We start from the raw sequence: 57,671 nt of genomic DNA, 5'->3' as shown, positions 1-57,671 counted from the left end.
CGGTCACCGACAGGCCGCGCAGCACACCCTGGCGGGTGCCGAACGACAGCGCCTCCTCACGGACCCGTGTCATCAGGAAGATGTTGTAGTCGATCCCGAGGGCCACCAAGAACACGAACGCGAAGAGCGGGAACGACTGATCGGCGCCCTCGAAGCCGAAGACGTGCGTGAACATGAACCCGCACACGCCCAGCGTCGCCGCGAACGAGAGCACGACGGTGGCGATCAGCAGCACCGGCGCCAGCAGCGCCCGGAACAGCACGGCCAGGATCACGAAGATCACCGCGAGGACGATCGGGATGATCAGGTTCCGGTCGTGGACCGAGGCGGTGGAGACGTCGAGGTTGGCCGCCGAGGCCCCGCCGACCTTCGCGTCCGCGCCGGACACCCCGTGCACGGCGGTGCGCAGGCGCTCGATCGTGTCGTAGGCGGCCGGTGAGTCGTACGAGTCGGCGAGCGTCGCGTTGACGACGATGCGCCCGTCGATCGGCGCCACCTGGAACGACGGATCGAGGCAGCCGTCCGCACCCACCGGCGGCGGGCCGCCCCCACTGGTCGCCGCGGACAGCTTCGCGTAGTCGGGCTGCACGCACACCGAGCCCGGCGTCTGCGCCACACCCTCGGTGTCGCGCGCAGCGGCGATGACCGCATCGGTCTCGGACGCGTCGGTGACGATCACGGCCGGAGCGCCGGCGCCCTTGGCGAAGTTCGCGTCGTAGAGTTCCTGGCCGACGACCGCGTCCGGCTTCGTGGTGAAGCTCTCCGCGGTGGTCAGCCCGTCGGTCTTCAGCGACGTCAGCCCGGCGAGGCAGAGGAGCAGGAGGACAGTCGCGCCGATCCACACGATCCGGTGCCACCGCCCGACCAGCCCGGCCAGCCGGCTCCAGAACCCGTGCGAGGCGATGTCGCTCTGGTGGTCACGGTGCGGAATGCGCGGCCAGAACACCCACGAGCCGTTGAGCGTCCAGAAGATGCCGCGGGCACCCTCGGGCCGTGCGCGCCGCAGCCGCGGCACGACGTAGGCGAGCAGCTGCGGGATCGGCCAGAACCAGAGCTTGGGGACGAGGACCAGCGACAGCGGCAGGAACGTCGTCATCACGACCAGCGTGCAGACGATCCCGATCGCCGAGACCGGACCGAGGCTCTTGTTCGAGTTCAGCTCGGAGAAGCTCAGGCACAGCAGCGCGATCGTCACGGTCGCCGCGGACGCGACGATCGCCTGGATCGAGGCCTTCCACGCCGCGATCATCGCGTCGAACGGTGCGTATTCGTGCAGCTCCTCGCGGTAGCGGGCGATGAGCAGCAGCGCGTAGTCGGTTCCCGCCCCGAGTACCAGCACCGACAAAATGCTCTGGCTCTGCCCGGTCAGCGTCAGGACTTCGTTCTTCGCCAGGAAGTAGACGACCAGCGAGGACACGCCCAGCGCGAGCCCCGCCGAGATCAGCGGCAGGAACGGTAGGACAATCGACCGGTAGACCAGCAGCAGGATCACGAAGATGACGCCGACCGCGGTGAGCAGCAGCGTGCTGTCGAGCCCGGAGAACGCGTCGATGAACGCGACGAGCAGGCCACCCGGACCGGCGGAATGGACGTCGAGGCCGTCTGGCGCCGCGTCACGCGCGACCCTGAGCACCTCTTGCTCGTGCTCGAGCAGCTGTTCGCCGTTGAGCTCCTCGCCGTTGTTCGAGGCGATCAGCGGCACGAAGAGCGACGCGGTCTGCCCGTCCTCGGAGTACTCCGGCGGCGTCACGGCCTGGGCGTCGACGCCGGGCAGGTCACGGACGGTGGTGGCCAGGCCGTCGATCGCGGACTTGTCGGCCGGGGTCAGGCCGGCGTCCCGGTGGAAGACGACGAACCCCGGGATGTTCTGCACCGGGGTGAACTTCTCGGCCTCGTTCCCGGCGATCGTCGACTCGGCCGACGCGGGGAGGTAGGAGGCGTTGTCGTTCTTCTGGACCTCGCCGAGTTTGCTCTGGTACGACCCGCCGGCACCGCCGACGAGGAACACGATCACCCCGACCGCGATCACCGCGAAGACCGGCCAACTTCGGCGCCGGGGCGGCGGAGCGGGCTCCGCGGGACGCGTGTCGGACTCGGTGAGCTGGGTTGTTCCGCTGGACGGTTCGTCCGCCATAGTCGATTCCTCCGGAATCGGGGTGGCGCCGCTCATGGACCGGTTGACCTCCACAGTGAACCACCGGGGTGCGACATATTTTTCGCCGCGCTCGCGGCGCCGGAAGGGGACCGAAAGGAAACCGTAAGTCGCCGCAGGCACAGTACCGACAGCACAGAGAACAACACCGATAACTCGCTGGAGAGACGATCATGCGCAAGCTCATCAACTCGACGTACCTGACCCTCGACGGCGTCATCGAGAACCCGATGTGGACCGCGCCGTACTTCGACGACGAGGCCTCGGCGTTCGCCGGGGAGCAGACCGCGAACGCGGACGCGCTGCTCATGGGCCGGGCGACCTACGAGGGTTTCGCCTCCGCGTGGCCGAACATGGACGAGAGTGACCCGTCCACCGGCGCCGCCTACTTCAACTCGGTGAAGAAGTGGGTCGCCTCGCGGACGCTGACGAACCCCAGCTGGCGCAACAGCGAGGTGCTGCAGGGTGACCTGGTCGAAGCGGTCGCTGCGCTCAAGAAGCAGGACGGCAAGGACATCCTGCAGTACGGGTTCGGCTCGGTCACCACGCAGCTGATCGCCGCCGGGCTCGTCGACGAGGTGCGGTTCTGGATCCACCCGGTGCTGGTGGGCGGACCAAGCGTCACCACGCCGCTGGGCGAGTACGCGGCGACGTTCGAGCTGCTCGACACCCGCATCCACAAGAGCGGCGTCATCATCGCCAGCTACCGCCCCAAGGCTGCTTGATCCGGGCGGGGTGGGCGCGACCGTTCAGAGGAGGGCGACGGCCTCCTCCGCGGCGAGCGCCCGCCCCTCGGCGTGGAGCGCATCGAAGCGGTCGGGGCCGAGCGTCGTGACGAGGCGTTCGGCCACCCGGTCGGTGTCGTCGCGCTCGGCCGGCGCCGCCGGAGCCTCGACCGCCACCCGGGCCGCCGCCGCGGCGCCGAGCAGGCGCGCCGCGGTCTCCGGCGACGGCGAGGCCACCGCGGACGCCATCCCCTCCACCGCGGTGATCGCGTCCCGGGGCAGCTCCATCTCCTGCGCCACCGCGAACCGCTGGGCGACCGCGAACGCCTCGCGGTGCAGCGCCAGCCCGGCGTCCGGGTCGCCGCGCTGCTCGGCCGCGTATCCCAGCTCCACCAGGATCATCGGCAGGTAGAGCGCGGGCTGCGCCTCGGCGCGTCCGCGGTCGACGAGCCCGGTGAGGTGCTCGACCGCAACATCGAGCGCCCCCGACCGGCGGGCGGCGATGCCGAGGCTGAGCTCGGCGAACACGATCGCGGACGCGGTGCCCTGCTCGACCGCCAGCCGGAGCGCCCGCTCGGCCAGCTCCCGGCCCCGGGCGTAGTCGCGGTTCTGCACCGCGAGCCACGCCAGCCAGGACAGCTTGCCGCCGACCTCGGGCCAGAGCGAGAGCGACTCCGCCCAGCGCAGACCCTCCCGGTGCAGCGCGGCCGCGGCGTCGTGGTCACCGCGCATCTCGGCCAGGCCACCGAGCCAGTCGGAGGCGCGAAGCCGCCCCCACAGGTCCCCCAGCTCGGCGAAGATCTCCGCGCTGCGGGTCGCGTACCGCTCCAGCGCGTCCAGGTCGCCGGTGGCGTGCGCGAGCATCGCCCGGGTGCTGGCGACCACGGCCTCGGTCCAGCGGTCGGCCGGCTCGGCGGGCAGCAGCTCGTCGGCCAGCGCCACCTCGCTGCGTTCGAGCACGGCGCTCCCCACGAACCAGGCCGATCGGTCGTCCGCGCATCCCGCGACGACCTTGCGCACGTGATCGGCCGCGACCGGGGCGCCGTGCAGGATCGCGAACCCGAGCCGCCACGGCACCGCCCTGGCTTCCTCGGCCGGATCGCCGTCCAGCGCGAGCGCCCGCCGCGCCTCGGTGAGCCGCCCGCGCAGGAACCAGTACCAGGTCAGCGCGTTCGCCAGGCGCAGGCCACCGCCGTGGTCGAGCGCGGCACGGAAGTTCGGGCTCTCCACGTCCAGCCGGGCCAGCCACTCCGCCTGCTGCGGGCCGCGCAGCGCCGGGTCGGCGCGCTCGGCCAGCTCGGTGTAGTACGCGGCGTGCCGGGCACGCGCGTCCGCATGGTCGCCCAACCGCTCCAGGCCGAACGCGGCGACGGACTCCAGCAGCCGGTAGCGCGGGGTGGCCCCGTCGTCGAGCACCACCAGCGACCGGTCCACCAGGCCCGCGAGCGTGTCGACGTCGGTCGCGCAGACCCGGACCGCCGCGTCCGCGGTGCAGCCGCCGCTGAACACCGCCAGCCGGGCCAGCACCTGGCGGTCGGCGTCCGACAGCAGGTCCCAGCTCCAGCCGATCACCGCGGTGAGCGTCCGCTGCCGGGACGGCCGGTCCCGCGTCGCGGCGGTGAGCAGCGTGAACCGGTCGTCCAGCCGCTCGACGACCCCGGCCAGCCCGAGCGACCGGACCCGGGTGGCGGCCAGCTCCAGCGCGAGCGGCAGGCCGTCCAGCCGGCGGCAGAGCTGGGCGACCGCGGGTGCGGTGTGCTCGTCCAGGCGAAATGTCCGCTGCTGCTGCGCCGCCCGTGCGGTGAACAGCCGCGCGGCGGCGGAGCGCCGGACGGCGTCCACATCGTTCTCGTCGTCCGGCAGGGGCAGAGGCGGCACCTCCCAGACCACCTCGCCGGTCAACCCGAGCGGTTCGCGGCTGGTGGCCAGCACCGTGACGTCCGGCGCGTCCCGGAGCAGGTGGCCGACCAGGTCGGCGGCGGGGTCGAGGACGTGTTCGCAGTTGTCGAGGACGACGATCAGGTTCCGGCCCCGGAGTGCGGTGGTGAGGCGGTCCACGGGGGTCACCCGGGAGCCGGGGGCCTCGTGCACGTCCAGGGCGGCCAGCACCCGCTCGGCGACTGCGGGGTCACCCGGCGCCAGCGCGGCCAGCTCGACCAGGTGGACGCCGTCCGGGGCGCGGAGACCCCCGGCGACCTCGGTGGCCAGCCGGGTCTTGCCCACGCCACCGGGGCCGACGAGCGTGACCAGCCGCCGGGACGGAACCAGCCGACGCAGCTCGGCCAGTGCCTCACCGCGGCCGACCAGCTCGTCGAGCCGCGCGGGAAAGCTATTCCGGATCCGGGCGGCGGCCGGCGGCCCCGCGAGCGAGGCGTCCTGCGCGAGCAGCTTGCCGTGCAGCGCGACCAGCTCCGGGCTCGGGTCCAGCCCCAGCTCGTCGGCGAGGCGCGTGCGCAGGTCCGCGTAGCTGTCCAGCGCCTCGGCCTGGCGACCGGCCGCGTAGAGCGCCCGGATGTGCAGCGCCCGCAGCGCCTCCCGGAGCGGGTTGCCCGCCACCAGCTCGGCGAGGTCCGCGGCGACCAGGTCGTGTTCGCCGCGCGCGAGCCGGGCGGCGGCCAGCCGCTCGCACGCGACCAGACGCTGCTCGGCCAGCCGGGTGACCTCCGCCCGGACGAACTCCTCGTCGGCGAGGTCGGCGTAGGCGTCACCGCGCCAGAGCGCCAGCGCGGCGGTCAGCGACTCGGCGTCCGACCCGGTGGCGAGCGCGGCGAACCGGTCCGCGTCGACCGCGGTGGTGCGCAGCAGGTAGCCGGGAGCGCGGGACTCCACCAGGTCACGCCCGCCCCGCTCGGCGTCCGCCAGGGCTTTTCGCAGTTGAGAGACGCGGACCTGAAGTGCCCCGGCCGGGTTCGCGGGCGCGTCCGCGCCCCACAGGTCGTCGATCAGCCGGTCGGCGGACACCACCTGGTTGCGATGGGTCAGCAGGTCCGCCAACAGCAACCGCACCTTCGCGCCGGGGACGACGACCGGCGTGCCGTCGTCGGTGGTGACCTGCAGCGGCCCGAGCACACCGAACTGCAAAGCATCACCTTCCGCGGGGCCGAGCCGGTCAGAAGCGAATCGTAAGGGGGCCCAGCCATCGTTGGACACATGGAGATCTACTACGAGGACCACGGCCGCCCGGACGGCCGCCCGCTGGTGCTGATCCACGGCGCGCTGTCCGGCATCGGCACCTCGTTCGGGATGATCCTGCCGCTGCTGGCGAAGGACCGCCGGGTGCTCGCCGTCGAACTGCAGGCACACGGGCACACGCCGGACGCCGAGCGGCCGCTCACCGTCGAGCACTGCGCTGCGGACGTCGTCGAGCTGCTCGACCGGCTCGGGGTCCCGGTGGCGGACGTGTTCGGCTGGAGCCTGGGCGCGGCGATCGCGCTGCGGCTCGGCACCGACCACGGCGACCGGGTCGGCGGGCTCGTGCTCGCCTCGGTGAGCGTCACCGCCGACGGGCTCCACCCCGGGCTGCTGGACGGCGTCGCCGACCTCGCGCCCGAGCACCTGCACGGCTCCGAGCTGCACGAGGAGTACCTGCGCACCGCACCCGACCCGGCGGGCTTCGCCGGTCTGGTGACCAAGGTGACCGCGCTGGACGCGAGCCCTCCCGAGTGGACGCCCGCGGAGCTGGCGGCGCTGACCGCCCCGGTGCTGCTGGTGTTCGGGGACGCCGACATCGTCCGGCCCGAACACGTGGTGGAGCTGTTCCGGCTGCTCGGCGGCGGGGTGCCCGGCGACGTCACCGCGCTGCCCGCCTGCCGGCTGGCGATCCTGCCCGGCACCACCCACACGATGGTTCCGCAGCGCGCCGAGTGGCTGGCCGCGATGATCGACGAGTTCCTCGAGTCGGCCCCGACCACGGGTCAGCCCTGATCGCGGGCCAGCCCTGATCGCGGGTCAGCCCGGCAGGGACGCACCGGCTCCGGGCACCTCGATCGGGGCGGCGGCGCCGGACGTGACCCGCGTGACCACCACGTCCACCAGCGCACGCGGCACCACCGACAGCGCCGACCGGAACGCGTCCAGGTCGTCCGCGCAGCGCACCAGCAGCTCGGCGCAGTACCCGGCGGCGTCGTACCGGTCGTCGTCCCGCGGATCGTCGTCGTCGGCGAACCAGACCGACCCGACGTCCGGACCGGTCAGCCGGAGCGCGAGCACACCGCCCTGGACGTAGCCGATCGGCAGGTAGTCGGCGGTGAACCGGTCGGTGAACCAGTGGCGCGCGTAGAGCAGGTCCTGGTGGCGGTCGGCGTGGCCGACCGCGAAGAACGGCTGGTCGACGACGAACCCGTGCTCCGGGTGGACGCCGGGCGCGGTCGGGCCGACCCCGGTCGCCGCGCCGAGCAGCCGCCGGTAGGCGTCCGGCAGCGGCTGCCCGATCCGCCGCTCGACGGCGCCCAGCACGTTCTCCCCCAGCGGTGCCGGCTCGGCGAACGGCACCGCCACCGGCTCGTCGACCCGGACGCCGCGGACCGACCGGTCGACCGGCAGCGTCGCCACACCCCCGACGTGCCGGAACGCCCCGTACGCCACGGCCGGCACCAGCGCGACCCGCCGGGAGCCGAACAGGTGCGCCCACACCCAGCCCGGGGGCGTCAGCGCCGTGTGGTCGTTCGCGTTGACCCACCAGAGCGGGTCACCGGTGGCGAGCATCACCTCGTTCGCGGTCAGCACGTCGGCGACCCGGATCTCGTCCACGGTGAGACCGGGTTCCGGGTCCGGGAGCTGCACGACCGCGCGGGCCAGCAGGTCCCAGACCGGCAGGCCGGCCAGGTCGTACGCGATGCCGCCGCGGTACCGGACCCGCAGCACCGGCGAGTCGAACGGGCGGATCCGCGCGGCCCAGCCGCTGCCCGGGAGCCGACGCGTGGCCTGCGCGGACGGCAATGGGTCGGACGGCATACCGGGAGGGTAGGTCATGGCCAGTAAGTTGTTTCCCAGCGTCGGCCGTTCGGATCTGCCGGTGCACGAAGACGCGGAGGACGACGGTGCAGCGGTTTCCGGGCGAGGTCCAAGCCGTGCTGGAGCGCGCCGGCTGGACCGAGGGCCGGTCGGTCGCCGACGCGGCCGCCGAGGCGATCCGGACGGTGTGCGCACAGACCGCCGCCGACGGATCGCGGTACGTGCCGTTCCCGGCGGCCGAGCAGGCCCTGACCGAGTTCGCCGGGCTCTACGTCGATCAGGACGGTCCCGGGGTCGCGCTGCGCCGCCGCCCGTTCGCGGTCGACCCGACGATGGTTCCGCCGAGCGCGGCGACGCTGGCCGCGTTCGGGCGGGCGCTGGGCGTCGCGGTGTTCCCGCTCGGCATCGAGGGTGTCGACGACGCGGTGCTGGCGATCGACGAGCACGGGCGGGTGTTCGCGCTGGACGCCGGCGGCGAGTGGTTCCTGGGCGACGACGTCGACCGCGCGCTGACGACGCTGGTGACCGGAGCGGCGCCGCCACGCGTGCACGACGACGGCACCTGGTAGTCACCTGGCGGCGCTATCGTGCAGTAGATCCGATTCCGAAGGGGACCCCAATCCTTTCGACTCCGAAGGGAAGCGCAGTGGCCACGATCGACTCGCCGCGCGTACGGGCGGTCGCTCGCGTGGGTGCGCAGTTACCCACCGATCAGGAACCGGCCACCCTCCGTCGCCGGCGTCGCCCCGGTCACCTCGGTCCGGTCAACGTTCTGCAGATCGTCTGCCTGGAGCTGGCGCTCGTGCTCGCGGTGGTCGGCTGGAACGCCACCGGATGGGTGCGTCCGGCGCTGTGGGGGGTCGCGGTCGTGCTCCCGGTCGTGGTGTTCGCCCGCTTCCGCGGGCGGTGGGCGGCCGAGCGACTGGTGCTCCGCTCCCGGTATCGCCGTCGTCGGGCGTCCGCCCGGTTGCTTGCGGACGATCGTCGGCTGACCACGCTGCGCGATCTGGCGCCGGAACTGACGGTCGAGACGGTGGAGGGCGTCGGCGGTACGCGCCTGGGGGTGGGCCGGGACGGTGCGGGCTGGTTCGCGGTCGTCGCGGTGCAGCCGACTCCTGGGTTGCGCGGTGAGGCGCAGGCGTTGCCGCCGCTGGATCAGCTGGCCCGGTCGCTGGCCGACGCCGAGCAACCCGGCAGCGTCGTGCAGCTGGTCGTGCACACGGTCCCTGGCGACGACACGGCCCGCACCGATCCGGCGGCGGAGTCCTATCGGGAGTTGCTGCGCCCGCTCGGCGGCGGGACCGACGTCACGGTCGCCCCGGTCAGCGTCGGCGACCAGCTCTGCTGGGTGACCGTGCGGATCGAGGCGAAGGCGGTGGCCGAGGTCGCGGTCGCGGAGCCGGAGGCGATCAGCGAGGTCCCGACGGTGCTGGGCGCGCTGGTCCGGCGGATCGGGAACGTGTTGAAGCGCAGCGGGTTCGCCCACCAGGTGCTGGACGGGGACGGGCTGCTGGACGCGCTGGTCCACTCGCTCGCGGTGGAGGTGAGCCCGGCGGGCACCGAGCGGCGGAGTGCCGTGGAGTCCTGGGGCGGGTGGCGCGCGGCGGGCTTCGACCACCAGTGCTTCTGGATCCGGTCGTGGCCGTCGCTCGACCGGTGCGGGCCGCTGCTGGCCGCGCTGTACCGGTCGCCCGCGGCGCTGACCAGCATCAGCCTCGCGATGACGCCGGGGAGCGGTGGGGCCGAGCTGCGGTGCCTGGTCCGGGTCGTCGATGCGCCGGAGACGATCGGCCGGACGGTCGCCCTCCTGCGCACCACCGCACGGAACCACGGCGCGCACCTGTTCCCGCTCGACGGGGAGCAGGCTCCGGCCGTGTACGCGACCGCGCCGACCGGGGTGGGAGTCCTGTGACGACGCCCGAGTCGGGCGAGCCCCGGCACACTGCTGCGCCGCAGTCCGGGCCCCCGTACTCGGCACCACCGCCCGCAAGCGCACCACCGCACTCCGGGGTAACACCCCACTCCGCGCCGCCACACTCCGCACCACCGCACTCCGCGCCGCGCTCCGGCCCGCCCTATCCCGCGCCGCACGCCGGGCAGCCACACGCCGGGCAGCCACACGCCGGGGCTCCGCACGCCGGGGCCGCGCCGTACTCCGCGCTGCCCTCGCCTGGGGCGCTGCCCCAGCCGGGGGCCGCGTCGGGCCACCCGCACCAGCCGTACGGCGGCGGACAGCAGATGCCCGCGCCCGGCCGCCCGGCAGCGCCGGGGCAGCCGTGGCTCACCGGCGCCGCGACCGCACCGACCGGCCCGGCGCCCGGCGCCGCGATGCCGAGCGGCCCGGCGGCGTATCCACCGGCCGCGCCCGCGCGACCCGCCGCGCCGCCCACACCTGGGGCGCTGCCCCAGCCGGGCACGGTCCGACCTGGCACTCCTGCCCAGCCCGGCGCCCTCGCCCAGCCCGGTGGCCTTGCGCAGCCCGGTGGCCTTGCGCAGCCGGGCGTCGCCCAACCGGGGGTGCTGTCCGCGCCGGGGGGCGCGGCTGCCGCCGGGCAGGCCGCGCACGCGGCGGCCGTCGCTCCTCCGGCCACCGTCGCCGCCGCGGTCCCTTCCCCACCGCCCGATCCGCCGCACACGCCGACCGGCACCGTCTACAGCGCAACCGTCCAGCCGAACGGGCGCCGCCGCGCTCGCTGGCTGGGGCTGCTCCCCCGGCTCGCGGTCGGCGCTCACGTCGCCACCGGACCGGCGCTGCGCCGGCTGAGCCCGCCGCGCACCGCGTCCGGCCTGGTCCTCGGTTTCGACGCGGACGACACGGTGGCGACCGCGCGCCTGTTCCAGCCGGAGCCGACCCGGATCGCGCTGGTGGGCGGTTTGTGGGCGGCTCGCGTCCTGGTGTTCCGCGCGCTGGCGCTCGGGGCATCCGTGACCGTCCTCACCGGACGCCCGGAGGCCTGGAACGGCTTCGGACGCTGGGCCACCGGCTCGGACGAGCGCGTGCTGGTCCGCCCGCTCGACACCCCGTTCCGGGCTCCCTCATCGCCGCACGCCCCGGTGCTCGTCGTCCGGGACGGGAGCGCGCTGACCGGAACGGTCAACGGCACGCTCGGGCCGTGGCAGGCCCAGCTGTCGGTGGTGTCGCAGCTCACCGCGTACGCGTTCCCGGCGATCCGGGAGGCGAGCCTGGTCGCGGTGCAGCGGCTGGAGCCCGAGGAGGCGACCGCGGGAACGTCGCTGCTCCGCCTCACCCGGGAGTCGCACGCGCTGGTCCGCAACCTCCAGGACGACATGCTCGCGCTGTTCGACGACGGCGCTCCCCGCTACGTCTGGACGCAACCGACCCGCATCGAGCGCGCCCAGTTCGGCCCCGCCCACCGGTACGAGGCTCCAGCCCCCGCCGCCCGCTGATCGACGCGTTACCGGGGTCCAAGCGCGAGTTATACCCCGGTATCGCGTCAGCGAGTGCGCATACGCCGGTGACCCCCCGGGCATGGTGATGCCATGACCGGAACGAACCCAGGCCAGACGCTGCTGATCCTCGGCGCCAGCGGTGACCTCACCGCGCGGCTGCTCCTGCCCGGCCTCGGGCGCCTCCTCGATTCCGGCGGCGCGGACGGCCTCGCGCTGCTGGGCGCGGGCACCGACGACTGGGACGACGAACGCTGGCGGGCCCGCGTCCGCGAGTCGTTCGGCACCCCGGGCGAACGGGCCGCGCAGGTCGCTGACGCCGCCCGCTACCTCCGCGCCGACGTGACGCACGGCGCGGACCTGAAGCGGCTACTCGACGCCTGCCAGGGTGAGGTGATCGTGTTCTTCGCGCTGCCGCCGTCGGTCACCGCGAAGGCGTGCGCTGCGCTGCGCGAGATCGGCGTTCCGGCGCGCACCCGGCTCGCCTGCGAGAAGCCGTTCGGCGTCGACGCGGCCTCCGCGACCGCGCTGAACGACCTGCTGACCCAGATCGTCCCCGAGGCGCAGATCCACCGCGTCGACCACTTCCTCGGCAAGTCGACCGTGCTGAACATCCTCGGCCTGCGGTTCGCCAACCGCATCTTCGAGCCGCTGCTGAACAACGTCCACGTGGCGTCGGTCGACATCGTGTTCGACGAGGACCTCGGGCTGGAGTCACGCGCGGGCTACTACGACAGTGCCGGTGCGCTGATGGACATGGTCCAGAGCCACCTGCTGCAGATCCTGGCGCTGCTCACGATGGACGCCCCACCGAGCCTGCACGCGCACGAGTTCCGCGACCGGAAGGCGCAGGTGCTTCGCGCGACCAGCGTGTGGAACGACGACCCGGTGGGTTTCAGCCGCCGCGCCCGCTACACCGCGGGCCGGATCGGCGACCGGCAGCTTCCGGCCTACGCCGACGAGCCCGGTGTGGACGCCGCCCGGCACACCGAGACGCTCGCCGAGATGGTGGTCGCCGTCGACACGTGGCGGTGGGCGGGGGTCCCGTTCCGGCTGCGGTCGGGCAAGGCCGTCGGCAACCTCCGCAAGGAAGCCGTGATCACGTTCAGGGAGCCGCCCCGCACGCCGCTCGGCCTCACCGGCCCGGAGCGGCCCGACCGGCTGCGGATCGGGTTCACGCCGGACCGGCTCGACCTCGACGTCAACATCAACGGGCCGGGTGACCCTTTCGTGCTCGACCCGGTGACGCTGGGTTCGGAGTTCGGCCCCGGCGACCTTCCGCCGTACGGCGAGGTCCTGCGCGGCGTGATCGACGACGACCCCACGCTGTCGGTGCGCGGGGACACCGCCGAGACGTGCTGGCGCATCGTCGAGCCGGTGCTCGCGGCCTGGCGGGCGGATGACGTGCCGCTGCAGGACTACCCGGCGGGCAGCAGCGGCCCGAAGGACACGCTGCTGCCCTGACCCCTGCTGCCCTGACCCCCTACTGGCCCGACCCGGGGAGCGCGACGCGTTCCTCCGTGCGGTACTCCGGCGGCGTGCTGCCCTGCGCCAGCACCGGACCGCCGGGCGTGACCGGCGCGAACACGTCCTCGTCCCGGACCACCGGCGCGTCGGCCGCCAGCGACTGGTCCACCGGCACCGGGGCCACCGCGTCCGCGTGGTGGCGCGCCGCCAGGTCGGCCGGGGTCACCGGCCGGGTCGCGTCCGTCGGCCGGTCGGTGGCGCCCGGTGCGGTGCCCCGCAGCGCGTCCGGAACGCCCATCGGCGCGGTGGCCCCCGGCCGGTGCCCGACCGCCTGGTTCAGCACCGGAGCCGCCGGCCGGGTCAGCGGCGACGGGCCCCAGGGGCTGGGCAGGCTTCCGGGCTGCGGGCGGAACAGGTTCGGCCGCTGCGCCGCCTGCCGTCCGGGCGGTGGCGGTGGCGGGGCCTCGGCGCGCCGATCCAGCACCGGCCGGGTGGCCCCGGGCGGTGGCAACGCGCCGGGCGGTTGCTGCGTACGGCCCACACCAGGGATGCCTGGGTCGCCCGGCCGCCCGGTGCGTCCGCCCAGGACCGACGGGCCCGGCGGCCGCGGCCCCGCGAACGGGGACGGCGGCAACCCCGCGGAGCCGCCGGGGCCACCCGGGCCGCCGGGACGAATCGCCCGCATGCCGCCGGGGCCGCCCGGTGCGTCCGGACGCCGCCCGCCGCCGGGCATCGGCGGCGGAGTGTTGGGACCGCCGCCGGGGCCGGAACCACCCAACACCGGCCTGGCCAGCCGGGACTGCCGGTCGCTGCCCGGACGCATGCCCGGCGGTACCGGTGGTGTCGCGTTCGGCCGCGCCCGGCCCGGCATCGGCGGCAAGTTCGGGTTTCCCGGGGTTCCCCCCGGCTTCAGTACGCCCTTGACCAGTGACTTCGCCACCGGACTCGTCGGCGCAGTCGGTGCGGGCGGTGCCACCGGCGGCCGGACGTTCGGCGGGGGCGCCGGCGCCGGTGGGGCGCCGGGAGGCAGCGCGGGGCCGCCCTTCGCGATCGAGGGCGGCAGGATCGTCGGCGGCGGCACCCCCAGCGTCGGTGCGACCGGCGGGACGACCGGCGGGACGATCTTGCCGGGCGCCACCGGAGGCGGTGGCCCGGCGTTGACCGGGTTCAGCGGGCCGATCGGCGCCAGCCCACCCTTGCCGGGAGCGACCGGCGGCGTGGGCGGAGCGGGCTTCGCGGTCATCGGGTTGACCGGCGTCGGCGGCGCCAGGCCCGGTGGGATGGCCGTCGGCGCGCCCGGACCGGCGCCGGGCAGGCCGGGCATGTTCGGCATACCGAGCGGCGGCGGCGCGACGACCGCGTTCGTCGGTCCCTCGTAGACGCCGGGCGTGCTGGAGACGACACCGTTGTAGCCGTCCCAGTAGGCGTCAGCGAGCTTGCTCTCGATCACCTGCGCCGGATACGTGTACTTCTGGTGGATGTCGGCGATGTGCTTGGCGTAGAGGTCTTCGGCGTTCTTGACCTCCTCCGGGCCCTTGAGCTCGATCTCCTTGTGCCACGTCGCGACCTCGTCGGTGTACTGCTTGTACAGCGTCTGGATCTCGGTCTGCTTGGCCTGCAGGTCGTGCAGCACGAGCTGGAGCATCATCGACGTCTGGGCGGCGGCCATCTGCCAGTCGTTGAGCGACTTCAGCGCGGCGCCCGGCCCGAGCGTGAGGAACTGCGTGGCGCCGGGAGAGGTCCAGTGCTTGTGGACGTCGTCGCTCTTGGTCTTGACCTCGGCCATCACCGAGCGCAGTGCCTCGGCGATGCCGTACCAGTGGTCGATCAGCGCCTGCACCTTGCCCGGGTTCTGGGCCATGATGCGCTTGTAGATCGCCTCGATACCGGACCCGGACGCCCCGGTGCGCCCGTACCCGTCGGTCTTGTTGAAGTAGTCGTAGCCCTCCTGGGACATCGTCTCGGTGGGCTTGCCGGTCGGCTTGTACGTCTGCTCGTAGTCGGTGAAGTAGTCCGAGCCGACCGAGCTGTCGCCGTACTCGGTCAGGTTGTCGCCGGTGCGGCGTCCGAGATGGCGCAGCTCGATGAGCTTGTCGTTGTCGGCCGCGTCGTAGCCGTAGTACTCGTCCCCCATGCGAGGTTCCCCGATCCGCTACGACGACGGCGCTTCGACGCCCTGGTAACCCTTGCGCCAGTCGATCTTCCCGGCCTCGGGTCCGAGCACGTCCTGCGTCTTTTCCAGTGGGCCGGCGCCCGGCGTGGTCACCGGCGCCGTCGGAGTCGGGTCGACCGTGGTCTTCTCGACCTTCGGCGCCGCCTCCCCGACCGTCGTCGTTTTTGTGATGACCTTGTCGCCGTTCGGGGCGTCGCTGGTCTCGGTCACCACGGTGATGTCGGGGCTCTTGGTCTTCTTGCCCTCACCGTTGTCGACCTCCGTGCCCGCCGTGACGGTCTTGCGGAAGTACTCGTTCGAGGTGCCGTTGGCGTTGTACCGGGTGTGGGTGGTCGTAGTGCTGATCACCTGGCCGTTGGCGCCGGTGATCGTGGTGACCATCATGGACGCTCCCGGCGCTCCGGTGATCGGCTCGCTGTGCACCATCTTCGACGAGCCGTCGGAGTACGTCGTCAGGTAGCCGGAGCCGTAGACCTGGGCCGTCGTCCCACCGTTCGGATCGGTGAGCGCCTCGGGCAGACCGGAGTCCTGCTGCTTGAGCGACTGGTCGAGCATCGTCTCGCCGATGCCCTTCGGTACTCCGGGCGGTGCCTTCGCGTCCGGGTCGGTGGCGAACGCGAACCCGAGCAGGTTCATCTTCTCGGCCGCCTCGATGTCGCCGGTGCTGTACGCGTGCGCGCACACGTTGGCGGCGTTGCCGATCGCCATCAGCCCGCGGGTCATGTCGGCGAGGAACGCGTTGAACGCGTACGACTGCTTGGCCATCGCGGCCTGCATCACCGAGCCCTCGGCGAACGTGCCGGCGTCGCTGAACCCGTTGAACGCACCGGCGCTGTCGACCTCGACACCCGAGAGCTTCGTCGCGATCGGCACCCCGGCCTGACCCGCGAAGAACTGCATCTTCATGCCGTACTGGCCGATCGCCGCCAGGTCGGCGATGAGTTCGTTCCCGGCCACACGAGCTCCTTCCGTGTCCCCCGTTGCCGTTCCGTCGAGCCTAGTTGGTCCCGAACACTTCTCCAGCCACTCGGCTCACTTCGTCAACTAACGTTAAACTTCGGTCACTCGGCCGGAAGGTGGGCCAACTGGACCAGCTGGTTTCCGCCCCGGCGAGTGACCAGCCAGCCGCGGCCGGGCGGCAGCGGCCTCGGCTTGAGGTTGCCGAAGAGCGGTCCCTCCTCGCGCGGCCCGGACATCAGGATGCCCGGCGACGCCAGCTCGCGGATCCGGCCGAGGAACGGGTCGTAGAGCGCCCTGGCCGCGCCGCCGACCCGCCGGGTCACGACGACGTGCAGTCCGATGTCGCGGCCCTGAGCGAGGTACTCCAGCAGCGGCAGCAGCGGGTTGTTGGGGCCGTTGACGACCAGGTCGTAGTCGTCGACCAGCAGGAACAGGTCGGGCCCGCTCCACCAGCTGCGGGTGCGGAGCTGCTCGGGTGTGACGTCGGGCCCCGGCAGGCGGCTCTTCATCACGGTGACGACCTGGTCGACCAGGTCCGTGGTGACCGCCGCCGACGTGCCGTATCCGATCAGGTGGTCCGAGCTGATCGCCCCGAGCAGGCTGCGCCGGTAGTCCAGCAGGATGATCCGCGCCTGCCGCGGTTCGTACCGCTCGGTGATCGTCCGGCCCAGGCAGCGCAGGAACGTGCTCTTGCCGCACTCGACGTCGCCGAGTAGCAGCGCGTGCGGCTCCGCGTCGAAGTCCAGCCGCACCGGGGACAGGTCGGCCTCGGCGATGCCGATCGGCAAGCCCCGCCCGGTGTCGGACCCGGCCGGGGGCAGCGCGTGGAACGGCAGCAGCGGCGGGAGCAGGCGGACGGCCGGCGCCGGAGCGCCCTGCCAATCGTTGCGGATCCGCTGCACCAGCTTGGCGACGCCGTCGCTGAGGTTGGCGGGATCGGGGTGGCCGTCGATCCGCGGCAACCCGGTGAGGAAGTGCATCGCGTCCGGGGTCAGGCCGCGGCCGGTGGCGTCCTTCGGGACGTTGAGCGCCGCGCGCCGGTTGATCGCGGAGTCCGACGGGTCACCCAGCCGCAGCTCGAGCCGGGTGCCGAACATGTCACGGACCGCCGGTCGCAGCTCCATCCACCGGCTCACCGAGGCCAGCAGGTGGATGCCGTAGCCGAGCCCGCGCTGCGCGAGATCGGTCAGCACCGGCTCCAGGTCCTCGAACTCCGTGCGCAGCGTGCCCCAGCCGTCGACGACGAGGAATACGTCGCCGAACGCGTCCTCGGCGAACCGGCCGCCACGCTTGAGCCGGCGGTAGGTGGCCATGCCGTCGACGCCGTGCGCGGTGAACAGCTGCTCCCGCGCGGTGAGCAACGTGTGCATCTCGGCGATCGTGCGGCGCACCTCGTCGACGTCCCGGCGGCCGGCGACACCGCCCAGGTGCGGCAGCTCACGCAGGCCCGCCAGCGCGCCACCGCCGAAGTCCAGACCGTAGAACTGCACCTCGGCGGGGGTGTGGGTCAGCGCGAGCCCGGCCACCAGCGTGCGCAGCAGCGTGCTCTTCCCGGCCTGCGGCGCGCCCGCCACGATCAGGTTTCCGGCTGCGCCGGACAGGTCGACGTCCAGCACGTCCCGCCGTTGGTCGAACGGCCGGTCGATGAGGCCGACGACGCCGTGCAGCGCGCCGCGGCGCTCCACGTCGGCGACGGTCAGCCCGCGGACGGGGTCGGTGACCAGCGGCGGCAGCAGCTGGTCGAGGGTCGGCGGTGCGGCCAGCGGCGGCAGCCAGACCTGGTGGGCCGGGACACCCACCCCGGTCAGACGCTCGACCAGGACGCGCAGCAGCGTCTCGCCGCGCGGGGTGTGCTCGTCGGCGTCGGGGGCCGGGACCGCTACCGGCTCCGGTTCGGCGTTGGCCGCTGCCTGGTAGCGGCTGGTGTAGAGCTGCACCGGGTCGACCGAGCGCGGCAGCGAACGCGGCCGGTCCTTCCCGCGCTGGTACCGGCCGGAGACGTAGGCCGCCTTGAACCGGACCAGTCCCTCGGTGCCCGCCTTGATGTAGCCGTTGCCCGGCGACCGCGGCAGCTCGTAGGCGTCCGGGACGCCGAGTACCGTGCGGCTCTCCATCGAGGAGAACGTCCGCAGGCCGATCCGGTAGGAGAGGTGCGAGTCCAGGCCGCGCAGCCGGCCCTCCTCCAGGCGCTGCGACGCCAACAGTAGGTGAACACCGAGCGAACGACCGACGCGGCCGATCTGGACGAACATGTCGATGAAGTCGGGTTTGGCGGTGAGCAGCTCGCTGAACTCGTCGCAGATGATCAGCAGGCTCGGTAGCGGGGCGAGCGGAACACCGCTGGCCCTGGCCCGCTCGTAGTCGCGTTGCGAGTCGTACTTACCGGCCGAGCGCAGCAGTTCCTGCCTGCGGATCAGCTCGCCGGAGATCGCGTCCTGCATGCGGTCGACCAGCGCCAGCTCGTCGGAGAGGTTCGTGATCACCGCGCTGGTGTGCGGTAACCGGTCCAGCGAGGTGAACGTCGCGCCGCCCTTGAAGTCGACGAGGACGAAGTTGAGCGTCTCGGACGAGTGGGTGGCGGCGAGCGCGAGCACCAGCGTCCGCAGCAGTTCGCTCTTACCGGAGCCGGTCGCACCGACCAGCAGGCCGTGCGGGCCCATGCCGTCCTGCGCGGATTCCTTGAGGTCCAGTTCCACCGGTCGGCCGTCCGGGTTCACGCCGATCGGCACCCGCAGCCGGTCGCGGTTGGGCCGCGTCGCCCAGGCGTGCTGCACGTCGAACTCGTACGGATCGCCCAGGTCGAGCAGCTCGGCGAGGCCGAGTTCGCCGACGAGCGGGGTCTCCCCCACCGACGCCGCGGACAGCCGCAAGGGAGCGAGCCGGCGCACGAGCGCACCCAGTTCGATCGGGCCGAGGCTGTCGGCGGGCCCGATCTCCGACCGGCCGTCCATCGTCGTGCTGGACAGCACGCCGTCGGCGTCCACGTCCAGGACGATCGCCGACGGGTCGAGCACCCGCGGCGGCGGGTTGCCCAGGTCGAGGATCGTGACGCCCTCGACGCCGCCCTCGGCCATCAGGTGGTCCGATCCGATCGTGGCGCCGCCGTCGATCACCACCAGCAGGTGGACACCCTCGCTCGGCGCGGCACCCGGGTTGAAGCGTGGGCGGTGGGCCAGGACGTCGTCGAGCATCGCCTCCAGCGCGGTCACCGACGGCGCCACCAGCCGCACCGGGCCGACGGCGTCCGACCGGGTGGGGTGCAGCGCGTGCGGCAGCCACTTCGCCCACTCCCAGTGCGGACGCTGCTGGTCGGAGACGCAGAACGCGATCAGCGCCTCCTCCGGCGCGTGGAACGTGGCCAGCTGCGCGATCAGCGCCCGCACCATTCCGTGCACGCGCTCGGCGTCCCCCCGCGCGTGGACGTGAGAGAAGCCCCGCAGCGCCATCGCGACCGGCAGGTCGGGAACCACCGAGTACGTGGTGACGAAGCGCCGCAAGGCGCTCGCGCAGAGCGGTTCCAGCTCGTCGACCGGCCGGGTCTCCGGCGGGATCAGCGGCGTCGCGATCTCCTGCGCACCGCGTCCGATCCGGACGACGCCGAAGTCGCCGTCGGCCGGACGGCGTTCCCACAGCCGGGCGCTGAGCGCGGTCGACCACAGCGCGTCCGGGTCCGGGTGCCGGTAGAGCATCGCCTCCCGCTGCTGGCGGATGGTCCCCCGGACCGCGGCCCGCAGCTGCGACAGCCGCCGCAGATACTGCCGCCTGGCCGCGATCATCTCGCGCTTGCTCTGGCCGCCGCCCTGGTTGGCCAGCTGGGCGGCGATCATGCCGAGGATCGAGACGCCGTACAGGCCACCGGCGACGTAGGCCAGCGCGCCACCGCGTCCGCCGCCGACCATCAAGCCCATCGCCGCTGCTCCGGCGCCCATCGGCATGATCATCATCAGCCGGGACCAGGCCTGGTTGTTCGGCTGCGGGGCCTCGGGCGGCGGGTCCAGGACCACCTCGCCGCCGGGGAGCTCCGGCGCGGGCTGCCGCACCGGACGCTTCACGATCACCGCGACCACGCAGGCTCCCCTTTCGACGGATGGCACCGCACAGAGTGCACGATAACCACCGGGCTTCGGCTGCAACTGCGGCACCGGCGGCTGCTAGGTTTGCCCCGTCGATTCGACCCCCGTTTGTCCGGAGGTAGCACAGCGTGACCGTCTCCGTCGGAACCGGGCTGGCGCGCGTCACGGTCAGCACGCCCAAGCGCCGGATCGACGTCGCGTTACCCGAGGACCTCGCGGTCGCGGAACTCCTGCCCAGCCTGCTGCTGCACGCCGGGGAGGGCGCCGCGGACGACGGCGAGCGCCACGGCGGGTGGGCGCTGCGCACGTCGACCGGCACGCTGCTCGCCGGTGACCGCAACCTGTCCGGTCAGGGGGTCCGCGACGGTGATGTATTGCACCTCGTTCCCCGCCGGGCCGACTGGCCCGAGCTCGAGTACGACGACGTCGTCGAGGCGATCGCCAGCGGTGCCCGCCGCTACGGACGCTCGTGGGGTGGCACGGCGACGCGGCGCTGTGCGCTGGCCGTCGGCACCGGCGCGCTGCTGCTCGGCGTCGTCGGGATCCTCTCGGCCGGCCCGCCGTGGGCGCTGCCGGGCTGGCTCTCGCTCGGGGTGGCGCTGCTGCTCTGCGTCGTCGGCACCGTGCTGGCCCGCGCCGCCGGTGACGCGGTGGCCGGAGCCGCGGTCGCCGGGCCGGGGCTGGTGTACGCCGCCGCCGGTGGTGCGGTCGCGGTCGCGCCGGCGGGCACCGACCTCGGAGAGCTGGGCGCCGCGCACCTGCTGGTCGGATCGGTCGCGCTGGCCACCGCCGGGATCGTCGGATATCTGGGAGTCGGCGCGCACGGCCGGGTGTTCGTCGGCGGCGTCGCCACCGGCCTGCTCGGCGTCGTCGGTGGCCTGCTCGCGCTCATGACCGGCATGTCCGAAGCCGGGATCGCGGCCATCGTCCTCACGCTGGCGATCTCGCTGCTGCCCGCCTATCCCCTGCTCTCGATGCGGATCGGCAAGCTGCCGATGCCGGTGCTGCCGCAGCGCACCGAGGAGATGCTGCGCGACGACCCGGTGCCGCAACGCGCGGAGGTGTTCGCCGCCGTCGCCCGCGCGGACGAGGTGCTCACCGGTCTGCTCCTGGCGGTGAGCGTCACCGGGGTCGCCTGCGGCTGGGTTCTGGCCGGCACCGAACGGACGTCCGCGGTCATCCTGGTCGCCGTGGCGTCGGCCGCGCTGCTGTTACGGGGGCGCCTGTTCCCCACCCCGCGGCAGCGGATCCCGCTGCTGGCCGGCGGCGTGCTGGGGCTGGCGCTGCTGTTCACCGGCTTCGCGCTGGCCATGCCGGTGCTGGTCGCCGTGCCGGTGGCCCTGGTCGTCGGCGGCACGGTGCTCGGCGCGGGGCTGCTCTACAGCCGCCGCCCGCCGTCTCCGTACGTGGGCCGGTTGGCCGACATCCTCGACGTGCTGCTGCTGGTCTCGCTGCTGCCGATCGCCTGCCTGCTCACCGGCTTCTACGGCTACGTCCAGGGGCTGTTCGCCTCGCTGGGCGGCTGATTCGTCATGGCCTCGCGCAAGGACCAGCTGCACTCCTACCAGTTCATGCTGCAGCGGGCGATCTCCGCGCTGATCATGCGGGAGACCGACCCCGCGCAGTCGCCGCTGCGGCGGGGCGTCGGTGCGGCCTTCGTCGGCGTCATGGTCACGGTCATCGTCGCGGCCGCGTTCGGGATCTACGGTCTGCTGACCAAGACCGGCAGCGGCCGGTGGAAGGTCGAGAACGCGGTCGTCGTGGAGAAGGAGACCGGCGCGGCGTTCGTCTACGCGGGCGAGACGCTGATCCCGGCACTGAACTACAGCAGCGCGTTGCTGCTCGCCGGCCAGGCACCGCCGAAGACGTTCACGGTGCCCCGCAACTCGCTGCGCGGCGTCCCCCGCGGCACCCCGCACGGGATCGCGGACGCGCCGGCGGCGCTGCCCAGCACCAAGCTCGTGCTCGACGGAGGCTGGTCGTCCTGCGTGTTGCCGAGCCGCGACGCCGCCGGGGGCGACACCGTCGTCACGATGGTGATCGTCGGCGGTGGGCCGGCGGACGCGGTGGCGCTCGGCGAGTCCGGCCTCTACGTGCGCGATGCCGCGGCCGGCGCCGAGTACCTGGTCTGGCGTGGGCACCGCTACCGGCTCACCGGCAGCACGGTGCCCAGCGCTCTGTTCGGCAGCGGCACCCGCCCGGTCGAGGCCGGCAGCGCCTGGCTGGACACGCTCCCCGAGGGCGACCCGATCCGCGAACTGTCGATCCCGGACGCCGGGCAGGAATCTGAGGCGGTGCCCGGGCACGACATCGGCGAGGTCGTCGCGGACCGCCGGGACAACGGCGAGACCGACTACCTCGTCCTGGACGACGGGCTCGCCCCGCTCACCGGCCTTCAGATGGACTTGCTGCGGGCCACCCGCGCGGTCGAGCCGGTGACGATGGCGACCGCCGAGATCACCGCGGCGCGCAAGAGCGAGAAGCTCGAGTCCGACTCGCCGGCCGACCAGCGGGCGCCCGAGCGATCGCCGAAGCTCGCCGCGACGTCCGCGAAATCCGGGCTGTGCGCCGCGTTCGTCGGCGAGAACGCGCCGCTCGTCACGGTGGTGCCCGAGGGCGGCAGCACCGATGTCGGGACGCCGACCCGGGCGCGCACCAACGACGGTGCGGTGCTCGCCGACCGGATCGTGGTGCCCGGCGGCGCGATCGCCGTCGTCCGTGCCCGCGAGACCGGGACGTACAGCCTGGTCACCGACGTCGGCGTGCGGTTCCCGGTGGAGTCGGCCGAGGCGCTCGCGATGCTCGGCTACTCGACCGGGGACGCGGTCACGCTACCGACCGCACTACTCGACCGGGTGCCCGCCGGTCCCGCACTGACCCAGGAGGGAGCCGCGCGCACCGCGTCGCCCGGTGAACGATGAACGGGAAACGGGCGACAGATGGGAAAACTGGTCCGAATGTTGCTTGTGGTGTCTAAGTTAGGCAACGGCGGTGGCCGGCGCGGTGGCGGCCTCCGTTCAGGACTTCCGAGCCACGAAGGCAGAACGAAGGTGACCCAGCCATGGCTATGAACGTCACTCCGCAGATGCTCATCGACGCTGCGAATAAGGCAGAGAACGTCGGTGAAGGTATCGCCGCGCAGCTGACCAACTTGCTGTACACGATCCAGTCCGAGGGTGGAGCGTCGTTCCAGGGCGGCGGCGGTGCCGCGCTGCAGTCGGTCTCGGCGCAGCTCGGCGAGCAGCTCAAGCAGATCCTCACCGCGCTGAACACGATGGCCGGCAACGTCAACGCCGCCAGTGCCGACTACGGCAGCTCCGACCAGGAGATCGCGCGCGAGATCCAGACCGTCGGCAACGCGTTCAACCCCGGTAGCGGCAGCGTCGTCACTGCCCTGACCAACGGCTGAGAGGACCTAGCACCATGCCGTACGAAGCCGATGATCTGCTCTACAACTACGAGGGCATCTCGAGCGTCTCGGGCGCGATCGAGGCGTTCGTCGCGCAGATGAACGCCAACCTCGACGAGGTCGACGCCGTCATCCGGAACCTGCTCGCCAACGGGTGGGGTGGCAGCGAGGGCGCCGCGGCGTTCCAGGCGCAGAGCGCCAAGTGGCACTCCGGTGCGAACGACATGGCGGTGACGCTGCGGTCGCTGTCCACGAAGGTCGGTGACGCCGGGATCAACATGAAGGCGCTGGACCAGAACGTCGCCAGCCGCTTCGGCGTCTCCTGACGGGAGCTTTCTCCGACGCCCCGGTGCGGTGCACCGGGGCGTCAGCGTTTGCCCGCGGTCCAGTCCTCGAACAGCATGCGAGGTGGGGCCGGGGCGTCGTCCTCCGGGTGCTCCTCGGGCAGCGGCGCGAACCCGGGACGCCAGCGACGGCGCCTGCCTCGCGGCAGCGCGACCGCGAACGCCACCCCCAGCAGCGCCGCGGCGGCCAGCACGGCTGCCGCGAGGAGCGCGATCCGGCGCGCTCCGTCGTCCCCGCCGGTCGCGGCCTCGCGCTTCGGCTCGGCGACACGCGCCTCGGGTGATGCGGTGGTCAGCGTCGCGGTCACGGCCTGCACCGGGTTGACGATGCCGTCCCCGGCGCGCTCGGTGGACGGCGTCGCCGTGGCCAGCAGCCGCCGCACGACCTCGGTGGCCGGGGCGGACGGCCACCGGCTGCGGATCAGCGCTGCCGTGCCCGCGACGTACCCGGCTGCGATCGCGCTGCCGCCGACCTCGACCAGCCCGCCGCCCGCCTGGGTGGAGAGCAGCTCGTCGCCGGGCGCGGCCAGGTCGACGCCCGCCGGCGCGACGCCACCACCGGCGAGCGTGCCCTCCCGGTTCATCGCGATCACGCCGACGACGCCGTCGTAGGCCGCCGGGTAGGGCAGCCCGGCCGCCTGCTCCGGATTCGACACGTTGCCGACCGACGCGACGACCACGATGTCGGCGGCGATCGCCGCGGCCACCGCGGCCCGCAGGCCCGGGTCGTCGGTGTAGGTGACGACCGGCACGACCAGGACGTCGGGCCGCGCCGCGGTGGCGTCGCGGATCCCCTCGGCGAGCGTGGCCGGGGTCCCGGCCCGCTCGTCGACGCCCTCACCGGTGCCCACGAGCGTCGACAGGGCCACCCGGTACGACACGATCGTCGCGCCGGGCGCCAGCCCGCTGAAGCCGATGTTCGGAACGAAGTCCGCGGCGATCACCCCCGCGACCTGCGTCCCGACGCCCCGGCAGTCGGTGTCGGCGCCGGAGGTGGATTCCGGCAGGTAGTCCTCGCCTGCCCGGACCCGCCCGGCGAGCTGCTCGTGACGCGCGTCCACACCGGAGGACAGGACCGCGACCGTGGTTCCCGCGCCGTCGGCGACCGGCCAGATCGTCTTCGGGGACTGACGCTCCTGCGCCCAGGGCACCTGGGCGAGCGCCGTGCCTGGGTCGACGCACTGCTCGGTAGCCGGTGCCGCCGCGGCGGGCGTGCACGGCGCGAGCACCCCGGCCAGCACGACGGCCGCCACCGCTGCGGCTCGGGCGCCCCTCATGAGCCGGTCGCGGCCAGCAGGTCGTCGAGTGTGAGCGTGCGCAGGTCGTCGCGGGTGGGCACCCGGCCGAGCCTCCGCAGCCGTCCGGACTGCGCCTTGCGCATGCCCTCCAGCAGCTTGCGCGCCTCGCGGGCGTTGCCGAAGTTGGCGGTCCGGTCGATGCCGGCGAACCACTCGAACAGCCCGTCCTCCAGGCCGGGCGCGAGCAGGTAGTCGTCGGCGGCGGCGATCCGCCCGGCGATCAGCGTCAGCTCGGCGGGGCTGTAGTTCTCGAACTCCAGCGTCTTGGCGAACCGCGACGCCAGACCCGAGTTCGCGTCGAGGAAGTCGCTCATCTCCGCGGTGTAGCCGGCGACGATGACCGCGAGTGAGTCCCGCCGGTCCTCCATCAGCTTGACCAGCATGTCGATGGCTTCCTGGCCGAAGTCGGCGCCGCCGCCGCTGGACCGGGAGAGCGTGTAGGCCTCGTCGATGAACAGCACGCCGCCGGTCGCCTCTTCGATCACCGCGGCCGTCTTCTCCGCGGTGTGGCCGATGTACTGGCCGACCAGATCGCGGCGAGAGACCTCTTTGAACTTCCCGTCCGGCAGCACGCCGAGGCTCTTGAGCAGCTGCCCGTAGAGCCTGGCCACGGTGGTCTTACCGGTTCCGGGCGCGCCGGTGAAGATCAGGTGGTGGCTCACCGCGCCGACGGCCAGCCCGGCCTCGCGGCGCCAAGTGTTCACCTGCATTTCGTCGATCAGTGACCGGACCTCGCTCTTCACCGCGGCGAGCCCGACCATCGCGTCCAATTGCGCGAGCAGTTTTTCGACCTCGACCTGCGCGCCGTCGTCGGCATCGGCGCCGGTCAGCGGGGTCTGGCGGGTCGCGCTGATCGTCGGGTTCGCGCCCGGCTCGAGCAGGATGTCCGGCGACGCGGTGCTCTCGAACCGGCAGTCCTCGATCACCCCGCCGCAGCCGCTGCCGACCTGGATGCCGACGCCGCCGGTGTGGTGGATGCGGCAGGAGCGCACGGTCGGGTGGCTGTCGTAGGCGACCGCGATTCCGACGTCACCCGCCCGGGCGATCTCGCAGCCGTCCAGCGTCGGACGGCCGGACTGGTAGACGTAGACGCCGCGGTAACCGGCGCCGGTGACCGTGGTGTTGCGGATCGTCGGGTCGGCCCCGAGCCGGACGATGATGCCGTCGTCCATCATGTCGGAGATCTCGCACGCCTCGATCACGCCGGTGGCGTCGGAGCACACGATGCCGTACTGACCGGCGGTGATCTGGCAGGAACCGGCCCGCAGCTCCGCGCCGTCGGTGGCGGTGATCGCCGCACCGTAACCGGCCGCGAGCGTGCAGTCGGCGAGTTCCAGCACGCCGCCGGAGGCGTGCACCGCGGGTCCGTCGGCCGAGCGCAGGGAGAGCCCGCGCAGAGTCACGGTCGCGTCGCGGCCGGAGACGACCGGGCGGCCGGTGCCGGTCGCGTCGATCGTCACCTCGCCGGGCTCGCCGAGCCCGACCAGGGTCAGCGATCCGCCGGTGACCGAAACGTTCTCCCGGTACTCGCCGGGTTCGATCGAGATCGTCGCGCCGGGCTCGGCGACCTCCAACGCGTCGGCCAGCGAGGGGTACGCCCCGGGCTTCCGTGATGAGACGAGAAGGGTGCGCGCCATGGCTCCGAGGGGGGTCCGCAGGTAGGGGCGGAGTGCACGGTATCCCAACCGGCACAGCGCGGCGCCAGCGGTTAGGCTCCGGCGCTGTGGCGGAGACCGAACCCTCGTTACGGTGGCGCCCGGCGAACGAGCCGGAGCTGCTGCTTTACCACGCGCTCTTACGCGCAGACACCGGACGGTATTTCCGGGTGGTGACCGAGTCGCCGCTCTACCTCGCCGCGGTCAGCGCGCCGGAGCGCCGTCTGGTCACCTGGGAGCGCGGTGGCCGCACCCACCTGCTGGCGTTCACGTCGCCGGAGGGCCTGGCCCGGTGCCTCGGGACGGAAGCCGACACGGTGCTGCGGGTCGACTACCCCGGATTGCTCCGCGACTGGCCGAACCCGGACTGGTGGCTGGCCCTCAACCCGACGCTGCCGATCGACGCGGCGCTGCCGGTGGGCGAGGTCGCCGACGCCGCGCGCGGCGAGACCGAGTTCGCGCTGCCCGTGGTCGACGCGTACGCGGGTGTGCCCTCGCTCGATCCGTTGCCTGGCGCGGGTGGGGCACCGGCGAACGACATCGAGGAGACGATGGCCGACGTCCTCGCGCAGGGCAACGTGCCGCTCCTGCTCGACCTGCTCGTCTTCGCCGACGTGCTGCTGCCGGTGTTACGGCCGGTGGACGACGGGGTCGCGCTGGACGACCCGCGCTTTCCCTGGGCGGCGTTGCCGCTCACCCCCGACAGTCCGGAGGTCGAACCGGCGATCGGCGTGTTCACGTCCGAGGAACGGCTGGCCGAGGCCGCTCCGGGCGTCGCCGTGCCGGCCCTGCGCCTGCCGCTGCTCGAGGTCGCCGCGGTGTGGCCGGGCGCGGAGTACGCGCTGGTGGTCAATCCGGACTCCGGCCTGCGGGCCCGCCTGCCCGGCGATCAGGTGCCCGCGCTCGTCGAGTGGGCCCGGGCGGCGTCCCGCTACCACGGCCTCGAGCCCGTCTGACGGTGCCTGCGGTGGCCGCCTACAGTCCACTCATGTCGTCACCCCAGCCGCAGGCCCCACAGCCATCGACACAGCCACCGCTCGCGCGGACCAGCGCCGAGGCGCATCTCTACATGGACCTGCGGCCCTGCGAGTGCGGCGAGAGCACGTTCGATCGCGACACCGCGATCATCGACCTCGGCGGCGACGCGCTCGGCAGTCGGTACGAGGGGCACTGCCCGGGCTGCGGTGCGCGCCGGGAGTTCGTGTTCCGCCTCCCGGCGCAGGTGATCCTCCCGCCGGCCGGCCAGGTCGTCTACGGCGACGGCACCCCGTCGGAGTTGCTCGACCCGGGCGAGTGGCTCTGGGTCGCCGACCGGTTCGCCGGTTCGGTCCCGGCCGAGACGTCCGGTCTGGACGAGGACGTGCGTCGCGAAGCGCGGGTACGGCTCGCCGCGGCTGCGGCCGCGATGGACGAGGCCCTGGCCTGGGTGCCTCCCGGCGCCGACGCGATTCCGGCCGACGCCGTACGCAGCGAACTCGGGCTGGCGGTGTACGAGGACGAACCGGACCGATTCGCTCTCGACCGGCTCGAAATCGTCCGGGATGCCTACCGCGAACTACTCGAACGGGTCGAGGCCGCACGATAGCCCGAACGCCGCTGTGTCCCGTGCGATACGGTCGGACCGTACACGGGGATCACAGCGCCCCCACCGGCCCCGGCCGCATCGCGGCGACCGGCGCGCCGACGTACTCCTAGCGCCGACGTATCTGCTGGAGGGCCGGGTGAGGGACCAGGCACGCACCGATCGGCCCGACTGGTCGGCGGTGTCGAGTATGGCCAAGGACCTGCAGTCGGCGATCAGTAAGGCCGAGAGCGCCCAACGTGAGGCGCTGAGCGTCACCGGCACCGCCTGGTCGCGGGACGGGCTGGTCAAGGCCGTGGTCGGCCCGCGCGGGCACCTGCTCGAACTCGAGCTCGACCCGCGCATCTACCGCAACCCGAACTCCAAGGCACTGGCCGCGACGATCGCGGCCACGGTCCGGGAGGCCACCGAGGACGCGCTGGCCCAGACCGGCAAGATCTTGGACCGGACGGTCCCCGCCGACCTGCGCAACCGCAACACCGACAAATTGAACCTCTGGCGGCTGGGCCGCATGCACGACGCCGACGTGCGGAACGAGATACGGGAGGACGACACCGATGGGCTGGGTTGAACTCACCGAAGGCCCCGATGGGCTCCGCTCCCGCGCCACGCAGCTTTCCGGGCAGGCGGACGCGTTCGCCGCGCGGCTGAGCAGCCTGCTCGCGCAGATCGCCGCGGTCGAAGCGGGTAGCCCGCAGGGCGTCAGCGACGACTACGCGAGGGCGTTCAACACTAACTACAACAAGCCCACCGACGGCGGTCCGCTGCACGAGGCGATCGACAACCAGGCGCGCGACCTCGGACCCGAGGCCACCACGATCGGCAACGCGCTCAGCGCCGGCGCGACCGACTACGAGATCGGTGACCTGCAGGCCGAGAACGACATCAACAGCGTCATCTGACGCCGCGCCGGGCCGGTCGCCCGGACCTTTACTGAGCAGATGAAACACCGGGACGCCGAGCGGGGAGGGAACACCGGGTGGGTTCCTTCCATGAGGCGCTCGACGACCTCCTGGAGTGCTTCCGCCAGTTCGAGGAGTGGTTACCGGGCTGCCTCGGCGAGGTCATGGAGTTCCTCGTCCAGATCCCGCAAGCCGACGAGCTGCAGCTCTACCACCTGGCCGACCTCCGCACCCAGCTGACCGAGCTGCTCGCCGAGTATCAGGAGCAGGTCGGCCCGATCGGCAGCGACATCGCCACGACGTTCTCGGGTGGCCAGGCCGGCGGCGCGGACACGTACCGGGCCAAGTACATGCGGCACATGAAGGTGGCCGCCTCCGCGACCGAGTCGAGCGGGTCGCTGGCCGAGATGGTCCGCGCGACCGGCAACTCCGTCGAGTTCATGAAGCTGATGGCGCTGTGGGATCTGTTCGATCTCGCGATGGCCCTGTTCGCCGCGATCATGATGCTCATCCAGACGCTCGGGCTCTCGACGATCGGCGTCGCCGCCGCGTACACCGCGACACGGATGGCGATCACGAAGGCCGCCCGGGAACTCGTCCAGGAGATCTTCGAGCACGGCGCCAAGGCCGCGTTCAAGCAGGCCCCGAAGGCGATCCGGAACCAGGCGCCGAACGCGTTCCGCGACATCCGGCGGGGCGCCAACCCGTTCGTCATCAACCGGAACGGCCTGATTCCGAGGCTGGTCGACAACGTCCGTGACCAGGGGTGGCGGCGGACGCTCGGGCGGACGCCCCAGGCGGTCGGGCGAGGGCTGCGGCAGGCGCCGAGCGCGGGGTGGCGCGGCGTCCGGGAGGGGGCCACGAACCTCTGGCGCGGCGCTCGCCATCCGCTGGACTCGCTCGGCACCCGGATGGCCCAGCACCAGGCCGCCCGGCAGGCCACTCGCGAGGGCGGCGGGCGGCTGAGCCGCTTCGCCGAGCTCGACCGGCTGGCCCGCTCCGCACCGGACGCCGCCGCCGCCCGGGCGGCCGCCATCGCGTCCCGGCAAGCCCAGCAGGCCGCGGTCGCGGAGGCCCGGCGGGAAGCCGCCGAGCAGTTCGCGGAGAAGACGACCCGGGAGAAGCTCGCCGCGACGGCGGCCAACACCGGGAAGTACGTCTGGGAGAACACGCTGGAGGGTGCGAAGGGCGGCCTCAAGGAGGTCGGCACCTCGATGGCGTACATGGTGGCGGCCGGTCACCAGGACCACATCGTGCTGGTCGACGACGAGTACGGGCGGCCGGGGCTGCTCAACATGACCGGCGAGGAGGCCATCACCGGCACGGTGTCGTCGCTGGTGAAGCGCGGGCACGACGGCGTGGCGATCGACACCGTCGGCGAAGGAACCGGTGCGCTGACCGCGTCCGGCGTCACCTATGCGCTGGACAACCCGTCGAGCTTGCAGGATTGGCTGTTCGGGCAGGGACAGGGAATGACGTCCGCCGGGCAGGAGGCGGCGTATTCGCTGCTCGGCGGCTTGCGCGGGCACCACGCGGCGGGGATCGGCGCGACCGAGGCGGACGTGGTGACGGCGTTGGCCGGGGATCCGGGGCTCGGCGGGGATCCGGGCGTCGGCGGCGGCCCGGCCCCGGCGCCGTCCACCGGGCTTCCCGGCACCGGAGCGCCCGGAGCCGGGGCACCCGGAGCCGGGGCACCCGGAGCCGGGGCACCCGGAGCCGGGGCACCGGGCGCGGGAGCGCCCGGAGCTGGGGCGCCGGGCGCGGGAGCGCCGGGAACCGGGTCGGCGGGTAGCGGGTCGGCGGGGTCGGGCTCGGGGAGTTCGTCTGCGGGCGGCGGCAGTTCGTCGAGCTCGGGGTCCGGAAGTTCGGGGTCGGGCAACTCGGGATCGGGCAACTCGGGATCGGGCGGGGGCCGGTCGGACTCGGGCGAGGGTTCCTCGGCGGGCGGAGACTCCGGCTCCACCGGCGCGGGGACGACCGACGCGGGCTCCACCGGCGCGGGGACGACCGACGCGGGCAGCGGTCACACGGGCAGCACGAGCGACGCCGGTGCGGCTGCTCCCTCGTCGTCCGACACGGCGCCCGCGTCCGACGCGACCACGTCGGACGCCGGAGGTCCCTCGGGGTCGGCTTCCCCCGAGCCCGCCGCGGCCGACGCGCAGCCCGCGTCCACCTCGGACTCGCCGGGCCCGGAAGCGGAGCAGCTGTCGACGGACTCCGCCAGCCCTCCCCCAAGCGGCGAGAGCGCTACCCCAGCCTCCGCTGACGTCACCCCCACCGACGCTGCCCCGGCCGACCCGCAGGTCGCCAACAACACCAACTCGCCAGCAGACACGGCCGCCGACGCCCCGGCCGCTGACGCGCCGACGGCCGACGGCGCGGGCGCGGACACCCCGGCCGCCGACGCCCCCGCCGCGAACACCCCGCCCACGGACGGCCCGCGCGCGGATGCCGGGCCGGCCGACGGCGCGGGCGTGGATGGCTCGGCTGCCGACGATGCGGGCGGCCCGGCCGCCGACACAGGGTCGGATGACTCCCCCGCCGCTGCGACCCCGGCGGCGGACGCCGACGGTGCCGGCTCTGGCGCGGATACTTCGCCGTCGCTGGACGCGGATACGCCCGCGGACGGCCCGGCGGACGCCGCCGACGGTGTCGGAGCCGCGGGCGGCACCGACACCGGCCTCGCGGGGCAGGACTCCAGCACCGCCGAGCAGCCCACCGACCAAATCGGATCGCCGCCGGAGCGGGACGCGAGCCCGACGCCTCCGACCGCTACCAGTCCGGTCGTGTCCGAGGCGGACCTGCCCGCCGCGGCGGCGCCCACCGTCGAGCCTGCCCGGCCGGGCGAGCTCACCCAGCAGGTACTCGACGCCATTCTGCAGGAGCCCCCGCGGACGCCGGAGCAGGCGCGACTCCAAGCGCTGGTCAGTGGTCTCTTCGCCGACGAGTCCGGCGCCGGAACGTCCGGTGCGACTCTGTCGGCGCTCCGCACCGCCGTCGCCGAGCACCACGAGGCGGCGGTCGCACTGCTGCTCGCGGCCGGCGCCGCGACCGCGGGCCTGGCCCGCAGCCGCCCCGCCGGCCGCCCGGCCGGTCGGAGCCCGGCGAACGGCACGGCCCCGCCCACGGACACCGCGACCCGCGAACCAGTGTTGTCCCGCGCGCTGCGAGGCCCGGACACGGACCCCACGGATGGGCCCCTCGACGACGACCCCCCGAACGACGGCACCCCGAACGACGGTGCCCCCAACGACGGTGCCCCGCGCGGCGGCGGCTCGGACGACGGGCCCGGCACGTCGTCCGACTCTGTTGACCTTCCCGCGGACGTCGTCGCCGCGTTCACCCATCCGGACGTCGTCGCGCGGCTGGCGCAGGAGTCCGCGGATTACTTCGGCGACCTGGCCGCCCGGCGACAGGCGCTGCAGAACTGGATCGACGAGGTCGCGCCGGACACCGAGTTCGCGGCGGCGGTAGAAGCGATCGTCGCGGTCGTCGGCGAGGAGATCGCCGCGCTGGAACAGCGGATCGCGGAGCTGGACGCCGACCCCGAGGTCTCCCGGCGGCACGTCCGCCGGACCGCGCGAGCCGCCCGTTCGCACCACCGCGCCGCCGACGAGGCCAACACCCGCGCCGAGGCGCTGACCCGCGAAGCCAACCGGCTGGCCGAAGCTGCCGAGCGGACCCGGGCGGACCACCCGAGCACCGCTCACCGGTTCGCCGCCCGCAGCCGCGACGCCGCCCTACGAGCGGCGCAAGCGTACGAGGTCGCGCAGCGCGAAGCGTCCATGGCCCGAAGGGATCAGGCCGCGGCCGACGCGGCCGACGCAGCGGTCACCGAGCTGGCGCAGAAGCAGGCCGAGCTGGACAAGCTCCGGCAGAACATGGCTGCCGCGCAGCAGGCGATCGCGCCGACCGACGAGCTGCGCCGGGCGATCTCGCCCGACTCCTACACCGACCCCGACCTCGCGGACGCCCCCACCAACTGGCTCGACCAGAACACCGACTGGTCCGATCCGGACAGTCCGACCGCGCGTCCGATGACCTCCGACGACCCGCTGGTCGTCGAGTCCCGGCCGGGGATCCACGAGCGGGCGCCGGCGGATCAGGTCCGGTCGACCGACCCGACGCTGGGCTACCGGCCGCCGCTGCTGTCCCACCAGCGGCTGCTGGAGATCGCGCTGCTGCTCGAGTTCGGCACGATCCCGGTCCACCCCCGGGTCGACCAGGGCACCTGGCTGCGGCGACTCAACGATTTCGGGCGCGCGTTCGACCCCGAGCGGCGGATCAACTGCGCCGACGCCCGGCGGGCGTTCGTCGATACCTGGTTCGGGCGGCCGCGGGTGGCCGCACCCGGGTTCCGTAGCGACTACGCCGATCTGACGTCGGCCGACGCCGACCATCCCGGCGACCTGTCGACCGCGACCGACGAGAACTGGACCGGCGGACGGTTCCAGGAGGTCGTGCCGTTCCAGCACGGCGTGGAGGTCGGTACGCCGGCCTCCGACGAGGCACTGCGCCTCGGCGAGCAGCGCATTCGCGACGCGCTGCTCGCGGCGGGACCGGGATCGGTGGCGATGCTCAACGCCGCGTGGCGGTCGCCGGCCGGCGACGGCCACGCGTGGAACGCGATCAATCAGGACGGCGAGATCCTCTTCGTCGACGCCCAGAACAACCGGATCAGCCCGCACTTGGAGTACGGGCAAAGCATCCTGTTCCTGGACATGATCGTGCTCGACCCCACCGGTGCCCCGGCTCCGGTGGACGGCTTGCCGATCTCGCATTTCAGCGCCGCCGAGCTGACCGACGAGTACCGGGACGCCGCGGCGTCCGGCCCGCCCGCCTCCACGCCGCCCGCGTCGGCCGACACGTCGGCGCCGCGTCTGCGGGCCGACGCGGACCAGGCTGCGCAGATCCTGGCCGACCTCGCCGACCCCACGCACGTCGCCCGGCTGGTCACGGAGTCGGACAACTACTTCTCCCACCTGGACGAGCGCGTCGCGCGACTCACCGGCGAATTCGACCGGATCGCCGCGGCCCGCGCGGATCAGTCCGATCGGCACACCGCGCTGAACTGGGAGGCACAGGAGGCGGCGCGGCTCCTCGGCTTCGCCAGGGACCTGGAGCAGCGGGCCGAAGCCGCGGAACCCGACTCGCCGGACGAAGCCCACCGGCTCCGCGGAAAGGCCCGCGCTCTGCGCGACCAGGCGGTGGCCCGCGGTGCCGCGTGGAAGGTCGCGCGTGCCGACCTGGATGCCGAGATCGACGCCCTCCGCGACGACGAGCGTCGGCTGAACGCGGCGCTCTCGCCCGACTACGACCCGGACGCCCAGCCCGACCTCGTTGATGTTGCGACGAACTGGGTCGACCAGAACACCGACTGGACCGACCCCGCCAGCCCCACCGCTCGCCCGGTTACCACGTCCGACCCACTGGTGCACGGGACGTGGGCGACCGGTCCGCTCGCGCGCCTCCCTGCCGACCAGATCCGTGACCACGATCGCGTCACCGGCTACCGGCCGCCGTTGCTGGCGCACCAGCGCTTGCTCGAGCACGCGCTGCTGACCGAGTTCGGCGGCATCCCGCTCCGTCCGTCGGTCGACCGGGGCGACTGGCTCTCCCGCGTCAACGCGTTCGCCGCGGCCCACGACGAGGGTTGGCGAAACAACTGCGGCGACTCCCGGCGCGCCGTCATCGACACGTACTTCGGGCGCCCACGAGTGGCCGCGCCGACCGTACGCAGCGCGTTCGATCCCGACCAAGGCGGCGCGGTCGTCCACCCCGGCGACGAGGGATGGGTCGACGAGTGGTGGACCGGCGGACGGTTCCAGGAGGTCGTGCCGTTCCTCGACGCGGTGCCTGCGGATTCGGCCGAGGCGGCCGCGGCGGTGCAGAACGGCGTCGACCAGGTCGCCGCGGCGCTGCTCGCAGCGGGCGACGGCGCGGTGGCGCTGGTCAACGTCAGCTGGCGGGGCGAGCAGGCCCACGCGTCTCTCGTCGTCAACGAGGGCGGCCGGATCCGCTGGGTCGAGACCCAGACGGCGGAAGTCACCGACGGACCGATCTTCGCCCCATCGGCGGTCGAGTCGATGCGGATGATCGTGCTCGACGCGCAGGGCCGGCCGGTGGCGGTCCCGGGCCTGCCGATCTACCTGGGCAGCACCCACTACACGAACAACGACCCGCTGCCGCCCGGCTACGAGGCCGTCGCGACGCTCACCCCGTCCCGTCCCGTCGGCTACGACGCGCCGGCCGACGGCCTCCACGGCCCGGCCGACGCCGACCAGGCGGACCCCGCTGCGCAGATCCTGGCCGACCTCGCCGATCCGGCGTACGTCACCCGCCTCTACGACGAGTCGGGATCCTACTTCTCGCACCTGCACGACCGCGTCTCGCGCCTGGCGGTCGAGTTCGATCGGCTCGCTGCGGTCCGCGCCCCGTTGGACGCCCGCAACGCCGCGCTGTACTCGGACCTGGAAGACACCCTCGAACTCCTCCGGACTGCCAGAGATTTCACGCTGCGGGCCGACGCAACCGAAGCCGACTTCCCCGATAACGCCTACCGTCTCCGGGCAAAGGCCCAAGCTCTCCGCGACCGCGCGGCGTCACGCATGGCGAAATGGGAGGTCGCGCGCGCCGACTTGGATGCCGAGTTCTGGGCTCTCGACGACGAGCAAAGTCGGCTCAATGCGGCGCTCGCGCCTGACTACGACCCCGATGCGCGGCCCGAACTCGCCGCTTTTTCGACGAACTGGAACGACCAGAACATCGACTGGACCGACCCGGCCAGCCCCACCGCTCGCCCGACGACCGAGTCCGACCCACTGGTGCACCGGTCACAGGCGACCGGTCCGCTCGCGAGCCGACCTGCCGACCAGGTCCGTGACTACGACCGCGCAACCGGATACCGGCGACCGTTGCTGGCCCACCAACGCCTGCTCGAGCACGCTCTGGTGAGCGAGTTCGGAACCATCCCGCTCCGTCCGTCCTTCGACAGGGGCGACTGGCTCTACCGCATCAACGCGTTCGCGTACGGCCAGGACGATGGCTGGCGGATCAACTGTGCCGACGCCCGGCGCGCCGCGATCGACACGTACTTCGGGCGACCGCGCGTGGCCGCGCCGACCGTACGCAGTGCGTTCAATCCCGACAATCTCGAGATCCTCCGCCCGGGCGAGACGGTATCGGCCGACGAACGGTGGACCGGCGGACGCTCCCAGGAGGTCGTGCCGTTCCTCGACGCGGTTCCGTCGGACTCAGCCGAGGCGGCTGCGGCGGTGCAGACCGGTGTCGATCGGGTCACCGCCGCGCTGCTCGCGGCAGGCGACGGCTCGATAGCCCTGGTCGACGTCAGCTGGCGGACCGGCTCCGGCCACGCGTTGACCGTCGTCAACGAGGGCGGCCGGATCCGCTGGGTCGACACCCAGACGGCGCTCGTCACCTCCGGGCCGCCGTTCGGTCCCGGGGACATCGACTTCATGGGGATGCTCCTGCTCGACGCCGACGGCCGGCCGCTGGCGGTCCCGGGCCTGCCGATCGTCGCGGACAGCATCCACCACTCGGACAACGAGCCGGTGCCACCCGGCTACGAGGCGGTGGCGACGCTCACGCCCTCACAGCGCACCAGGTACGTCAGCCTCCAGGGCCCGGCCGACGCAGCCGACGCAGCCGACTCGACAAGCGACGCCGACGCTGCCGCCGCCGAACCCCTCGCCGCGCCGGAGGGGCCGACCGAGCTGGTTCCCCTCTCGGCCGGGCTGGCTGCCGCCCTCACCGATCCGGACCCGCGGCAGACGCTGCTACGCGCCGAGGCGGACTACTACGCCGACCTGGCCACCCGGGAACAGCGTCCGGATGGCGACCGGTTCGAGCAGCTGACGCAGACGTTCCACGCGCTCCGGCAACTCGATCAGATCGTCGACCTGACCGCCAAGGCAGCCGCGGCGGCGGCCGGCCGGCTCGCCGAACTCGATGGGCCCTTGGACGCGGCGGAAACCGACGCGACCCGCGCTCAGAATGCCGCCCGCCGCCACCGGCGCGCCGCGGACAAACTGCGGTCGACCGCGGAGAGCCTTCGCTGGCAGGCGGAGGCCAAGCTGACCCGGGAGGCGCCCGAGGCGGGTAACCCGGTTTCGGCCCTGCTCATCCGTGCCCAGGGCCGGCAGCTGGCCCGCGAAGCGCGGCTCGCGCTGGCCCGCGCCGAGCGCATCCAGGCCCTGGCCGACGACGCCTACCGCGACGCCGCGGCAGCACAAGCCACCGTCGCGGAGCTCGCCCCGCGCTGGAAGGCAGTCCGCGCGACCCGGGACTCGCTCCTCCGCGATCAGCACACGATCGCCGCCCGTACCGCCGAGGTCCGGGCGCTGTACGAGCAGCAGTCGCGCGCGCTCATCGAGGCAGCGGCCGCCGACCCGTCCGGCGGTGTGGACGAGGACCTCACCCGGATCGCCAGGGTGACCGCGGAGACCCGCCTGGAGTTGCTGCGGGAGGACAACCAGTACTTCGCCGAGCTGACCGCAGGCGAGGAGCGTCCGGACAGCGACCGGCTCGACCAGCTGACGCAGACGTTCACCGAACTCGCTGCGCTCGATCAGTCGCTCGACGAGCTCACCGAACGCGCGGCCCGGCAGACCGAGCGGGTCGCCGATCTGGATCAGGCACACCGGACCGCACTCGAGTTCGCGCACCGGACCGCCGAGGCCGCACGTCAGCAGGGCGAAGCGCTCAGCCTCGCGTGGCTACGCGCCCGGATGCTGACCACGCACTCCGGCGAACTGTCCGATCACGCCGCGCAGGACCGCGCCCGGCGCAGCCTGATCGACGCGTTCCGGAACGCGGTCAAGAGCAGGCGGCTCGGCTCCGAGGCTCGCGCCGCGATGGCCGCGGTCGACCGGGCCCAGGCGTCGTTCGAACGGACCTCCCGCGCGGCCGAGGCCGCGAAGAAGGCCGCCGAGCGGTTCGGGCCCGCGTTGGACGCGGCCCGGAGCGTCCAGAATGAACTGACCCGCGAACGTGACGACGCTGCCGCCCGGGTCGACGAGCTGCGCGCGCTGCACGACCGGCAGCAGCGCGAGCTACCCGGCGGCACGGACACCGACCGGCGCCCCACGGGCACGACCGAGCCCACCGATCCGCTCGCCCCGCTGCGTGACCCGGTGCTGCAGGCGGAGTTGGAGCAGCAGTCCGAGGAGTACTTCCAGGACCTCACGCGCCGGGTCGACAAGCTGCGCCCGTGGCTCCGGGGCGTCGCGGCGCTCGGCAGGCGCAAGGCCGCGATCGACGCTGCCGAGGCCCAGGCCGTCCTCTACTCCCGCTGGGCCGACGAGTCGGACGAACTGGCCGCGCTCGCCTCCGACGCCGGGACGGCGGCGAGCTTCCGCGTCGAGGCGGCGCGCCTCCGCGACCTCGCCGCGCAAGCCGCAGCGCAGACCGCGGACGCCCCCACGATCCGGCAGAAGTACCGGGACGCCGAGCAGCGGCTGCTGGCGATCGGCCCGCACTTCGATCCGACCGATCCGGTCCAGGCAGGCGCGCCGACGAACTGGGAGGAGCAGAACGCCGACGTCGGCGACCTCGCCGGCCCGGACGACCCGACCGTCCAGCGTTCGCCAGCCCCCGGCGCGGCCGGGCGGAAGCCCGCCGACCAGCTCCGTACCTTCGGACGCGAGGGGTACCGCCGGCCGCTGAAGGCTCACCAGCTCCTGCTGGAGTCCGCGCTGGTCCGGGTGTTCGGCGGCTTCCCGGTCCATCCGCGCGTCGACGTCGGCGACTGGTTCGCGCGGCTCAACGCGTTCGGCGCCGACAAGGACGGTGGCCGCCGGATCAACTGCATCGACGCCACCCGGTCGTTCATCGACACCTGGTACGGCCGTCCGCGCGTCGCCGCGCCGATCGCCCGCAGCGCGTACCGCGACAACGACCCGAACCGGCTGATCCGCGCCGACCGGACCGGCGACACCCGGGCGACCGACGAGGAGTGGACCGGCGGCCGCTACCAGGAGGTCGTGCCCGCCCAGGAGCACCTGGACGAGGACGCCGCGGAAGAGGCCGCCCGGAAGGGCTTCGACCGGATCGCCGCGGCGCTGCTGCAGGCCGGTCCGGGCTCCTCAGCGATGGTCGCGGTCGGCTGGCGGGACGGCGGAGGACACCAGTTCGCCGCCGTGAACCAGGACGGCGTCATCTGGTGGCTCGACCCACAGACCGGGAAGCGCGACACCGCGCCGTTCCACGACCCCGAGCGCGTCACGTTGATGGACGTGCTGGTTCTCGACGCGGACGCGCGCGCGGTCACCGCGGACGGGCTGCCGCGCTCCCCGCGGAGCGGTGCGCACACGACCGACCAAGCCCGCCCGACGGGCGCGAACACACCCACCGGCCCGGTGGACCCGTCGGAGCGCATCCGCCGCCTCCACACCAGAGCGACGACGTCCCGGAACCCGCTGACTCGCGCGCTCGCCGCCCGCGAGCTGGACGGACAGCTGCACGGACTCGGCCTGGTCGCACCGCGCATCGACCCGGTCACCGGCGACCCGATCGGCGGCTCCCCGAACTTCGACACGGCCGTCCGCGCGCTCGACCCGGACGTCCGGGCCCTGGTCGAAGGCTGGAAGGCCGACCGGGACGCGCACCGGGACGCCGAGCTGGGAGCGCGTGCCAGGGCGACCCGGGTGGCGCTGCTCGACCAGGAGGAGCTCGGGCTGACGCGCGCCCGATCGGAACTGGCCGACCGGCGTCAGGACCTGGACCGGCGGCTGGCGGCAGTCGAGTCAGGACAGCCCGATCCGGGGCCGTCGGCAGCGCCCGCACCGGCGGCGGCAGCGCCGCCGGAATTCAGCATGGACGGTCCGGTGCGCCGGATGGCTGCGCCCCGGCTGGTGGCCGACGACTCCCGCGAGATCCTCCGGTCGCTTCCCGGGCCGACGACCGCGTTCTCGTCGGCGCACCTGCAGCCCGACGGGCTGGTGCGGCTCACCGGCGACACCGGTCGGCTGCGGGTGCGCGTGGTCGTGACCGACTCGTCCGAGCTGGTCCGGGTGACGACCGGCGCGGACGGCCTCGTGACGCTCACCGTCTCGGAGCGAGCCGGACGCCGCGCCCTGGAGCAGGCGCTGCCGTTCGCGATCGACCAGGCGTGGGCCGCGACCGTCGACGGAGCGCCGACCGGCGCCGACGTGTTCGGGCCCGGCCCGGTGTCCGGTCCGATCGACCCGTCCCGGGTGTCCGCCCGCGACTACGCGCGCCTGCTGGGCATCACCCGGACGCTGGACGCCCTCGACCAGGCCGCGCACCGGCCGGTGGCCCGCGCACGCCTGCTCGCACGGGCACGGTCGGAGATCGCCGCGGCGGGTCTGGCGGCGCCCGCGGACTCGGGACGCGCGTCGCTCACCGCCGACCTCGACACGAACAGCGAGGGGTGGCCCCAGCGGCGGGCTCTGTTGCCCCCGGACCTGGCCGGACGGATCGCCGCACTCGACCCGGCCCCGGCGGTGGGGCTGGCCGCGTCGGTCACCGGTCGTGCTCCGCTGACCGGGGACGTCGGCCGGGTCCAGCAGGAGGAAGCCGCGACGTGGGCGGCGTCCGCGGCAGCGGCGGGGACGGCCGACCCGGTCCTGCGGACGCTGCGGGCCGAGCTGGAAGCCGAGCGCGCCGCGGTGCGCGCCCGGGAACAGCGGCTCACCGCCGCACGGTCGCCCGGCACCCCGGGCAGCGCGAACACCTCGGGTAATGCGAACACGCCGGGCGGCCCGGGAACGCCCGCCAACCTCGGCGGGCCCGGCGGCCCAAACACCCCCGGCGGCCCAAACACCCCCAGCGGGCCTGGCGCGCCGGGCACCCCTGGCAGCCCGAGCAACCCCGGTGGGCCTGGTGGCCCTGGCGGGTTGACGCCCGGTGGGCCTGCGGGTGGTGGGGATCCTGACGGGCCGCTCTTCGGGGCCGACCCGGTGCAGAACCTCCGGCGCGCCACTTGGATCGCCGAGGTCGCCGGTGTCCACCGGATCGAGGCGGTCCCGAACCGGCCGGGCCTGTTCGCCGTCTGGCCGACCGCGACCGGGCCGGCGTTCCCGCTTGCGCTCGGCGTCGACGCGAGCCTGGCGCCGGGCACCGCCCGCGCCGCGTCCGCGATTCCGGGTGCCCCGGCCGGTGCCCTCGCGGTCGCCGTGCCGCCGACCGGGCGCCGGGTGGACGTCCAGATCGAACTTGCGGCCCAGATCGCCGCCCACCTCGCCGCGCTCCGGCCCGGCGTCGGGCGGGTCGACCTGCTGACCGACGGCCCGGCGTTCGCGCAGCTGCAGGCCGGCCGGGTGCCTCCGTTCTCCCCTGCCGACCACGCGGCGCTCGCGCGGGTGCGCGGCCGGGCCCGCGAGGTCGCGGACGCGCTGCCACTGATGCGCGGCGCGGCACGTGCCCGGTTCCGCCAGTCGCTGATCGACGCGCGGCTGCTCCCGCCCGACACGACCGCCGCGGACGCCCGACCGGCCCGCGGAGCGGATTCCCGGCCCGCTCAGGAGGCCGCCGCCGCCCGCCGCCTGGCCGCCGCGGTCCGCGCCGGCCTGCTGACGACCGACGTCGCCGATGCCGCCGCGGCGGTGAGCGGCGCGCAGACGACCGTCGCGAGCACCCGGGCCGAACAGGCCGTGGTCCGGGCCGTGGCGCTGCTCGGCGGCGAGGCTACGCCGCGCGGCGGTGGCCTGGTCGACGTCGTTCCGGACGGTGCACCGTCGGCGACCGTCCGGGTCGTCGTCGGTGAGCCGGGCGGCCGCCCCGCGGTCGTCAGCGTGGAGTCCGGCACCCTGGTGGTCACGGTCGCCAGGGACGCCGATCCCGGCGCCGCCGCGATCGACACCGCCCGCGCGATCGCCGGCGCGCTGGCCACCGCACTGGCGACCGCGGCACCCGCCAACGCCCTGGGCAGCGCGGCCCCACCAGGAAACGTCTTCGGCCGCCACCCGCTGCCGCCCGGCGCCCGGGCAGCCGACCGGTCGGTCACCGACCACCAGGACCGCGCGGAGCTGGCCGAACTCGCCGAGACCGCCCGCACGGCCCGCGGGTTCGCCCGGCAGGCGGCCCGGCACCGCCTGGCCGCGCGCGCGGCCGAACTCGGCTTGCGGGCCGGGGCCCGGGACGCGGCGGCCCGCCGCGCACTACTGACCCCGGCCTCGGGCGCCGACCCCACGAGCACGAGCGGCGCCCTGGCCCCGGCCACGACCCCGAGGACCCCGCCCCCGGACCTCTCCGCCGCGCTCGCCGACCTGGTCGACGACCGCCGTCCCCGCCCGGATCCGGACGCCGTCCTGCGCTCGCTCACCGCGGACGCCGATCGCACCACCGGCGACCTGCCCGGCCTCGCCGCAATCGTCGGGGTGACCAGCGCCCGGATCGACCCCGCCAACCCCGACACCCTCGTCCTGACCCCGCACACCGGCGCGCCGCTGACGATCCGGCTGTCCGCGGGCCCGGTGCCCAGCGGCGTCGTCGGTCTGGCCGACGCGGCGAGCGGCACGATCGTTCTCGACGACCGGGCGCAGCCGACCGACGCCGCGATCGCCCTGGCCGGCGCCGCCGCCGAGCTCCTCGCGATGCACCAGAACGCGCCGACCGGCGACCCGATCCTGCGGTCGGGTCCGGCGTCCGCGCCGGTCACGGCGGACCAGCTGACCGTCACCGACCGCCGCGCGCTGGCCGAGGTGCACGCCGCGACCGCGCAGCGCAGCGTCCGTGGCCGGAATGTCCGGGCCACCGAGATCCTGCTGGCGCTCGGGCGGGAACACGGCCTGCTCGGCCCCGGCGACGGCGCCGTGCTCCGCCGCGGCCTGCTCGACCCGTCCACCGAGCGCGTCCTCGCCGCGCTGCACAACCCCGACGCCCCGGCCGGAGAGAGCGCGGCCGAGACCTGGGCGGTCACCCGCGCCCGGCAGCAGGCCGAGGCGGTCGCCGCCCGGTACGCGGTCGGCGGCACCACCGCCACCACAACCCGCCTGGACGCCGAACGACTCGCGCTAACCGCGGATACCCACGCCCCCGGCACCCTGACGATCCGCACCGGACAGTGGACACCGGCCGACGGGCCGGGCGCCCCCGGACGCGTGACGCGAGGCCCGGACGGCCCCGAGCTGACCGTCTTCACCGGCGCCGACCCGCTCGCGCTCGACCGGCTGGTGGCCCGGGTCGTCGCCGGGGAGCTCGCCGCCCTCGCGGGGTCGCCGGGTGGGATCAGCAGCGACGACGCGGCGGCCGCCGCGGAGCTGGCGGTCGCCGCGGACCAGGCGACCGACGAAGGGCTCGGACGCCGGGCGCGGCGGCGGGCCGCCCGGACGGTGGCCACTCTGCGGGCGGCGGCCGACCTGGATCCGTCCTCGCCGGGCGGCGAGCGCCGGTACGAGCGGCTCCGGGACGAGGGCGCGCTCGACGACGCCGCCCACACCGCGCTCGCCGGGCTGCTCGACCCCGACGCGGTGGGGCTCCGGCGGCAGACCCGCGCGGCGCTGGAGTCCGCCGCCGAGATCGCCGGTGCGGACGCCGTCGACCTGGTCGGGGACGGTCTCGCGGTGGTGACGCTGCCCGGCGGCCAGCAGGTGACGATCGAGGTCGCCGACGGCACCGGCACCCCGGCGATCCGGGTGAGCGACCAACCCGACGTGATCACCGCACAGCGCCCGGAGCCGGTACGCCCGAACTACGACGCGACGACTGTGGACCCGCTGGCCGGCCTGCTGGTGCCGCTGCAGAACGCCGGCCCGGCCGACCTGATCGCGCTGGCCGGCGAGGTGGCCGCGCGGCTCGCCGAGCGCCGGGGCGTACCGGCCGGTCCGCCGGTGCTGCGGCCGGGCCGACCCACCGGCCCGCTCCACGCCGACGACCACCGGATCGCGGACGTGGCCGGCCTGGCCCGGCTCCACGTGGCCCTGCAGCTCGCGCCGGAACTGGCGGCTGAGATCATCGTCGAGCTGGGCCTGGACCACGACACGATCGGCGCAGCCGAGCGGCGGGCCACGCTCCCCGACCAGCTCAAAGCCGCAGTCGAAGCGCTCGACGGCGCGGCCGGCAGCACCCCGAACGTGGACGTGGCCCTCGCCGCCACCCGGCGCGCGTTCACGACCAGCGGCGACGAGGTCGGCGTCCGCCTCGACCCGAACGCGCCGAACATCGTCCGGGTGCGCTTCCCGGATCCGACCCGGCCGACCGATCGCCACGCGGACCTGCAGGTCGACGTCGCGGTCTACCGCAGCACCGACCCGGCGGCCGAGCCGGTCGTGTTCTCCGACCACATCGACCACGGCCTGACCGTCACCGTCAACGCGGGCGCGTCCGCCGCGGACGTGCGGCAGCGGGTCGAGGTCGGCCTCACGCTGTGGGCGCGCCGGCAGTTGACACCGTCCCCGACGGCGGTGCCGCTTCCCGCCGACGGCCCGCTCCCGCTCGACCCGAACCAGTGGCGCGACGACCACTACGCCCAGATCGCCTCGCTGCGGGTGCTGCTCGAACAGCTCGCCGAGGCGGAGTCGACAGCGTCCGGCCGGCTGCTGCTGCGCGCCGCCGTGCTGCGGTCGCGGATCCGGCAGCTGTCCGGGCGACTCGGGCTGGACCGCGGTGTCGGCCGCGTCGGTTCGCGGCTGGACGCGCTGGTCAACGAAGGTTTGTTCGCGCCGCAGCACGCCCGGACCATGCTCTCGGTCGACCGGCCCGGCCGGCTCCGGCCGATGGCCCGCGCCGCCGACCAGCGGATCCGGCGGCTGATCGAGACCGCGGGCGCCGCGATCCACGAACTGGAAGGCCAGCACGGCATCGCGTCGGTGACGTGGCGCCGGGCGCCGTGGAGCGCGGACGACGACCGGACCGGCACCTACCTGGTCGTGCTGGAGAACGGGCGCCACCTCACGCTGGAGGTGGTCGCGGGTGCGCTCGTCGACACGCTGGCCGCCGACGGACCCACCGACCCGACCGGGCAGCTGGCCAGCGTCACGCTGAACCAGCGGCGGCCGTGGTGGGTCACCAACGCCGAGTGGACGCGCCGCGTCGAACGCGAGGCGGTCGCGCAGACCGTCGACCTGGTGACCCGGCAGCCGGACGTCGGCCAGTCCGCGGCCGACGCCCTGGCGACGACACCGACCGACCACGAGGTGCACCGCGGCTCGCCGGGTACCGGGCCGTCCCGCCCCAGCCCGGAAGACCGGGCGGTGCTGGCCCGGATCAGCATCTGGGCCCGGCAGCTGGCCGACGCGCTGGACGACAGCGAGGATCCGCACGCGCTGGCACCGGCCAGGGACATCGCCCGGCTGCGCGCGTTCCGGATCGGACGGCAGCTCGACGCGGCGCTGGTCCGGCACGGTCTGGACGCGGGTGCGCCCGGCGCCGCCCGGCTGCGCGCGCACCTTCCCGACGGCGTCCGCGCCGTGCTGGAGGAACGCGAGGGCGGGCGAGCCGTCGCCGACACCCGCGCGGTCACCGCGCGCGGCCGGGAGGCGCTGCGCGCCGCCGCTGACCTGGGCGGGTTCACCGTGCGGGAGCCGACGCCGGGCGAGTTCGAACTCACTCACCCGAGCACCGGGCCGCTGGTTCACCGGATCCGGGTGTCCGCCTCGTCGGCGCACCGGTTGCCGTCCCAGGCCGGGTTCGGCCGGGGCGCGGTCATCCGTCCGGCCTCCGGCGGCGGTCCGGTGCGCGTCAGCCTCTCCCCCTGGCTGGAGGACACGCAGGTCGACCTCGTCGTGGCCCGGATGCTCGCCGAGATCACCGCACGCGACCCGAACCACGCCGAGGTCGACGGCCGGGTGCTCGAGATCGCCGCGGCCGTCGACCGGATCCGGCAGGCACGCAACCCGGTGGAACGGGGCCGCGCCCGGCGGGTCTTCGCCGAGCTGGCCCGCCGAGCCGGGCTGGAACGGGACGCGCCCGACGTGGACGCCCAGCGAGCGCTGTTCGCGCGGCGGCGCGAGGTGCTGGAGGAACTCGACCGGCTCGACGGCCTGGGCCGCCCCACCGCCCTGGACGTCGACGCGGTGACCGCCGAACTGCAACGGCTCGCGCCCGCCGCGGGGGTGGTCGCGGTGCGGCCGAGCGCCACCGACCCGCGCGCGCTGGAGCTGACGCTCGCCGACGGGATCACCACGACCGTCGTGCTGACCGCCGACCGCTCCGAACGCGGACGGCTGGCGCGCAGCACGCTGGGCACGCCGGTCGGTGCGGGAATCGGCGCGGTTCTCCACGTCGACCCGCGCGGGCAAGGGCTGCCGCGGTCGGCGGCGCTGGTCCGCGAGCTGGCGCGGATCGCGGCCGAGGCCGAGCGGCGGGCCCGTGGGCTGCCGCTGGACGCCGCTCCGGTCCTCGCCTCCGGCCCGCGCACCGACCCGATCGACCCGAACGACCTCAACCCGGACGATTGGGCGCTCGCCGCCGAGGGCCGGTACCTGGCGCGGGTCTACGCCGACACGCAGGCACCGGTCGGCAGCGCCGGCTGGCGGCTCGCGCGGCGCCGTCGCCAGGCCGGGGCCACCGACTCCGCTCCCCGGGATCCGGGCTCCGGCGGCCGGCGCACCCGACGCTGGATCGCCCGCCGGCTCGACGCGCTGGCCACTGCCGCCGGTCTCCAGCCCGGCGAGCCGGGCAGCGCCGTGCGCCGCAACGCGCTACCGGCCGAGTTCGCCACGCTCCTGGCCGAGCTGCAGGACGTCGACCGGCCCGGCGAGCGGACCCGGGCGGCCGAGGCCGCGCTGACCGCGCTCGGCGACGACCTGAACCTGCGCGTCCGCCGGGACGGGCGCGACCCGAACGACCCGGAGATCACCCCCGGCACGCAGCCGCGGTATCGGGTGACGATGCCCAACGGCCAGGACGTGCGGGTCGCGGTCTACGTCGACTCGCTCGGGCCCGGCGTGCTCGCCACGACCGAGGTGACGACGTTCGACGGCGGCACTCCGCTGGTCACGCTGCTGGTCTCCGAGGACGCGTCCGCCGACCGCATCCACACCGCGGTCGTCCGGGAACTCGCCGGTGTGCTCGGCGAACTCGCCACCGCGCCGGGATCGGCCGGCGACGGTCACCGGCTCGGCGTCCCCACACCGCTCACCGGTGACCTGCTCCGCGACCTCGCCGCCGGGGGTCTCAGCGCCGCGCACTTCTCCGCGCTCGCCGAGCTGCGCGCGCTCGACCGGATCGCGCATCCGGACGCCCACCCGACCGACGTGCCGGGTGTGCGCTCCGGCCCGCGCCCGACCCGGGCGGCCCAGCGGCGCGCCACCCGGCTCGCCCGGCAGCTGGTGGCCCGGCTCGGGCTGGCCGCCGACTCCCCCGCCGCACCCCCCCTCCGCGCCACGCTTCCGGCCGAGTTCGGGCCGATCATCGACCGCCACGACGGCAGCCGGTCACGCCCGAACCCGAACGCCGCACTCGCGGCCGGCCGGGACGCGCTGGACGTCGCGTTCCGCTACCGCGGCCTGGACGGCTCGGACCTGCGGCTGGAGCCGACCGCGGACGAGAACGAGGTCCTCGTCCGGTTCCCGAGCGGGCCTCCGGTGCGGGTGACGCTGGTCAGCCCGCCGGCGGACGGCCCCCCGGTGCCGGAGCTGGCGCACGGCCGGGCGGCCGCCGCCCACCTGGTCCGCCCGGGACACGTGGTGCTGTACGTGTCGCCGTCGGCGCCCGACGTCGCGATCCTGCGGGAGGGCGTCCCGGAGGCCGTGCGGCTGCTCGCCGCCCTGGACCCGGCGGGGGTGCCGGCCGGGTCGCTGCCGCCGGCCGACGTCGCGCGTCTGCGGATGTTGTTCGACCGGCGCACCGCGCCGGGCGGGGGCCGGATGCGGTCCGGTCTGGACGCGCTCACCACCGACCGGCCGGGGCTGCGGCCGCGTCTGCGGGCAGCCAGGCACGGCGTCGGCGGACGGGAGGCGGACAACGCGCTGCGCCTCGCGCTGGTCCGCGCCGGCCTGGCCGCCGACCAGCCGGGAGCCGCCGAGGTGCGTCGTCGGCTCCCCGCCGACCTGCAAGCACGGCTCGCCCGCCTCGACGGCGCGACGCCCGGCCGGACCCGGGCGCAGCACGGCGCCGCGCTGCTCGCGGCGGCCACCGCCGCGCCGGACGACCTGGCCACCGACGCCCGGGTGCACGCCGTCCGGGTGGAGCCGGTCGGCGGCGACTGGCACCGGGTGACGGTGACGCTGAACGAGAACGATCCGCCTGCCGCGCAGGTGACGTTCCTGCTGACGGCCGCCGACCTGCCGGCCGGGGTCACGTCCACGGTGGACGCCACCGACGGCGACCGGTTCCTGATCGCCGCGTCCGCCTCGCCGGCCCGCGCGCAGGCAATGCTGGCGCGGGAGATCGCGTGGCGGGCCGCCGCACGCCGCGGCGTCACCGACCCGCCGAGCGGCGCCGATCCGCTGTTCACGCTGGACGCGACCGGGGAGCGCGTGCTCTCGGCGTACGGGGAGGGCGAGATGGCCTACCTCCGTACGGTCGCCCGGCTGGACGGTGCCCGCTCGGCGCCGGTGCGCTGGCTCTCCGAGCAGGCCGTCTCGCCGTGGTTCGTCGAGACCGTGGCGCGTCTCGGCCTGCATCCCGCGCTGCCCGGGGGCGTCGAGCGCGGCGTCGCGGTGCTGTCCGGCGAGCTCGACACGATCCGCAGGCTCGTCGCCGACCTCGACGATCCGTGGACGCGGAGCGTCCGGAACCGCGCCGAGCCGGGCATGCCGACCGGCACGCCGTCCAAGGCCACCTACCGGTGGAAGGCCGTCACGTCCACCGGGACCTCGCTGCTGGTGGCCAGCGGTCTGTCGTTCCTGCTCAACTACCCGACCGGCGGCTGGATCTCGCTCGCGCTGGCCGCCGTCGTGCCGGTCACCGTCGGCACCGGCGAGTGGGTCACCCGGTACCGGAGCCGGAAGGATGCCGACCGCAAGGAAGCGATCGCGCAGGGCGAGGCCGACGGGGCGCGGCGCGCGGTGGCCGCGGACCTCTCCCGGCTCGACGCCGATCTCGACGTCGCCGAGCAGGCGTCCGGCCGCGGCCGGGGCTCGGCGCTGCCGGGGACGGCGCGGAACACCCCGTCGGCGCGCAAGCCCTCGGTCGCGCGGCTGTTCAGCCGTCGGCCGGTGCCTGCCGACCGGTTCGACCGCGGCGTGGAGCGGCGGCGTTACCGGGGGCCGCGGAGTGCGGTGTTGCCGATGCGGACGTTCATCCGCAAGACCGCTCCGGCGCCGACGGCGTGGAGTGCCCTGGTCGGCGGGCTGGTTGCGCGCTTCGGGCCGATCAGTCAGCTCCGGTCGGTCGTGATCGGTGCGGCCGCGGGTGCGGTGGCCGGTGTGGCGGGGTCGATCGGTGAGTGGCTGAAGTACCGCAGGCAGGAACAGGAGCAGGACCGCGATACCGACCGGCAGTACGACCGCGACTTCGAGACGCGGCATCTGGAGAACGTCGCGATCGCCACCGCCCGGGACGAGCAGATCGATCGGCTGATCGCGCTGAACGACCACTACACGGCGATCGCGATCGCGCTCGGCGTGCCGATCCCCGGCTACCCCGACCCGGACCCCGCCGAGCGCGGAACCGGTGACACCCGCCGCCCGCAGCGCGCGGTCACCGCCGATCTGCAGCGGCCGGAAGACCTGTCGCCGTACTCGCTGCGCAACGAGCTGCCGTCCCTCACCGAGCACCTGGCCAAGTCCGGCCTGTCCAGCGTCGGCCTGGGCACCGTCGCGAGCACCACGGCGGTCGGCCTCATCGTGGGCGGGCCGGTGGGCTGGGCGATCATCGGCGTCGGAGCGGTCGGCGGGGTGGTCGGCACCGTGCTCGGTGGTGTGTCGGAGTCGCGCATGCAGGCCCAGTGGGACCGGCTGCGGCAAGCGCGGGAACACGACGAGAACGAGACCGACGTCGAGCTGGCGACCGAGACCGCGATCGTGCAGGCCACGATGGCGCGAGAGACCCAGGCCGTCATCCGGCTCATCGACGCGATCAGCGACCACCTCGGCATCAACCTGACCACCGGACCGATGCCGCAGCCGGAGCCACGCCGGTTCGCGCCGGTCAAGCAGGCCGACTCGGGGCGAGCCAAGCTCAAGAAGCTGTGGGACCCCAGCTACCTGCCGCGGACGCTTCCGGCCGCGATCGTCCACACCGGCGTGGGCGCGCTCGCGTACGGCGTCATCCAGGTGATCGCGCCGGTCGCGCCCGGTCTCGCCGGGCGGCTGGCGTCGGTGATGGGCGCGCTCAGCGACAAGTGGGCCGACAGCGCGGAGAAGGACCGGGGGAAGGCACGTCAGGTGCCGCATAGCAACCAGATGTCGCAGGCTGCCGTCGACGACGAGCAGCAGCGCGCCCACCTCGCGGCCCTGTACGAGCACCTGGCCGACAAGGCAGTGGAGCTGCGGGCCGCGCTCATCGCCCGGATGCAGCAGGGCACCGGCCCGGCGTCCGGCGTGGGTTCCGGGCCCGGCGGTCTGCCCGCACCGCCTCCGCCGACGATCGGACCGCCCGACCCGCCGGACCCCAACGGCCCGCCGCCCGGCGCCCCGTAGGGAGCGCTACGGCGTGAGGTCGAGGTAGACGACGCCCTTCGCGAGCAGCTCACGGACGATCCGGAAGCCCCAGTACGTCAGGTACTCCTCCGGGTCACCCTGCCGGTGTCCGGTCTGCCCGGCACCGGCGAAACTGCCGCTCAGGGCCGTGATTGCGTCCCAGAGCGACGGCCACTGCCCGGCCGTCCGCCAGAACAGCGACGAGTGGGTCGTCGAGCTCCGCACGCGACGGCCGGGGGTGCCGTACTCGAAGATCTTCGGGTCGTCCGCGGTGGTGCCGAGCCCGTGCAGCAGCGGTTGCAGCCGGTAGGCGCGCGCGAACGCCACCGCGCGGGGCGTCCCGGGGTGCACTTCGACGACCAGGCCACGTTCGATCAGGCCGTCGAGCCGCCGCGGGGCGTCCGGAACGCCGTCCCCCACCGCCGCGGCGGCCACCGCCGACCGGGTCCAGAGCTGCCCGCGGTGCCCCGTGCGGGCGAGTTCCCAGAGCCGGGCGTCGTGCTCGTCCGCGCGGTGGTCGTCGGACCCGATCCGCACGGCGTTCCCGCGGTACGAGCCGTCCGTCCAGTCGAAGCGGGGCCCGGCGTCGTGCCCGACCGCGAACACCCACCCGGCGGCACCCGGGTGACCGGGGTCGGCTTCCCACCGCGGGACCGCCATCACCGGTCCGTCCGGCCGGGCCGGGTCCCACGGCACCGACAGTTCTTCCTCCGGGTCCAGCGCGGTGAACGGGTCCACCGGCTCGGGCGGCGCGAGCGGCGGTCCGGCGTCGCGCGGGCCGGGCACCAGCGCGCTCACCGCCGCCGGTTGCAGCGCGGTGGTCCAGCCGGTCAGCAGCGCCGGGAGGGTCTCCACCGCGTGGCCGACCGCGGTGTCCTGCGGTACTTCCAGCGCCGCGCAGACCTCGGCCAGCGACCGGGTGGCGGCCGACCAGCGCCAGATCTCGTACCCGAGCTCGCTCAGGCTCGCCCACGCGCCGGCGAGCGGGCCGGAGCCGGCAGGCAGCCCGATCCGCAGGTGCCACGGCGTGCCGTCGCGCACGTTGCCCAGCCCGTACACCAGCGGCACCAGCCGGTACGCGGCGGCGAACGCCGGGTAGCCGGACGGGTCACCCGGCACCTCCGCGAGCAGCCCGCGGGCGAGCAGCCGCGCGACGACGTCCGGAGCGTCGCTGAGCGCGCCCAGCTCGGACGCGGTGAGCAGTGCGGGCCCGTGTTCACCCGTGCCGTGCGCCAGCAGCCAGACGGCGTGCTCGGCGTCGTCGAGGTGCACGGTCTGCGTGTCCAGCCGCACGTCGACCGTCGTCTGCACCACGCCGTGGTAGTGCCCGACCGGTGCCAGCCGCGGCTCGGCGCTCACGGGGTCGCCCGGTGGTCGAGGTAGGCCGCGCCGTGCGCGACCAGCGTCTGGACCGCCCCCAGGACGACGGTCAGGACCTGGTCGGGCTCGGTCTCCGACGGGTCGGTCCGGCCGGTGTCGCGCCCCGCCTCGGCCAGGCCTTCCGACGCCGCCCACAGGTTCGGCCAGAGGTGCGCCCACTCCCAGACCTCGAGGACGCGCGGCGTCGCGCGCAGCGCCACGACCAGCCCCGGAACGCCGATCAGGTCGAGGTCTTCCCCGGCCGGCCTGCCGAGACCGAGCAACAGCGGACGGAGCCGGTAAAACCGGGCGAAGTCGCGGGCGTCGTCGGTGCCCGGCCGCACCTCCACGACCAGGCCACGTTCGAGCAGCGCGTCCAGCACCGGTTCGGCGTCCGGGTGCCCGGCGTCGGCCGCGGCGGACAGGACCTGCGCGCGGGACCAGGCGCCGTCCCCCGCGCTCGGCAGCCCGTGCGCGAGCCCCCAGACGTCCACTTCGTCCTCATCGCTCAGGTGGACGGCTTCCCGCCCGGCCCGGACCACGTGGAAACTGGGGGGCGCGCCGCCGCCGGGGTGGACCGCCCCCAGATAGTGACCGACCGGGAACACGAGCGGGGCGTCTGCGTTCATCGACCTCGATCGTAGGGCGGCTGGTTCTGCTGGCTACAGTGGGCTCCATGGCGGCGCTGAACCGGACGGACGCGGAGGAGCGGGCCAGGGAGTGGGTGACGGGCGCCGCACCCGGTGCGGAGCCGGTGTTGCACGAGTTCGACCTGGGCTGGGTCATCTCGGCCCGGTACCCGGTGACCAGCCCTGACCGGCTCGGTGTGCCGAGCATGGTGCTCGACCGCGAATCCGGGGCGCTGGTCGTCGGCGGCACGCTGCCGCCGGAGAGCATCGCGGAGTGGTACGCGCGCGGTTTCCGCCCGCCGCCGCAGCCCGAGCCTGCCGGGCCGGTGCCACGCCAGTTCCCGGCGACGATGAGCAGGCTGACGGTCGCCGACCGCAGCTGGGTGGCGCGCAGCCGACGGTCGGACACCGACCGGATCGTGCACCCGATCGTGTCGACGTTCTTCGAGGCGATGCCGGCGACCTACGCCGAGCGCGGCGCCGTGCGCTCCGCCGAGGCGGCGGTGTTCTCCGAGTTCTTCCTGGCCGAGGAGGTCGCCAGGCACGAGGCCGGACGGCCGCCGCTGGCGCTGGCCGACGCGCGGGAGCTGGTGCGGGGTGCCCGGCTGGAGACCTTCCGGATCACCGAGGACGCCGACCCGAGCAGCGGCACGATCGTGCGGTCGTCGCTGCCGGTGCTGCTGTTCCTCGACTTCCTCGGTCTGAGCCCGGAGGCCGCGGCGACCGGGGACTGACACTCAGACGCGGTCGAGGCGGGCCGCGTTGGGCGCCAGCAGCGCCGGCAACGCGTCCAGCAGCGCGTCGAGCAGCCGACGCGGGTCGGCCAACTCGTCCGGCGCGTCGGCGGCGGCGACCCGGCAGGCGTCCCACAGGGTGTTTTCCAGGTGGCCCCAGCTGAACACCGCGTACAGCACCGCACCGACCCGGGCCACCGGCTGGCCGGGAAGGCCGATCTCGTAGGTGTCCGGGTCGTCGGCGACGTTGCCCAGGCCCAGCATCAGCGGCTCGAGCCGGTGCGTCCGGGCGAACGCCACCGGATCGTCCGCGCCCGGGCCGACCAGCGCCAGCAAGCCGTCGTCGACCAGACCGGCGAGCAGGTCACCACCGTCCGGCAGGCCCGCGGCGCCGAGGACCGCGTCCACCGTCACCGGCCCGTCGCCGGGTGACCCGTGCGCCAGAGCCCAGATCGTGAAGCGGTTCTCCGGCATCCGGACGACGTCCGGCCCGACGCGGACCCGGTAGACAGCACCGGCCGCCTCGGCTGCGCCTCCGAGCGAGTGCCCGATCGGCAGCAGGACCGGTTGGGTGACGACGGGCTGCATGCCGGAAACCCTATCGAGCGGGCAGCACCGCCAGCGCAGCGAGGCCGACCAGCAGCGCGGCCGTCACCACCAGCGCCACCGAGAGCCCGAACGCGAGTCGGCGCAGCCGCTCGATCGTGGCCGCGTTCGCGGTGGCCAGCGCGGTCAGCTGGTCGAGGGCCCCGGCGACCTCCTCGACCTGGTGCCCGACCGTGTCGGTGCCCGCGGACGTCGTCCGCATCAGCTCGCCGACCTGCCGGGTCAGCCGCTGCCGGTCCGCGCGGTCGTCGCCGAGCAGCTCGTCGAGCGAGCGCATCCGGACGTCGAGCGCCGCGATCGTCTCCCGCAGCTCCGCGCCGAACGGGGCGAGCGTGGGTTCCACCGCGCGTTTGGTGATGTCGGTGACCGCGTCGCTGAGCAGCGTCACGGTCTCCTGGTGCACGTCCCTGGTGGTCGTCAACGGTCTCCTCCGCTCAGATCCGGGTGCCGGCTCAGCGCGTCCAGGCGCGCGAGCCGGGTGGACGCCCGGTCCCGTCCCTCGGTGGCGCGCACCCGGTCGTCCGGGTGCGGGTCTTGTTCAGCCGCGGCGATCTCGGTGGCCAGACCGTCGGCGAGCCGCGCCAGCTCGGCGTGCAGGTGCCCGGCGTACAGGTCGACGGCGTCGGCGACGGCCTGCGTGCCGCGGTCGCGGCTGAGCGTCCAGGCCGCGGTGACCAGCGCCCGGTTCGCCTCCGCGTCGGACCGGCGGCGCCGGGGGTCGAACAGCACCCGGAACCGCTGCCACCCGGTCCGCCACTCGGTCGCGGCCATCGCGGCGTCGACGCCGGCGGCGCCGAACGGCTCCTCGTCCCAGGTCAGTTCCAGCGGGCCGACGCCGCGGCCGGGCAGCCGCGCGGCCAGTTCCGCGGCGAGCGCGGCGCAGTCGGCCGCGAGGCGGTCCCGCACCGCGTGGTTGAGCTCCTCGATCCCGGTCGTGAGCCGCGGCCGTCCGGCGGCGAACGTCCGCCGGTTCGTCAGGCCCCGCACGATGTGGTCGATCTGCGCGGTTCCGCCGTCGAGCAGGTTCGTCGTCCGGCCACGGAGCCAGGGCTCGCCCCAGTCCGCGGCCCGCAGGTCGCCGCGGAGCGTGTCGAGCTGCGCGAACTCCTGGCGGAGGGTGCGCAGCCGGGTGATCCGGCCGTCCTCGGAGTCCGCGAGCCGCTGCAGCCGCCGGAGGTGTCTGCCGTGGACGTCCTCCAGCACCCGCTGCGTGCGCTCGATCCAGGACCGCAGCAGCGTCCGCCGGGTGATCAGGACGTAGCGGCCCAGGTCGTCGGCGAGCGCGCGGAAATCGTCGTTGAGCTCGCGGAGGACCTCGGTGAAGTACGTGCGCGGGGGCTCGTCCCCGGATGCCGCCAGCGCGTTCTCGACGGTCTCCCGGACCCGGTCGGCGTCGCGTTCGACGACGCCGCGGCGGGTGATCACGAAGAAGTACCGGGCCGGGTCGCCGGTCCCGAGCCGCTCGCGGAGGAACGCGAGGTTCGCGCTGTCCTCCCGGCTGGCCGGTTTCGCCCCGTCGAAGCAGTAGACGACCGCGCTGTGCCGCTGGTCGCGGACCGCGCGGTGCGCGGTCAGCCGGTGGTGCGGCACGGGTGCGTCGGTGCCGGGCGTGTCGACGATCGTGACGTGACGCAGCAGCGGATGGGGCACGCCCACCCGCAGCGTGTCGACCCGCAGCGCGAGCGCGGGATCGCGGGTGAGCTCGGCGAACGCACGCTCGGACGCGAGCGACCCCGGCCACTGGTCGGGCACCGTGGCGAACCGCCGCACGGTGACCTCGGCGGGCACCGACAGGTCGGTGAGGCGCGGCCGGTCCGGGCTCGGCGCCAGATACGCGTAGAGCGCGGGGTCACCGGCCAGGTCGAGGATCTTCCACAGTCGCCAGAACGCGGCCTGGCCGTCGAGCCGGTCGGGCTGCGGCGCCAGCGGGTGGAACACGCAGTCACGCGCGCGCACCGACCGGTCGCGCAGCCACCGGCCCAGCGCGCGGATGTTCTCGACGTGGACGCGGACCTGGTTCGGCTCGGCGCCCGGGGAGAGCAGCCGCAGCTCGACCTCCGGCAGCCACGTCACGTTCAGCCCGGGGCGGGGCGCGTACTCGACCCGGTTGACGGTCGCAGTCGTCGGACGCGGGGCGGTGGGCAGCAGCGCGGTCCCGGTCCGGACGCCGAGCAGCGCGTTGATCAGCGACGACTTGCCGGACGAGGACTGGCCCAGCACGGCCACCTCGAGCTGGTCATCCAGGACGCCGGACCGGATCTCGGCCAGCGCGTCCCGCTCGCTGGCGGTGGCGCCGAGGACGTCGTCCGCCAGCGTGGTGTCGAGGAGCGTGACCAGCTCGTCGCGCAACTCGGCATAGGACCGGCCGAACGCGGCCGGAGGCGCGTCGTCGCGCGGCGGCCGGACGCCGGCGTCGCGGACCGCCTCGGCGTTGTACCGGTCGACGGCGGCCCGGACGTCCCGGTCGACGAGCGCGCGCAGCGCCTCGGCGGGCCGGGCGGCCTGGGCCAGCCGGGTGATCCGGGTCAACCGGTCGTCCAGCTCGATCACGCCGGGACCGTCCCGCTCGATACCGAGCAGGTCGGCGAGCAGGTGCAGCGAGCCGAGCCAGTCCGGGTGCCTGGCCATCAGCGCCATCGTGCGGCGGCGGGCGAACTCGGCGCCGAGCGCCTCGCGGCTGCGGACCGCCGCCGCGCCGAGCGCGGCCGTCCACCGGTCCGGTGCGGTGCGGGTCCGGAGCAGGGCGACGCAGCGCAGCACGGTGTCGCGCTCGGGTCCCGGCCGCGCCAGCCGCCGCACGGCGAGCGGAACGGCCAGTCCGACGTCGAGCCCGGGAACGGCCAGCTCGTCGACGCTCGCCGCGGCACCGGCGATCTCGGCGTCCCGGCGGTTCTCGATCAGCACCAGCGGAACGTGCCGCAGCGCCTCCAGGGCCTGCGCGTCCAGTTCGGTGATCCCGCGCCGGGGCACCAGGTAGAGCACGCCGACGCCGGGTTTGCGGGCCTCGTCCAGCGCCGGGCCGGTCAGGTCGGCGACGTCGTCGAGCCCGGGGCAGTCGACGATCCGGACGCCCCAGTCCCGTAGCACCGCGGAGGGGACGGCCGCCCGGACCCGGCGCAGCTCGGGCAGCCGGTCGAGGTCCGGAGTGTCCAGCGGCGCGCGGACCCACTCCGCCGGGTCGCTGACCGTGCCGCCGAGCCCCAGCCACAGTTCGGGCTCACCACCGTAGGCGTACTCGACCGGCACCGGCGTGCCCGGCCCCGGACGCTCGGCCAGCCCCACCAGGCCACGGACGCCGTCGGCGAGCAGCGCGGAGGTGAACGCGGTCTTGCCCGCGTCGGCGGGGCCGAGCAGCACCAGCGTGCACTCGGGGACGACGCCCAGCCGGAGGCGGTGGCCGGTGTGTTCCGCGGCCTGGTAGGCGGCGCGCACGGCGGCCGGGAGAACGGCGATCGCGGCGGCATCACCGTCGGGCCCTCCGGCGTCGGCGAGGGTGTCGAGGAGGGACGGCGCGGTCACGGTTGGCGATTCTAGGGAGTTATGACCCGAATATGACGAATTTGGTGGCCGGGGTGGGTCGTGGGTTTCCGGATCGGTCCCTCGATTTCGGACCACACGCCTCATCCGCACCGTCAGGATGGGCGGGTCGCCCCCTGGAGGATCAACAACCGTGAGCAGCCCGCACACCCCCGACAGCAGTTCACCCCCGCCCGGCTACGGTCCGTCACGGCCGCCG

At 74.3% G+C, this 57,671-nt stretch carries 30 protein-coding genes (2 of these 30 running past the window's edge); 17 read left to right on the top strand and 13 right to left on the bottom strand.

The window, feature by feature from the left end; all coding sequences use genetic code 11:
- Positions 1 to 2,134: the 5' portion of an MMPL family transporter gene (locus BUB75_RS24320; RefSeq protein WP_073260099.1), read on the bottom strand. Its footprint begins 215 nt before the window's first position; the window shows 2,134 of its 2,349 coding nt (coding positions 1-2,134); its start codon is at positions 2,132 to 2,134; the stop codon falls past the left edge of the window.
- Between the two features lie 191 nt (positions 2,135 to 2,325).
- Here BUB75_RS24320 and BUB75_RS24315 point away from each other — a divergent pair, with 191 nt between their 5' ends.
- A complete protein-coding gene (locus tag BUB75_RS24315; protein WP_073260098.1) occupies positions 2,326 to 2,877 on the top strand; it encodes a dihydrofolate reductase family protein in 552 nt (183 codons plus the stop codon).
- Between the two features lie 24 nt (positions 2,878 to 2,901).
- Here the strand turns inward: BUB75_RS24315 and BUB75_RS24310 are convergent, their stop codons facing one another.
- A complete protein-coding gene (locus BUB75_RS24310; protein ID WP_073260097.1) occupies positions 2,902 to 5,958 on the bottom strand; it encodes an AfsR/SARP family transcriptional regulator in 3,057 nt (1,018 codons plus the stop codon).
- A 69-nt stretch (positions 5,959 to 6,027) separates the two neighbouring features.
- On the opposite strand from BUB75_RS24310, the gene BUB75_RS24305 reads away from it, so the two are divergent.
- Entirely contained in the window at positions 6,028 to 6,801 is a 774-nt protein-coding gene (locus BUB75_RS24305; protein ID WP_073260096.1) for an alpha/beta fold hydrolase, read from the top strand.
- A 24-nt stretch (positions 6,802 to 6,825) separates the two neighbouring features.
- Here BUB75_RS24305 and BUB75_RS24300 read toward each other — a convergent pair whose 3' ends face one another.
- Positions 6,826 to 7,830: an HNH endonuclease gene (locus tag BUB75_RS24300; RefSeq protein ID WP_178379967.1), complete on the bottom strand. Its 1,005-nt coding sequence runs from the start codon at positions 7,828 to 7,830 to the stop codon at positions 6,826 to 6,828.
- 86 nt (positions 7,831 to 7,916) lie between these two features.
- Here BUB75_RS24300 and BUB75_RS24295 point away from each other — a divergent pair, with 86 nt between their 5' ends.
- The 4 genes from BUB75_RS24295 to BUB75_RS24280 all read left to right on the top strand — a co-directional run bounded on the left by BUB75_RS24295 (position 7,917) and on the right by BUB75_RS24280 (position 12,702).
- Positions 7,917 to 8,399, top strand: a complete 483-nt coding sequence (locus BUB75_RS24295; RefSeq protein WP_178379966.1) for an SUKH-3 domain-containing protein — start codon at positions 7,917 to 7,919, stop codon at positions 8,397 to 8,399.
- Between the two features lie 77 nt (positions 8,400 to 8,476).
- Positions 8,477 to 9,742: a type VII secretion protein EccE gene (locus tag BUB75_RS24290; protein WP_073260094.1), complete on the top strand. Its 1,266-nt coding sequence runs from the start codon at positions 8,477 to 8,479 to the stop codon at positions 9,740 to 9,742.
- A complete protein-coding gene (locus BUB75_RS45415) occupies positions 9,739 to 11,238 on the top strand; it encodes a hypothetical protein (RefSeq protein ID WP_143175375.1) in 1,500 nt (499 codons plus the stop codon). The genes BUB75_RS24290 and BUB75_RS45415 overlap by 4 nt, the downstream gene beginning before the upstream one ends.
- 93 nt (positions 11,239 to 11,331) lie before the next feature.
- The gene (locus BUB75_RS24280) at positions 11,332 to 12,702 is read left to right on the top strand and encodes a glucose-6-phosphate dehydrogenase (protein WP_073260092.1); all 1,371 of its coding nucleotides are present in this window, start codon (positions 11,332 to 11,334) and stop codon (positions 12,700 to 12,702) included.
- A gap of 19 nt (positions 12,703 to 12,721) precedes the next feature.
- On the opposite strand, the gene BUB75_RS24275 is transcribed toward BUB75_RS24280, so the two are convergent.
- From BUB75_RS24275 to eccCa, 3 genes are all read right to left on the bottom strand, one after another.
- Entirely contained in the window at positions 12,722 to 14,839 is a 2,118-nt protein-coding gene (locus BUB75_RS24275; protein ID WP_073260091.1) for a hypothetical protein, read from the bottom strand.
- Positions 14,840 to 14,857: 18 nt separating this feature from the next.
- Complete coding sequence (locus BUB75_RS24270; protein WP_073260090.1) at positions 14,858 to 15,835, bottom strand: hypothetical protein; 978 nt, start codon at positions 15,833 to 15,835, stop codon at positions 14,858 to 14,860.
- 104 nt (positions 15,836 to 15,939) lie between these two features.
- Entirely contained in the window at positions 15,940 to 19,905 is a 3,966-nt protein-coding gene (gene eccCa / locus BUB75_RS24265; RefSeq protein ID WP_073260089.1) for a type VII secretion protein EccCa, read from the bottom strand.
- A gap of 134 nt (positions 19,906 to 20,039) precedes the next feature.
- Here eccCa and eccD point away from each other — a divergent pair, with 134 nt between their 5' ends.
- The 4 genes from eccD (at position 20,040) to BUB75_RS24245 (ending at position 23,646) form a co-directional block, all read left to right on the top strand.
- Positions 20,040 to 21,437, top strand: a complete 1,398-nt coding sequence (gene eccD, locus BUB75_RS24260; RefSeq protein WP_073260088.1) for a type VII secretion integral membrane protein EccD — start codon at positions 20,040 to 20,042, stop codon at positions 21,435 to 21,437.
- Positions 21,438 to 21,443: 6 nt separating this feature from the next.
- The gene (gene eccB / locus BUB75_RS24255; RefSeq protein WP_073260087.1) at positions 21,444 to 22,832 is read left to right on the top strand and encodes a type VII secretion protein EccB; all 1,389 of its coding nucleotides are present in this window, start codon (positions 21,444 to 21,446) and stop codon (positions 22,830 to 22,832) included.
- A 140-nt stretch (positions 22,833 to 22,972) separates the two neighbouring features.
- The gene (locus BUB75_RS24250) at positions 22,973 to 23,320 is read left to right on the top strand and encodes a WXG100 family type VII secretion target (RefSeq protein WP_084741643.1); all 348 of its coding nucleotides are present in this window, start codon (positions 22,973 to 22,975) and stop codon (positions 23,318 to 23,320) included.
- A 14-nt stretch (positions 23,321 to 23,334) separates the two neighbouring features.
- Positions 23,335 to 23,646: a WXG100 family type VII secretion target gene (locus BUB75_RS24245; RefSeq protein WP_073260085.1), complete on the top strand. Its 312-nt coding sequence runs from the start codon at positions 23,335 to 23,337 to the stop codon at positions 23,644 to 23,646.
- Positions 23,647 to 23,687: 41 nt separating this feature from the next.
- Here the strand turns inward: BUB75_RS24245 and BUB75_RS24240 are convergent, their stop codons facing one another.
- The gene (locus tag BUB75_RS24240; RefSeq protein ID WP_073260084.1) at positions 23,688 to 24,941 is read right to left on the bottom strand and encodes a S8 family serine peptidase; all 1,254 of its coding nucleotides are present in this window, start codon (positions 24,939 to 24,941) and stop codon (positions 23,688 to 23,690) included.
- Positions 24,938 to 26,599, bottom strand: a complete 1,662-nt coding sequence (locus BUB75_RS24235) for a right-handed parallel beta-helix repeat-containing protein (RefSeq protein ID WP_073260083.1) — start codon at positions 26,597 to 26,599, stop codon at positions 24,938 to 24,940. Before BUB75_RS24235 ends, BUB75_RS24240 begins: the two co-directional genes overlap by 4 nt.
- An 86-nt stretch (positions 26,600 to 26,685) precedes the next feature.
- Here BUB75_RS24235 and BUB75_RS24230 point away from each other — a divergent pair, with 86 nt between their 5' ends.
- The 5 genes from BUB75_RS24230 to BUB75_RS24210 all read left to right on the top strand — a co-directional run bounded on the left by BUB75_RS24230 (position 26,686) and on the right by BUB75_RS24210 (position 50,607).
- Positions 26,686 to 27,573 carry an SseB family protein gene (locus BUB75_RS24230; RefSeq protein WP_073260082.1) on the top strand — a complete coding sequence of 296 codons (888 nt, stop codon included), beginning with the start codon at positions 26,686 to 26,688 and terminating at the stop codon, positions 27,571 to 27,573.
- A gap of 32 nt (positions 27,574 to 27,605) precedes the next feature.
- On the top strand, positions 27,606 to 28,202 hold the full coding sequence (locus BUB75_RS24225) for a hypothetical protein (RefSeq protein WP_073260081.1): 597 nt from the start codon (positions 27,606 to 27,608) through the stop codon (positions 28,200 to 28,202).
- 136 nt (positions 28,203 to 28,338) lie between these two features.
- Entirely contained in the window at positions 28,339 to 28,770 is a 432-nt protein-coding gene (locus tag BUB75_RS24220; RefSeq protein WP_218617735.1) for a YbaB/EbfC family nucleoid-associated protein, read from the top strand.
- Positions 28,757 to 29,101, top strand: a complete 345-nt coding sequence (locus tag BUB75_RS24215) for a hypothetical protein (RefSeq protein ID WP_073260079.1) — start codon at positions 28,757 to 28,759, stop codon at positions 29,099 to 29,101. Before BUB75_RS24220 ends, BUB75_RS24215 begins: the two co-directional genes overlap by 14 nt.
- 77 nt (positions 29,102 to 29,178) lie before the next feature.
- On the top strand, positions 29,179 to 50,607 hold the full coding sequence (locus tag BUB75_RS24210; protein ID WP_073260078.1) for a toxin glutamine deamidase domain-containing protein: 21,429 nt from the start codon (positions 29,179 to 29,181) through the stop codon (positions 50,605 to 50,607).
- Positions 50,608 to 50,613: 6 nt separating this feature from the next.
- Here BUB75_RS24210 and BUB75_RS24205 read toward each other — a convergent pair whose 3' ends face one another.
- Complete coding sequence (locus BUB75_RS24205) at positions 50,614 to 51,966, bottom strand: hypothetical protein (RefSeq protein WP_073260077.1); 1,353 nt, start codon at positions 51,964 to 51,966, stop codon at positions 50,614 to 50,616.
- The gene (locus tag BUB75_RS24200) at positions 51,963 to 52,595 is read right to left on the bottom strand and encodes a hypothetical protein (RefSeq protein WP_073260076.1); all 633 of its coding nucleotides are present in this window, start codon (positions 52,593 to 52,595) and stop codon (positions 51,963 to 51,965) included. Before BUB75_RS24200 ends, BUB75_RS24205 begins: the two co-directional genes overlap by 4 nt.
- A 47-nt stretch (positions 52,596 to 52,642) precedes the next feature.
- Between BUB75_RS24200 and BUB75_RS24195 the strand changes: the two genes are divergently transcribed.
- A complete protein-coding gene (locus BUB75_RS24195) occupies positions 52,643 to 53,329 on the top strand; it encodes a YwqJ-related putative deaminase (protein WP_073260075.1) in 687 nt (228 codons plus the stop codon).
- A gap of 3 nt (positions 53,330 to 53,332) precedes the next feature.
- Here BUB75_RS24195 and BUB75_RS24190 read toward each other — a convergent pair whose 3' ends face one another.
- Genes BUB75_RS24190 through BUB75_RS24180 form a run of 3 tightly spaced genes read right to left on the bottom strand, consistent with a single transcriptional unit; the run spans position 53,333 to position 57,454 of the window.
- Positions 53,333 to 53,917: a hypothetical protein gene (locus BUB75_RS24190; RefSeq protein WP_073260074.1), complete on the bottom strand. Its 585-nt coding sequence runs from the start codon at positions 53,915 to 53,917 to the stop codon at positions 53,333 to 53,335.
- A 10-nt stretch (positions 53,918 to 53,927) separates the two neighbouring features.
- A complete protein-coding gene (locus BUB75_RS24185; RefSeq protein ID WP_143175373.1) occupies positions 53,928 to 54,356 on the bottom strand; it encodes a hypothetical protein in 429 nt (142 codons plus the stop codon).
- On the bottom strand, positions 54,353 to 57,454 hold the full coding sequence (locus BUB75_RS24180) for a dynamin family protein (protein ID WP_073260072.1): 3,102 nt from the start codon (positions 57,452 to 57,454) through the stop codon (positions 54,353 to 54,355). The genes BUB75_RS24185 and BUB75_RS24180 overlap by 4 nt, the downstream gene beginning before the upstream one ends.
- Positions 57,455 to 57,605: 151 nt before the next feature.
- Here BUB75_RS24180 and BUB75_RS24175 point away from each other — a divergent pair, with 151 nt between their 5' ends.
- A protein-coding gene (locus tag BUB75_RS24175) for a hypothetical protein (RefSeq protein WP_073260071.1) crosses the window boundary here: on the top strand, positions 57,606 to 57,671 show its 5' portion. 372 nt of this gene lie beyond the right edge of the window; the window shows 66 of its 438 coding nt (coding positions 1-66); it begins with the start codon at positions 57,606 to 57,608; its stop codon lies beyond the right edge, outside the window.

The organism is Cryptosporangium aurantiacum, from assembly GCF_900143005.1.
In the GTDB taxonomy this organism is placed as follows: domain Bacteria; phylum Actinomycetota; class Actinomycetes; order Mycobacteriales; family Cryptosporangiaceae; genus Cryptosporangium; species Cryptosporangium aurantiacum.
Note: the sequence above shows the minus strand (reverse complement) of the source record. Positions and strands in the feature narration are given on the sequence as shown.

Coding starts and splice junctions, on each gene's coding strand:
- BUB75_RS24315 (WP_073260098.1), top strand. CDS start 2,326: ATGCGCAAGCTCATCAACTCGACGTACCTGACCCTCGACGGCGTCATC.
- BUB75_RS24305 (WP_073260096.1), top strand. CDS start 6,028: ATGGAGATCTACTACGAGGACCACGGCCGCCCGGACGGCCGCCCGCTG.
- BUB75_RS24300 (WP_178379967.1), bottom strand. CDS start 7,830: ATGCCGTCCGACCCATTGCCGTCCGCGCAGGCCACGCGTCGGCTCCCG.
- BUB75_RS24280 (WP_073260092.1), top strand. CDS start 11,332: ATGACCGGAACGAACCCAGGCCAGACGCTGCTGATCCTCGGCGCCAGC.
- BUB75_RS24275 (WP_073260091.1), bottom strand. CDS start 14,839: ATGGGGGACGAGTACTACGGCTACGACGCGGCCGACAACGACAAGCTC.
- eccB (WP_073260087.1), top strand. CDS start 21,444: ATGGCCTCGCGCAAGGACCAGCTGCACTCCTACCAGTTCATGCTGCAG.
- BUB75_RS24250 (WP_084741643.1), top strand. CDS start 22,973: ATGGCTATGAACGTCACTCCGCAGATGCTCATCGACGCTGCGAATAAG.
- BUB75_RS24245 (WP_073260085.1), top strand. CDS start 23,335: ATGCCGTACGAAGCCGATGATCTGCTCTACAACTACGAGGGCATCTCG.
- BUB75_RS24240 (WP_073260084.1), bottom strand. CDS start 24,941: ATGAGGGGCGCCCGAGCCGCAGCGGTGGCGGCCGTCGTGCTGGCCGGG.
- BUB75_RS24235 (WP_073260083.1), bottom strand. CDS start 26,599: ATGGCGCGCACCCTTCTCGTCTCATCACGGAAGCCCGGGGCGTACCCC.
- BUB75_RS24225 (WP_073260081.1), top strand. CDS start 27,606: ATGTCGTCACCCCAGCCGCAGGCCCCACAGCCATCGACACAGCCACCG.
- BUB75_RS24215 (WP_073260079.1), top strand. CDS start 28,757: ATGGGCTGGGTTGAACTCACCGAAGGCCCCGATGGGCTCCGCTCCCGC.
- BUB75_RS24200 (WP_073260076.1), bottom strand. CDS start 52,595: ATGAACGCAGACGCCCCGCTCGTGTTCCCGGTCGGTCACTATCTGGGG.
- BUB75_RS24195 (WP_073260075.1), top strand. CDS start 52,643: ATGGCGGCGCTGAACCGGACGGACGCGGAGGAGCGGGCCAGGGAGTGG.
- BUB75_RS24190 (WP_073260074.1), bottom strand. CDS start 53,917: ATGCAGCCCGTCGTCACCCAACCGGTCCTGCTGCCGATCGGGCACTCG.